58 protein-coding genes and 1 pseudogene are annotated in these 51,715 nt (G+C 60.1%); 34 read left to right on the top strand and 25 right to left on the bottom strand.

Translation table 11 applies throughout. The features are described from left to right. Positions 1–26: 26 nt before the first annotated feature. A complete protein-coding gene (locus NL112_RS22540; protein WP_255153120.1) occupies positions 27–965 on the top strand; it encodes a ParA family protein in 939 nt (312 codons plus the stop codon). Then, positions 958–1,359 carry a DUF7970 domain-containing protein gene (locus NL112_RS22545; protein ID WP_255153122.1) on the top strand — a complete coding sequence of 134 codons (402 nt, stop codon included), beginning with the start codon at positions 958–960 and terminating at the stop codon, positions 1,357–1,359. Before NL112_RS22540 ends, NL112_RS22545 begins: the two co-directional genes overlap by 8 nt. 169 nt (positions 1,360–1,528) lie before the next feature. Here the strand turns inward: NL112_RS22545 and NL112_RS22550 are convergent, their stop codons facing one another. Then, positions 1,529–1,903 (bottom strand): hypothetical protein, encoded by a 375-nt coding sequence (locus tag NL112_RS22550; protein WP_255153123.1) that lies wholly within the window; start codon positions 1,901–1,903, stop codon positions 1,529–1,531. Positions 1,904–2,165: 262 nt separating this feature from the next. Here NL112_RS22550 and NL112_RS22555 point away from each other — a divergent pair, with 262 nt between their 5' ends. Next, positions 2,166–6,359, top strand: coding sequence for a bacterio-opsin activator domain-containing protein (locus NL112_RS22555; RefSeq protein ID WP_255153124.1), 4,194 nt, complete (start codon positions 2,166–2,168; stop codon positions 6,357–6,359). A gap of 174 nt (positions 6,360–6,533) precedes the next feature. Beyond that, on the top strand, positions 6,534–7,100 hold the full coding sequence (locus NL112_RS22560) for a helix-turn-helix domain-containing protein (protein WP_255153125.1): 567 nt from the start codon (positions 6,534–6,536) through the stop codon (positions 7,098–7,100). A 55-nt stretch (positions 7,101–7,155) separates the two neighbouring features. Here NL112_RS22560 and NL112_RS22565 read toward each other — a convergent pair whose 3' ends face one another. Next, positions 7,156–7,581 (bottom strand): HalOD1 output domain-containing protein, encoded by a 426-nt coding sequence (locus tag NL112_RS22565; protein WP_255153126.1) that lies wholly within the window; start codon positions 7,579–7,581, stop codon positions 7,156–7,158. A 448-nt stretch (positions 7,582–8,029) separates the two neighbouring features. Between NL112_RS22565 and NL112_RS22570 the strand changes: the two genes are divergently transcribed. The 3 genes from NL112_RS22570 to NL112_RS22580 are packed head-to-tail and all read left to right on the top strand — an operon-like array spanning position 8,030 to position 10,053. Further along, positions 8,030–8,428, top strand: a complete 399-nt coding sequence (locus tag NL112_RS22570; RefSeq protein ID WP_255153128.1) for a helix-turn-helix domain-containing protein — start codon at positions 8,030–8,032, stop codon at positions 8,426–8,428. A gap of 6 nt (positions 8,429–8,434) precedes the next feature. Next, positions 8,435–8,791: a type II toxin-antitoxin system PemK/MazF family toxin gene (locus tag NL112_RS22575; RefSeq protein ID WP_255153130.1), complete on the top strand. Its 357-nt coding sequence runs from the start codon at positions 8,435–8,437 to the stop codon at positions 8,789–8,791. After that, positions 8,788–10,053, top strand: coding sequence for a tyrosine-type recombinase/integrase (locus NL112_RS22580; protein ID WP_255153131.1), 1,266 nt, complete (start codon positions 8,788–8,790; stop codon positions 10,051–10,053). Before NL112_RS22575 ends, NL112_RS22580 begins: the two co-directional genes overlap by 4 nt. Here the strand turns inward: NL112_RS22580 and NL112_RS22585 are convergent. Together NL112_RS22585 and NL112_RS22590 are read right to left on the bottom strand one after the other, a co-directional pair. Continuing rightward, entirely contained in the window at positions 10,050–10,673 is a 624-nt protein-coding gene (locus tag NL112_RS22585; protein WP_255153133.1) for a hypothetical protein, read from the bottom strand. The genes NL112_RS22580 and NL112_RS22585 overlap by 4 nt on opposite strands. Before the next feature lie 14 nt (positions 10,674–10,687). Further along, the gene (locus NL112_RS22590; protein WP_255153134.1) at positions 10,688–11,059 is read right to left on the bottom strand and encodes an SHOCT domain-containing protein; all 372 of its coding nucleotides are present in this window, start codon (positions 11,057–11,059) and stop codon (positions 10,688–10,690) included. A gap of 316 nt (positions 11,060–11,375) precedes the next feature. On the opposite strand from NL112_RS22590, the gene NL112_RS22595 reads away from it, so the two are divergent. Together NL112_RS22595 and NL112_RS22600 are read left to right on the top strand one after the other, a co-directional pair. Next, a complete protein-coding gene (locus NL112_RS22595) occupies positions 11,376–12,653 on the top strand; it encodes an RNA-guided endonuclease InsQ/TnpB family protein (RefSeq protein WP_255153136.1) in 1,278 nt (425 codons plus the stop codon). A gap of 59 nt (positions 12,654–12,712) precedes the next feature. Continuing rightward, entirely contained in the window at positions 12,713–12,907 is a 195-nt protein-coding gene (locus NL112_RS22600; protein WP_255153137.1) for a hypothetical protein, read from the top strand. A 133-nt stretch (positions 12,908–13,040) separates the two neighbouring features. On the opposite strand, the gene NL112_RS22605 is transcribed toward NL112_RS22600, so the two are convergent. The 6 genes from NL112_RS22605 to NL112_RS22630 all read right to left on the bottom strand — a co-directional run bounded on the left by NL112_RS22605 (position 13,041) and on the right by NL112_RS22630 (position 15,847). Next, positions 13,041–13,688: a plastocyanin/azurin family copper-binding protein gene (locus NL112_RS22605; RefSeq protein WP_255153139.1), complete on the bottom strand. Its 648-nt coding sequence runs from the start codon at positions 13,686–13,688 to the stop codon at positions 13,041–13,043. A gap of 127 nt (positions 13,689–13,815) precedes the next feature. After that, the gene (locus NL112_RS22610) at positions 13,816–14,124 is read right to left on the bottom strand and encodes a thioredoxin family protein (RefSeq protein ID WP_255153140.1); all 309 of its coding nucleotides are present in this window, start codon (positions 14,122–14,124) and stop codon (positions 13,816–13,818) included. 123 nt (positions 14,125–14,247) lie between these two features. Beyond that, the gene (locus NL112_RS22615; protein WP_255153142.1) at positions 14,248–14,601 is read right to left on the bottom strand and encodes an SHOCT domain-containing protein; all 354 of its coding nucleotides are present in this window, start codon (positions 14,599–14,601) and stop codon (positions 14,248–14,250) included. A gap of 3 nt (positions 14,602–14,604) precedes the next feature. Beyond that, positions 14,605–15,021 (bottom strand): DUF302 domain-containing protein, encoded by a 417-nt coding sequence (locus tag NL112_RS22620; RefSeq protein WP_255153145.1) that lies wholly within the window; start codon positions 15,019–15,021, stop codon positions 14,605–14,607. Positions 15,022–15,115: 94 nt separating this feature from the next. Next, positions 15,116–15,469: an SHOCT domain-containing protein gene (locus tag NL112_RS22625; protein WP_255153147.1), complete on the bottom strand. Its 354-nt coding sequence runs from the start codon at positions 15,467–15,469 to the stop codon at positions 15,116–15,118. Between the two features lie 57 nt (positions 15,470–15,526). Beyond that, on the bottom strand, positions 15,527–15,847 hold the full coding sequence (locus tag NL112_RS22630; RefSeq protein ID WP_255153149.1) for a hypothetical protein: 321 nt from the start codon (positions 15,845–15,847) through the stop codon (positions 15,527–15,529). Between the two features lie 315 nt (positions 15,848–16,162). On the opposite strand from NL112_RS22630, the gene NL112_RS22635 reads away from it, so the two are divergent. Next, positions 16,163–16,324 carry a hypothetical protein gene (locus tag NL112_RS22635; RefSeq protein WP_255153150.1) on the top strand — a complete coding sequence of 54 codons (162 nt, stop codon included), beginning with the start codon at positions 16,163–16,165 and terminating at the stop codon, positions 16,322–16,324. A 16-nt stretch (positions 16,325–16,340) separates the two neighbouring features. Here NL112_RS22635 and NL112_RS22640 read toward each other — a convergent pair whose 3' ends face one another. Both NL112_RS22640 and NL112_RS22645 read right to left on the bottom strand, forming a co-directional pair. After that, on the bottom strand, positions 16,341–16,862 hold the full coding sequence (locus tag NL112_RS22640) for a DoxX family membrane protein (RefSeq protein ID WP_255153152.1): 522 nt from the start codon (positions 16,860–16,862) through the stop codon (positions 16,341–16,343). An 87-nt stretch (positions 16,863–16,949) separates the two neighbouring features. After that, complete coding sequence (locus NL112_RS22645; RefSeq protein ID WP_350356188.1) at positions 16,950–17,519, bottom strand: plastocyanin/azurin family copper-binding protein; 570 nt, start codon at positions 17,517–17,519, stop codon at positions 16,950–16,952. Positions 17,520–17,845: 326 nt separating this feature from the next. On the opposite strand from NL112_RS22645, the gene NL112_RS22650 reads away from it, so the two are divergent. The 3 genes from NL112_RS22650 to NL112_RS22660 are packed head-to-tail and all read left to right on the top strand — an operon-like array spanning position 17,846 to position 18,775. Next, a complete protein-coding gene (locus tag NL112_RS22650; RefSeq protein ID WP_255153155.1) occupies positions 17,846–18,196 on the top strand; it encodes an ArsR/SmtB family transcription factor in 351 nt (116 codons plus the stop codon). Between the two features lie 7 nt (positions 18,197–18,203). Then, a complete protein-coding gene (locus NL112_RS22655; RefSeq protein WP_255153156.1) occupies positions 18,204–18,503 on the top strand; it encodes a DUF7521 family protein in 300 nt (99 codons plus the stop codon). Beyond that, the gene (locus tag NL112_RS22660; protein ID WP_434084217.1) at positions 18,500–18,775 is read left to right on the top strand and encodes a DUF7521 family protein; all 276 of its coding nucleotides are present in this window, start codon (positions 18,500–18,502) and stop codon (positions 18,773–18,775) included. Before NL112_RS22655 ends, NL112_RS22660 begins: the two co-directional genes overlap by 4 nt. A 46-nt stretch (positions 18,776–18,821) precedes the next feature. Here the strand turns inward: NL112_RS22660 and NL112_RS22665 are convergent, their stop codons facing one another. The 3 genes from NL112_RS22665 to NL112_RS22675 all read right to left on the bottom strand — a co-directional run bounded on the left by NL112_RS22665 (position 18,822) and on the right by NL112_RS22675 (position 21,917). Further along, positions 18,822–19,664: a hypothetical protein gene (locus NL112_RS22665; RefSeq protein WP_255153161.1), complete on the bottom strand. Its 843-nt coding sequence runs from the start codon at positions 19,662–19,664 to the stop codon at positions 18,822–18,824. Positions 19,665–19,788: 124 nt separating this feature from the next. Beyond that, entirely contained in the window at positions 19,789–20,382 is a 594-nt protein-coding gene (locus tag NL112_RS22670) for a helix-turn-helix transcriptional regulator (RefSeq protein WP_255153163.1), read from the bottom strand. Positions 20,383–20,513: 131 nt separating this feature from the next. Then, positions 20,514–21,917, bottom strand: coding sequence for a permease (locus NL112_RS22675; protein ID WP_255153165.1), 1,404 nt, complete (start codon positions 21,915–21,917; stop codon positions 20,514–20,516). Positions 21,918–22,212: 295 nt separating this feature from the next. Here NL112_RS22675 and NL112_RS22680 point away from each other — a divergent pair, with 295 nt between their 5' ends. Further along, positions 22,213–22,539, top strand: a complete 327-nt coding sequence (locus tag NL112_RS22680; RefSeq protein WP_255153166.1) for a hypothetical protein — start codon at positions 22,213–22,215, stop codon at positions 22,537–22,539. A 26-nt stretch (positions 22,540–22,565) separates the two neighbouring features. Here NL112_RS22680 and NL112_RS22685 read toward each other — a convergent pair whose 3' ends face one another. The 3 genes from NL112_RS22685 to NL112_RS22695 all read right to left on the bottom strand — a co-directional run bounded on the left by NL112_RS22685 (position 22,566) and on the right by NL112_RS22695 (position 26,701). Further along, the gene (locus tag NL112_RS22685) at positions 22,566–23,252 is read right to left on the bottom strand and encodes a DUF6989 domain-containing protein (RefSeq protein ID WP_255153167.1); all 687 of its coding nucleotides are present in this window, start codon (positions 23,250–23,252) and stop codon (positions 22,566–22,568) included. A gap of 134 nt (positions 23,253–23,386) precedes the next feature. Next, entirely contained in the window at positions 23,387–25,996 is a 2,610-nt protein-coding gene (locus tag NL112_RS22690; RefSeq protein WP_255153168.1) for a heavy metal translocating P-type ATPase, read from the bottom strand. 105 nt (positions 25,997–26,101) lie between these two features. Next, the gene (locus tag NL112_RS22695; RefSeq protein ID WP_255153097.1) at positions 26,102–26,701 is read right to left on the bottom strand and encodes a winged helix-turn-helix transcriptional regulator; all 600 of its coding nucleotides are present in this window, start codon (positions 26,699–26,701) and stop codon (positions 26,102–26,104) included. A gap of 131 nt (positions 26,702–26,832) precedes the next feature. Here NL112_RS22695 and NL112_RS22700 point away from each other — a divergent pair, with 131 nt between their 5' ends. The 18 genes and pseudogenes from NL112_RS22700 (at position 26,833) to NL112_RS22785 (ending at position 45,444) form a co-directional block, all read left to right on the top strand. After that, positions 26,833–27,030: a heavy-metal-associated domain-containing protein gene (locus NL112_RS22700; protein WP_255153098.1), complete on the top strand. Its 198-nt coding sequence runs from the start codon at positions 26,833–26,835 to the stop codon at positions 27,028–27,030. Between the two features lie 228 nt (positions 27,031–27,258). Continuing rightward, on the top strand, positions 27,259–29,514 hold the full coding sequence (locus NL112_RS22705; protein ID WP_434084216.1) for a heavy metal translocating P-type ATPase: 2,256 nt from the start codon (positions 27,259–27,261) through the stop codon (positions 29,512–29,514). Between the two features lie 103 nt (positions 29,515–29,617). After that, positions 29,618–29,785, top strand: coding sequence for a DNA-binding protein (locus NL112_RS22710; RefSeq protein ID WP_004048632.1), 168 nt, complete (start codon positions 29,618–29,620; stop codon positions 29,783–29,785). A 74-nt stretch (positions 29,786–29,859) separates the two neighbouring features. Next, positions 29,860–30,912: an exodeoxyribonuclease VII large subunit gene (xseA, locus tag NL112_RS22715; protein ID WP_255153099.1), complete on the top strand. Its 1,053-nt coding sequence runs from the start codon at positions 29,860–29,862 to the stop codon at positions 30,910–30,912. 2 nt (positions 30,913–30,914) lie between these two features. Then, positions 30,915–31,097 (top strand): exodeoxyribonuclease VII small subunit, encoded by a 183-nt coding sequence (xseB, locus tag NL112_RS22720; protein ID WP_255153100.1) that lies wholly within the window; start codon positions 30,915–30,917, stop codon positions 31,095–31,097. A gap of 208 nt (positions 31,098–31,305) precedes the next feature. Further along, a complete protein-coding gene (locus NL112_RS22725; RefSeq protein WP_008364407.1) occupies positions 31,306–31,584 on the top strand; it encodes a hypothetical protein in 279 nt (92 codons plus the stop codon). A 6-nt stretch (positions 31,585–31,590) separates the two neighbouring features. Further along, the gene (locus NL112_RS22730) at positions 31,591–32,010 is read left to right on the top strand and encodes a DUF7985 family protein (RefSeq protein WP_008364408.1); all 420 of its coding nucleotides are present in this window, start codon (positions 31,591–31,593) and stop codon (positions 32,008–32,010) included. 28 nt (positions 32,011–32,038) lie between these two features. Next, complete coding sequence (locus NL112_RS22735; RefSeq protein ID WP_255153101.1) at positions 32,039–33,772, top strand: DUF8186 domain-containing protein; 1,734 nt, start codon at positions 32,039–32,041, stop codon at positions 33,770–33,772. Next, positions 33,769–34,599 (top strand): hypothetical protein, encoded by an 831-nt coding sequence (locus tag NL112_RS22740; RefSeq protein WP_255153102.1) that lies wholly within the window; start codon positions 33,769–33,771, stop codon positions 34,597–34,599. Before NL112_RS22735 ends, NL112_RS22740 begins: the two co-directional genes overlap by 4 nt. A gap of 2 nt (positions 34,600–34,601) precedes the next feature. Further along, the gene (locus NL112_RS22745; protein ID WP_255153103.1) at positions 34,602–35,663 is read left to right on the top strand and encodes a TrbL/VirB6 family protein; all 1,062 of its coding nucleotides are present in this window, start codon (positions 34,602–34,604) and stop codon (positions 35,661–35,663) included. A 6-nt stretch (positions 35,664–35,669) separates the two neighbouring features. Further along, positions 35,670–35,942 (top strand): annotated as a pseudogene (locus NL112_RS22750) (PrgI-related protein); the annotation flags it as partial. 76 nt (positions 35,943–36,018) lie between these two features. Next, complete coding sequence (locus NL112_RS22755) at positions 36,019–36,903, top strand: IS1595 family transposase (protein WP_255153104.1); 885 nt, start codon at positions 36,019–36,021, stop codon at positions 36,901–36,903. Between the two features lie 103 nt (positions 36,904–37,006). Continuing rightward, positions 37,007–37,315: a hypothetical protein gene (locus tag NL112_RS22760; RefSeq protein ID WP_255153105.1), complete on the top strand. Its 309-nt coding sequence runs from the start codon at positions 37,007–37,009 to the stop codon at positions 37,313–37,315. A gap of 1,076 nt (positions 37,316–38,391) precedes the next feature. Continuing rightward, a complete protein-coding gene (locus tag NL112_RS22765) occupies positions 38,392–39,336 on the top strand; it encodes a hypothetical protein (RefSeq protein WP_255153107.1) in 945 nt (314 codons plus the stop codon). A gap of 2 nt (positions 39,337–39,338) precedes the next feature. Beyond that, a complete protein-coding gene (locus NL112_RS22770) occupies positions 39,339–39,644 on the top strand; it encodes a DUF8156 family protein (protein WP_255153108.1) in 306 nt (101 codons plus the stop codon). Between the two features lie 2 nt (positions 39,645–39,646). Then, the gene (locus tag NL112_RS22775; protein WP_255153110.1) at positions 39,647–41,812 is read left to right on the top strand and encodes a type B DNA-directed DNA polymerase; all 2,166 of its coding nucleotides are present in this window, start codon (positions 39,647–39,649) and stop codon (positions 41,810–41,812) included. Positions 41,813–42,586: 774 nt separating this feature from the next. Then, complete coding sequence (locus NL112_RS22780) at positions 42,587–43,933, top strand: orc1/cdc6 family replication initiation protein (protein WP_121578264.1); 1,347 nt, start codon at positions 42,587–42,589, stop codon at positions 43,931–43,933. A gap of 212 nt (positions 43,934–44,145) precedes the next feature. Further along, the gene (locus NL112_RS22785; protein WP_255153111.1) at positions 44,146–45,444 is read left to right on the top strand and encodes a transposase; all 1,299 of its coding nucleotides are present in this window, start codon (positions 44,146–44,148) and stop codon (positions 45,442–45,444) included. A gap of 170 nt (positions 45,445–45,614) precedes the next feature. On the opposite strand, the gene NL112_RS22790 is transcribed toward NL112_RS22785, so the two are convergent. Beyond that, positions 45,615–45,938, bottom strand: coding sequence for a DUF6788 family protein (locus NL112_RS22790; protein WP_255153113.1), 324 nt, complete (start codon positions 45,936–45,938; stop codon positions 45,615–45,617). A gap of 124 nt (positions 45,939–46,062) precedes the next feature. Beyond that, complete coding sequence (locus tag NL112_RS22795; protein ID WP_092665166.1) at positions 46,063–46,476, bottom strand: MarR family winged helix-turn-helix transcriptional regulator; 414 nt, start codon at positions 46,474–46,476, stop codon at positions 46,063–46,065. Between the two features lie 128 nt (positions 46,477–46,604). On the opposite strand from NL112_RS22795, the gene NL112_RS22800 reads away from it, so the two are divergent. Then, positions 46,605–47,153: a DUF8170 family protein gene (locus NL112_RS22800; protein ID WP_255153115.1), complete on the top strand. Its 549-nt coding sequence runs from the start codon at positions 46,605–46,607 to the stop codon at positions 47,151–47,153. A gap of 63 nt (positions 47,154–47,216) precedes the next feature. Here NL112_RS22800 and NL112_RS22805 read toward each other — a convergent pair whose 3' ends face one another. From NL112_RS22805 to NL112_RS22825, 5 genes are all read right to left on the bottom strand, one after another. Continuing rightward, complete coding sequence (locus NL112_RS22805; protein WP_255153116.1) at positions 47,217–48,044, bottom strand: hypothetical protein; 828 nt, start codon at positions 48,042–48,044, stop codon at positions 47,217–47,219. Between the two features lie 88 nt (positions 48,045–48,132). After that, positions 48,133–49,065, bottom strand: coding sequence for an ImmA/IrrE family metallo-endopeptidase (locus NL112_RS22810; protein ID WP_255153117.1), 933 nt, complete (start codon positions 49,063–49,065; stop codon positions 48,133–48,135). A gap of 87 nt (positions 49,066–49,152) precedes the next feature. Next, positions 49,153–49,500, bottom strand: coding sequence for a DUF8013 domain-containing protein (locus NL112_RS22815; protein ID WP_255153170.1), 348 nt, complete (start codon positions 49,498–49,500; stop codon positions 49,153–49,155). A gap of 10 nt (positions 49,501–49,510) precedes the next feature. Continuing rightward, a complete protein-coding gene (locus NL112_RS22820; protein ID WP_255153104.1) occupies positions 49,511–50,395 on the bottom strand; it encodes an IS1595 family transposase in 885 nt (294 codons plus the stop codon). Continuing rightward, on the bottom strand, positions 50,325–51,284 hold the full coding sequence (locus tag NL112_RS22825) for a hypothetical protein (RefSeq protein WP_255153118.1): 960 nt from the start codon (positions 51,282–51,284) through the stop codon (positions 50,325–50,327). Before NL112_RS22825 ends, NL112_RS22820 begins: the two co-directional genes overlap by 71 nt. A 55-nt stretch (positions 51,285–51,339) precedes the next feature. Here NL112_RS22825 and NL112_RS22830 point away from each other — a divergent pair, with 55 nt between their 5' ends. Continuing rightward, entirely contained in the window at positions 51,340–51,585 is a 246-nt protein-coding gene (locus tag NL112_RS22830; RefSeq protein ID WP_255153119.1) for a DUF8139 family protein, read from the top strand. Positions 51,586–51,715 lie beyond the last annotated feature (130 nt).

The following is a 51,715-nucleotide window of genomic DNA, read 5'->3' on the forward strand; positions in this document are numbered from 1 at the left end:
GAGAGGGGTTGATACTGCTGAATAGCATGAGTGGCTCAGATAGTACGAATAGTATAGATAGTACAGATAGCCCGAATAGCCCATATAATTCGATACAGACCGACGGGAACTCTCGGGCGGTTTCGGTGTGTATGCTGAAGGGGGGTGTCGGCAAATCGACGATCGCTGTCAACCTCGCTCGACAGCTGGCCGCACAGGACCACGATGTGCTCCTCATCGATCTTGATCCGAACGGCCACGCATCCGTCGGTTTAGGCTTTGACGACCAGTATCACAACACCGAGGAAACCATCGGTGATGTCTTCTTCGACGATGCTGACCCGACTTCTGTTGTCTATGATACCAGCTACGAGTTCGATATTCTCCCGTCCAGCGAGGACTTAGAACAGGTCGAGCGGGAGATCGTCGTGGGCGACGTGTTCCAACCCTCTGCGCTGCTCAAGCGGGAAGTCGTCGACCCACTCCTGGGGGACACGTACGACTATATCGTCACGGATTCGCCGGCGTACCGGTCCCGACTCACGGACAACGCGCTCGTCGCGACGGCGAATCTGGTGCTTCCGCTTGCCCCCGGGAACGAGGCGATGGCCGGCCTAGAGCGGACCATCGAGCGACAGATATCACCGCTTCGGCAGCATATGGACGTCGACGTCCTGGCGCTAGTTCCGAATATGCTGAGCGGCCGTATCGACCAGCAGACACAGGATCGCCAGCTGCTTGAACGCCTCAATTCGCACGATAACCTCCAGGACCGCATCCCGAACTTCGCACGAATCACGGACTGGGAGGCCGTCGATGCCGGCGACCTCAGCCCCTCACCGGGCATACGGGACCGAACCAGCATCACGAAAGCCTACGGCGAGCGCAAACCGCTGCTGGACTACGATCCCGACTGTGACCAGCTGAAGTGTTTTGACGAGTTAGCGCACATCGTCGAGGCCGGGGAGGTGGTCCGCTATGGCTGAGGACGATCCGTTCGCCGACCTGGGGGAGACGCTCGAGGATGAACCGGATGACGAACCACAGGATACGGATGAGGCGACCGAATCGGAGACGACCGAGGAGACCTCTGCTCGGGACTCGGTCGAGCCGCGGGACCCGATGACCGATACTGCGTTCAGCTACGAGGCTGCCAAACAGCGCCCCTTCTACGCTCGTGAGGCTACGATCGAGGACTTCGACTCCTGGCTGAAGTACGAATTAGAGCGGGAACTCAACCAGCAGGGATACCAGAACATCGTCGTTCGAGAGATGACTGATGCTCTCCTACGAACTGTCGTGGAGGAAGACCTCGTTGACGAAGTGACCGACCGATTCGAACAAGCCCGCGAGTCTGCTTCTTCAGAATCGACTGAATAGTGTGCTATTCTAAAATAGAATACTATTCTACAATATCTTAACAGCAGCCTCAGAGGTGCCGAATTCCTCCTCAGTACGGTGGACTCAGCCGGGACCGCCGGCTCAGAGAAGTTGAGACTGGTGCTCTCAATGCATGAGTGCTGAGCGAGCATCAGCCGCCGTCCACTCACTACTCGTAGCTCTCGTCAATCGCGTCGACAAACTCCTCGACGCGCTGTGACCCGACGAGGATTGAGCGTCCGTTGGCTCGCTGAATCCATACCCCTCGGTTCCCACTGACATTGTAGGCGAGCTTCCCCGGCACCCAGCGAATGCCCCACCCGCCAAACTCGCGAAGTGGTCGGTACGCTCTCGGCTCATACTGGTCGATCTCCCCCCAGGTGATCCGTCGGAACGACCAATGAAGCGGCCACATCCTGATGTAGATCCCGTCGCCTCTAACCTCGGTTTCGAGGCGAAGACTGTAGAGGAACGCAGCGACGGCACCGACGATTGCGAGGCCGGGCCACGTGACGGGCCCGAACACGAGCATGAGCAGCGCCATCCCACAGAGAAGGGCCCAGAGCCATCGCTGTCGAAACTGCTGTACTTCACGGTAGACGGGTGTTGAGGACACGCTTTGCGCTTCGAACGAGGCGCTTCCGGGTGATGAGACTACCGACGGGCTACCAGAACCGACACGTCGTCCCCTGTTTCGATACCCGGTACGGCGCCGTTCTGCGGTCCGCTCGTTAGTCTTCGGGCGTTCACACGCTCTGTGGTTCTATCGACGGAACGCTTTTGCCCGCGTCCTGCGAAGTCTTCCCATGACTTCGGCCGCGCCTTCAACCGCCGACGTGCTGGAGACGGTCGACGCCCTCGGCCCGCCCGGCACGCCGGTGACGACCCCCGAGGTCGCCGAGGGATTCGACTGCACGCAGCGGACCATCTACAACCGACTCGAGGCCCTCGTCGAGGAGGGGCCACTCCTGACGAAGAAGGTCGGGGCCAACAGCCGCGTCTGGTGGCGCCCCGTCGACGCTGCTCTCCGACGAAACGGTGGCCCCTCTGCCCCCGGTGTCCCCGTCTCACTCCGAGATGGACAGTCCCCTCCGTACACCGCCGACGGCGAGATGGCCGAACGAATTCGGGAGTTCGACTGGACCGAAACGCCGCTTGGCCCGATCGAGGAGTGGCCTGCGGAATTACGGACCGCGGTCGACATCATGCTGGGGGCGGACGAAGCAATTGGCATCTACTGGGGTGACGACCTGACGCTACTGTACAACGATCTCGCGGGAGATGTCATCGGGAACAAACACCCTGACGCGCTCGGCCAGCCCGCCCGGGACGTGTTCCCGGAAGCGTGGGACACGCTCGGTCCGGTCCACGAGCAGGTGATGGCCGGAGGCGGGGCAACTCGACTCGAGGAACTGCTGCTGCCGCTCGAACGGACCGACGAGATTGAGGACATCTGGTGGGATACGAGTTACAATCCGATACCGCTCGCCGACGGGTCGGTCGGTGGCGTGTTCAACGTCGCTGTCGACGTCACCGAACGGGTACGTCTCGAGAACAACCTCCGCGAGTCCAAAGAGCAGCTCGAGGTCGCCCTCAACGCAGCGGGGATGGGAACCTGGGAGTGGGATCTCGAGACCCGAACGGTCGACGGTGACGACAGGATGCTGTCGCTGTTCGACTTGCCGCCCGCCGACGAGCCGGTCCCGGTCGAGCGGTTCCTCGCGAAGGCGTCCGACGCGGGTGCTGACCATGCCGAGGAGACGATGGCGTCCGCGTTCGACCCGGGCGAAGAGGTTCAAGACGAGGTCGAACTCGAAGGGGTCGATCCGCCTCGCTGGATCTCCTGGCGGGGCCGAGCGTCCGAGGACGACCCGACAGTTCTCCGTGGCGTCAGTTTCGACATCACCGAGCGCAAGCAGGCCGAGATCGAGCGGGAACGCGCCATGGACGCCCTCCAAGAGAGCGAGGAGCGCTACCGCACGCTGTTCGATTCGCTCAACGAGTCCATGCAGGAGGGGTTTTGCGTCGTCGAACTGCTCGAGGAGGGCGAGGCCCCCGACGAAGCCTCGAATCGGGACGAAACCGCCGCTGACCGGAGTGAGCCGGGTGACTACCGCTTCGTTGAGGCAAATCCAGCGTTCGAGGAACTGACCGGGCTGACCGACGTGGTCGGGGCCCGTCGGTCCGATCTGGACGGCGACGGCGACTTCCCCGGGTTTGACCTCTGTGCCGAGGTCGCTCGGACGGGCGAGTCCCGGCGGGTCGAGACGACCGGCGAGCCACTCGTCGACGGGTGGTTCGATGTCCGCGTGTTCCCGTACGGCGGCCCGGGCAGTCGGCAGGTCGCGGTTCTCATCGACGATATCACCGGGCGCAAGGAGGCCAACGCAGCGGTGCGTGAGAGCGAACGGCGGCTCCGACTCGCGACCGGCATCGCGGACATCGCCGTCTTCGAGTGGGACCTCGAGACAGATCGGGTAAGCGGGAACGAGCGAATGCACGAGCTGTTCGGATACGACGAGCACGAGACCATCGTCGGTGAAGAGTTGCTCGAGGAGCGCATCCATCCGGACGACATCGAATCAGTCACCGACCAGCTAGAGGAGGTGTTCGAGCCCGCCTCGGACGGGACCTACGAGTTCGAGTTCAGAGCGAGGCGTCCCGACGGGAGCGACCGGTGGGTGCGCACGCACGGCGAGGTGTTCTTCGAGGACGACGGGAACGACCGGCGGGCGGTTCGCGTCCACGGAACGGGGATCGATATCACCGAGCAGAAACAGCGCGAGGAACGCCAGGAGTTCCTGCTTCGGTTCAGCGATGCCCTGCGGGCACAGCCCGATGCGGAGTCGATCAAAGAGGAGGCCGTCGAACTGCTCGCAGAGCATCTGGACCTCGACCGCTGCTGGATCAGCGAGGTGTTCGAGGAACAGGGGTATTCCACGGTCGGCCCGGAGCAGATTCGGCCGGACCTTCCCGAGATGGGGGGTGTGTTCCAGCTTTCGGAGTACCCCGAAACGATGCGGCAGCTCGCGACGCAACCGATGGTCGTTGAGGACGCGACCAACGATCCACGCTTCTCGGACTCCGAGCGGGAGCTGCTGGCCGGCTATCACCTGCGGTCCCTGCTGGTCGCACCGCTACGGAAGGGCGAGGAGGACGTCGTCTGGGCGCTCGCAGCCGCCAATGCCGAGCCACGCGACTGGACTGACGGTGAGCGGGCGCTGCTGGAGGATGCCGCCGAACGGACGTGGGCGGCCGCGGAGCGCACTCGCGCCGAACAGGCACTGGCCGAGTCCAATCAGTCGCTCGAACGACTCAACGACGCGAGCCGCGAGCTGATCGACACCGACCCGGAGACGATCAGCGATCGCGTCGCCGAACTCGTCGTCGACATCCTCGACGTCGAGTACGCCGCACTCTGGGGGTACGACGCACAGACCGGCGACCTCGAACTGGACTCCGAACACGCAGCCCCCGGAACCGACTTCGATGCGATTCGTCCGGTGGCGGTCTCTCACGAGCAGGTTTGGGAGACGTTCGTCGGTGACGAGATCGACGTCGAGAACGCGCTCGACGTCGCCGACGGCGACCCGTGGCCGTCCGGGCTGGGCAGTCGGGTGTTCGCTCCATTAGGCCGGCACGGTGTCGTCTGTATCGGCTCGGAGGATTCCGAAACGTTCGACGATCGGCTCCTCGACCTCCTGCAGATGGTCGTCTCGACTATCAAGACCGCGTGGGACCGCGCCGAGAGCGAGCAGGAGGTGGCACGCCGCAACGAGGAGTTGACCCGCCTCGACCGGCTCAACTCGCTCATTCGCGAGATCGACAAGGCGCTCGTGGCTGCCGACACGCGCGAGGAGATCGACGAGGCAGTCTGCGAGCGACTCGCCAGCTCCGACCTCTACGAGTTCGCTTGGGTCGGCGAGCACGATCCGGCGACCGGCGTGGTCGAACCGCGGGCCTGGGCCGGTGTCGACAGCGCCTACCTCGAGGACCTCACGATCACGATCGAGGACAACCCGGCTAACCGGGATCCGGTCGCTCGTGCCGTCCGCACTGGCGACCTGCAAGTGGTCGCGGACATTGCCACGAGTAGCGACTTCGCTCCCTGGCGAGAAGCGACTCTCGAACGCGGTGTCCGATCGCTGATCTGCATTCCGCTCGTGTACGACGACGCAGCGTACGGCGTGTTGACCGTCTACGCCGACCGTCCTCAGTCCGACGAGGACGAGCGAAATCAAGACGTGCTCTCTGAACTCGGCGACACGATCGCACACACGCTCAACGCCAGGGAGACGCGAGCGACGTTGCAGACCGACAGCGTCGTCGAACTCACGCTCCGATTCGAGGACGCCGACACGCCGCTGGTTCGTCTCGCCAGAGAAGCAGCGTGTACCATCGAGCATCAGGGGTTCATCCCCCGCGCCAGCGGGAAGGCCGATGTGTACTTCATCGCCCGTGGCTGCTCACCCGAGGAGCTTCAGGCCACAGCAGAGCGCTCGCTCGCGTTCGACGACCTGGACTGTCTCACCGACGGGGCAGATGGGCCATTGTTCAGGGCGCGAGTGTCCGACCCGACGCTTGCCGCACGCGTCACTGACGAAGGGGCCGTCGTGCGCTCGATCACCATCGACGCTGGCGTTGCGACCGTCGTTCTCGACGTCCCCCATACGGTAGCGGTCCGCGAGTTCCTGGATCGGCTCCGCCAGTGGAATTCAGACTTCGAACTGCGTGCTCGCCAGTCGCGTGAGCGGCCGCTGAAGACGCGGCAAACCTTCACGGCTGCCCTCGAAGACCACCTGACGGACCGACAGCGGGAGGTCCTGCAGACGGCCTACCTGAGCGGGTTCTTCGAGACGCCACGGGTTAGTAACGGACAGGAGGTCACCGAACTGCTCGGCGTCTCACAGCCGACGTTCTCCGAACACCTGCGGGCAGCCGAACGGACCCTGTGCGAGGTCCTGTTCGAGACCGCATCGCACACCGAGTCACTAAGTTAGATACGGGCGAGTTGTCTGACCCTTATCTCTCAAACATGCTTGGGGGGGGAGTTTGTAAGATGAGGGTCAGCGCTTTCCCACCTCCATCGTCTTTCACCTGTTATGAGCCGGAGGTGCCCTTCATGGGACCGACGTCTCTTCGCTGAGAACTCATCACACGAGGTTCGATAACTAATGGATCGACCCGACAACCACGAGGCGAAAGAGGCACGCGGGGTACTGACTGTCGAGGAACGCGAAACGCTTCGCACCGCCCTCGAAATGGGGTATTTCGACGTGCCGAGGGCAACGACGCTCGTCAACCTCGCCGACGAACTTGGCAGGTCAGATGTCACGGTCTCACAGCAGATTCGCCAGGGGATGGGGACTGTCCTGCGATCCACGGACGTCCTGTCCGACCCGGCCGTCACCGCCGATGGCGGCACCGACCGTTCGCTGGATCAGATGTTCGATGCACTCAGACATCCGTATCGCCGACGCATTCTCTTGCTCGTCAGCGAGCACAACCCCCGTGACGAGGACGAGTTCTCCGTCGAGGACCTCGCCACCGAAGACGACGACCTCGAGTTGCTCACGACGGAGCTATATCACGCACACCTACCGAAGCTCGCCGAATCGGGATACATCGAGTGGGACGAGGACACACAAACGATCCGACGTGGCCCAAACTTCGACGAGATAGCGCCACTCCTCCGATTGATGCACGACCATCAGGACGAACTCCCCCACGGGTGGCCGTGACCGGTTCTACACCGCAATCTCCATCTGTCTCATTAATCAACCGTTGACAGGTTCGTTAGCCGTCGATCGTGATCGAGCCGCCAGATGTGACCGTGATCGTGTAGCCGTAATAGCCGAACCGAATATGCTGGTCCGGGTCGTCCGACTCGTGGAGATTTTCGAGAATATCGGGCCCGATCGAGTCGTAGAGCGGTGGCAGGTCGGTCGAATTGATCCCCTCTCGTTCCGCCACTGCGTCGATGATTGACGATGCGGGGAACTCCGCGTCGTCGACTTGAGCCGTCGTTCGGCGCGCGATTTTCGTGATCTCGAGCTCCCACGACTCGTCGCTACCGTCGTCGACGACTGGCCAGCCGCCTCGAACGTCGACACCGTTCGCGGCGGCTTCTGTCACGAGCCGCTGGAGTGCCTCGTGAAACTCGTCCTCGGTGGTAATGGCGAGCGGAGGCCCGTCATCTGGAGAATCCCCGGGGTTATCCATATCTCTGATTTGGGATGGCCAACGATAAACTCTGACCCCGAGGGTGTGTACATACGCACCTATTGCGGGTCCCGTGTACGTTTTCTCGCGATGGTCGGATATACACCCGATCGGTCGAGTACTGTTGGTCACCGGAGCGCTTTGGCCGTACGAGAAACAATATAGCGAAATACAGTTTATAAAATATTTATTCGGCGATTTTCATAGTACAGAGCCCTTTAGACGCTGAAATTGCCGAAATAGAACTATGCTCAAATTGGCCCTGATTATGCCAATAATCACGACCACTTTGAAGTATCCCGCCGCCGTCGGGGAAGCACGAAACGTGGAACCGCACGAAGAGAGCCTTGAACCCGGGGAAAAGCCGGCGAACACCGCCATCCTCCAGTCCGTGTCGAGGACCCTGTCGATAAGACCTAATAGCTTCTAATACAAACCAATACTCAAGATGCCCATCTCAAAAGACGAGTTCCGCTCTATCGACGAGGACGGGCCGTCGCTTCCCGATCTCGCGCCGGACACCACACAGGGTGCAGTCTATCGCTTCCTCCTCGAGCACGCCGACCAGGCGTTCCGCCAGCGGGAGATCGTCGACGCCGTCGACGTGCCCGAGGGGAGCGTCGGCCCAACGCTGAAGCGCCTCGAAGAACACGGCCTCGTCGAACACCGTGACCGGTTCTGGACGATCGCCGACGCCGAGCACGCGGTCGCGTCGGCAGGGATTCACGGCGCCGCCACAGCCGACGACATCGACGGCGGATTCTCTGACGACGATGTCGAGGCCTGGATGGAGACCGCAGTCGACCCCATCGACTCAACAACTGACCAGGCAGACGAGGAGTCGTGATGCCGGATGGCTGACCGCGGAACTGTCGTCTGGGCTCCTGATCCGTTCAAAACGGATGGTGGGAATCCCCGGCCGTGGCTGGTTGTTTCCGGCGAGCGGATGCCTTATCCCGACGAGGAGTCGATCGCCGTCGCGTTCACGACGCAGTCCCACCACGCCGGCAGCTTCGCCGTGCCGAGCGAAGCGTGGGTTCGCGGGGAACCGGACCAGCAGAGCTACGTCCTCCCCTGGACTGTCGCCACACTGAAAGACGACCTCCACGTCGTCGGCCGGCAGGGCTCGGTCACCGACGAGTTCACCGACCAGGTTACGACGGCCACGATCTCCTACTTGGACAATTCGGAGGGTTCTGACTCCGCATGATCGACGACACCACCGGACAGGAACCTGGAGCACGGCCGTTGCGGAGTTCCTTCGACCGCTATCTCCAAGACAAGGGCAAGGGGCGCGGCGGCGAGGGTGGAAACTACCGCCGGAACGCCGCCCGCGAGCTCGATCGGTTCGCTGAGTGGGCCGCCGGCGAACGCGGCGACGAGGATTGGACCGGGATCACTCCCGAGGACGTCGACCGCGATCCAATTTTCGCCGACCTCAACGAGCGAGTTTTCCGCGAGTACGCTCGGCACCTTTCTGGTGACCGGGGGCTCAAGCAGAACACGGTCCAGACCTACTACGCATACATCTCGGCGTGGTGTGGCTGGTGCGTCAACGAGGGGTATCTCGAAGCACACTACGCCCAGCGGGCGAGCGCGACCGCGCCGCTCCCCGACGACGACGGACGGAAGCCTGGTGACCAGCAGGCCTGGACGCCCGAGCAGCGACACGCCCTCACCCGACACGTCGACGAGCAGGCGCGTGAAGCCATCGAGGCATACACCACCCTTCCCGGTGACGTGGATTCTCTCGACAAGCAACGAGCCCGATACGTGGCGCTGAAGGCGGCTCGCGACCGGGCGCTCGTGGTCGTCCTCGCGTACACAGCTGTCCGTGTGGGAGAACTCCTCCGTGATTCTGACGACCCGCGACGCCGTGGCGTCCGGTGGGAAGACATCTCTCTTGAAGACGGAAGCATGGACGTCTATCGCAAGAAGCAGCAGTGGGACGCTGCGTCCCTTCCTGATCCCGTTATCTCCCCGCTGCGGAGCTACCAGAAACTGATGGACCCGCCAACGGACCGGTGGCCCGTGTTCCCGACGTTCGACCAACGGAGCTTGGCGAACGTAGTTCGAGAGGAATTGACTGATCGGGGCGAACACGCCGAGGCTATACAGGAACGGCGAGACGCCTACACGAGGGATTTGCTATTGGCGCTTGAAGAGGATATCCGCCCGGCATCGATTACCACCGATGGCGCTCGTTCGATTCTTCGGCGGCTCACGGATACAGCTGGTATAGAGATCGCTCATCCGAAGCACGAGTATCTCGCTCCACACGGCGGGCGTCGCGGGATGGGCGAGGTCCTCGTTCGGGCCTTCGGGTACACAGTCGCCGCCCGGTATCTAGACAACTCCGAGGAGATGGTTCGGGAACGGTATTCCCACATCGAAGCCGGAGAACTCGGCGACGTAGCGACCGAGGCCCTCGACGAGATAGATCCAGTTTCAGGAATTGGCGACGACAGTTAGCTCTCCCGTCCTGATCGACGATATCCCTCGTAGAGGGCCGGCAGTCCCAGCGGGAGTGCTAAGGCCCCGAATCCGATAAGTACGTACTTGCTTTGCTGTTTTCGCTGGATAGTGAGGAGCGTGGCTACGACGCCGAGAAGCGCGATTGCGTAGGCTGCGTTGCTCCAGATGACCTCGTAGGTCGAACAGTACAGCCAGCAAACGAACGTGTAGGCGGGGGCATTCCAGGTCGGTGGGTGAAGCTTCGGCCAGAAAAACCGACAGTACGTGGTCCAAGCCAGCATTGCGACAGTCGGCAACCCTACGAGCCACACCGCTGGTCCCCGATTTGAGTCACCGTATCGCTTGTATCCCGCTAGGAACAGGGCCGGAAAGCAGAAAACCCACAGCCAGATTCCAACCGTGTAGGTGATGGGCCAGTGTTCGATTCTCGGTTGCGTGAGTGGGAGTTGCAGCGACTGGGGAAGCGTCGCCCACGGGAATGACGGGTCGGGAACGGGATTCGTGAACAGGGCGACGAGACAGAGAACCGTCCCGAGTACCAGTCCATAGAGCCCAGCCGTCGTGTATTGCTGTATCCGAGCCGGGAGTGACGGTGGTGTTTCTCCGACGGTGTCCATAGATGGATTTCGAGTTAGGAATCTTGTTCGAGTGCCTCTTTCCGCTGTTCGTACTCTTCGTCCGTGAGATCGCCACGAGCGTAGGTGAGTCGGAGTTCCTCGAGGGCTTGATCGGTCTCGCTATTCGAGGTGGCCACCGCGCGATAGATGAGGTACCCTGCGCCGACGATGGCAGCGATGAACAGAAGCTGCATCAGTAATCCGACGAGGACCATCCATCCGGGGACTGTTCCGTCACCCCACATATGACCACCCCACATTCCACCCATCATCGGGCCGAACCCCATCATCCCGAATCCCATGAAGAGGACGGGGAGAATGAGGAGGGCCCCGAGGACGACGAGGACGATGGTGACGAGCTGGTTGTCGGTTGAAGTAGTTGGCATGATTATCTCCTGAGAGTGTTCTCGGTTGAATATAGGGTTTCCTACTTGATGCTCGTTTCTCTTTATAAACCAAGGCTCAGAGGTGCTGATACTTTTGAGATATTGGATCTATTCTACGGATTCCCACCGAAGGAGAGGGTCAACAGCGACCGGTCGACGGCGCTGATACATCGAAGGAACTCTCTAAGCGGAGCAGGCCGAGTGCCTCGGGGCTTGACCCTGAGGGTGAAGGCCGTAAGCTCAGGTGGGTGTTCCACTTTCACTGTGGATGGCTGGCATTCAAGATAATCGCATTACTCCACTAGTACTGGAGCGAATGATCGACGCACAGGCTCTCGTCAAGACGCTCGACTTCCAACTCGACATCCAGAGTGATAACGAGGGCCTGCTGTCCGACGCCACACTTGAAGCACGGTGGGCGTACAACGAAACCATCCGACTTGCCAAAGAAGGTGTGGACTGGGACGCTATTCCCGACAGGGTAGCCGACGACGCTGACCTCGTGAAGAACACTACTCAGCGTGTCGTTGCGAAGGCACTCGGTGCGATGGAGAACTACTACGAATACGACGACTTCGGCCAGCCGAGCCACACCAAGGGCGGAACGTACCCGCTTCGTGCGAACTACGAGGAGGGGTACAACCTGTCGCTCACCGACAACGGCGACGTGGCGTTCCGAATCAGCGCGAAGCCGTACAAGCACGTCACGGGCGTTCTCGAAGGCGACGACGCCCACCTCGACGTTCTCAAAACCGCACTCGAAAGCGACAAGTGGAAGATTGGGACGGCGGAAGCCCTGTTCCACAACGACAACCCCGAATTGCACGTCAATGTCACCAACACCAAGCAGACCGTTCGAGACAAGCAGGACTCACGAACGGTCGTCGGCGTGGACGTGAATGAAGACAACGTGGCTCTCACCGCGCTCTCCGAGGATGGCATTGAGGACTCGTTGGTTATCGACTTCCCCGAAATCAAGTTCGAGCGTCATCGCTCCTTCACGATGCGGAAGCGCGTGCAGAGCGCGGGGAAGTCGAGTATGCACGACACGTTGGAAGGACGTGAGGAACGGTTCGTCCGCGACAGGCTCCACAAGGTGAGTCGTCACATCGTGGAGTGGAGCCGTCAGTTCGAGAAACCGTGCATCGTCTTTGAAGACCTCAAAGAGATGCGCGACAGTATTGACTACGGTACGCGGATGAACCGACGTTTGCACCACCTCCCGTTCCGCGCCCTTCAGTTCTATACCTCGTACAAGGCGTCGTTCGAGGGGATTCCGACTGGCTGGATTGACCCGTACAAGACGAGTCAACGGTGTTCGCTGTGCGGGCACGCCCAGCGTGCGAATCGGAACAAGAAGCGGTTCAAGTGTCGGTCGTGCGGGCATCAAGACCACAGCGACCGTGGTGCAAGCGTCAATATCGCCGTGAAAGGTATCGAGAAGCATCAGGACTGGAATGTGCCTGCTCTCAACAGCCTTCCCCAAGTGCGGAAGGTGCGACGGCGGGCATCGGGGGCCGTGGACGCCCCGACCGTGACCCACGACGCCGTTCGAGGCTATCAGACCGATGGTATCGTGGGAGTGTCCGATTAAACCACGGGAAGCCTCGGGGCTTGACCCCGAGGCGGTTCACGACCGTCGCAACACCTGATATGGACGAGACGTGTACGTACTGTGGGTCGCGTATTTTCGATCACGACCCTATCTGTGTTCGCGACTGTGACGACGACTGTGGCTCGCCCGAGTACTTCTGCAATTATGCCTGTCTCTCGACGTATATCGACGAGAACGATCTGACGACAGGGAATGCGTGTGCGTGGTCACCCGACGGCGGTGATTGCTGTTAATCAGGCTTCTTGCCGTGCTCTCGGTCGGCGCAGGGGTGAGTCCCCTCAGCAGCAGGCGGCGGTATCAGTCGACTACTGTATGTCGGCGGCCCACAGCCGTCAGACCCTCCACACGCACAGGCCCTGCCAGCCATCAGTTCTCTTGATTCTGTACCAATCGTTCACGGCGTCGCTGGAACTCCACTTCGTCGATTTCGCCGCGAGCGTATCGACGTTTGAGGGTTTCCATCGCGGAATCGTCACTTTCGGCGGGTGCATCACCTCGTCCGAGTGCCCAGTAGAGGAGTCCGCCTACTAAGCCGAGCATCCCGAGTGCTCCGCCGACGAACGGCAGCCCGCCGAACCAGCCACCGTTTCGGCCATTTACCATTCCAGGACCAGACCCCATCCCATGACCCATCATTCCGCCATCGGAGCTCCCATCACCGCCGGTGTTGGTTCCATACTCTATCGCGCCCTGTTCGACGATCGCGTCACTCTCGGGCACATCACCGTTCGGAATCGGACTCGTTTCGGCTGGCCCGCCGGGGCTCCCGACGACAATGCGACCGACCATCCCGACGGATTTGTGCGGGATGCAGTAGTAGTCGTACGTGCCCGGTTCCTCGAACGTGTACTCGAAGGCTCCTGACGAGATGGTTCCACTGTCGAATGCGCTGGCGTCGGCCGGAATCCGGTTCTCGTAAGCGGTCGCCGAGTGGGCTCCGGCCGCTAGCTCGAAGCGAACGGTCGTGCCGGGGTCGACGTGGAGCCCGATCGGGTCGAAGTAGTTGTTCCCCATCCTGACGACGGGTGTCTCCTGTGCAGCGACTGGCCGGGTGAGTCCCGCAGTCGCGACTGTGCCGGCCCCGAGCGCGCCCAGAAACTGGCGTCTACTGTAGTTTGTCATTGTAGCTGTTTGGCTTCTGTTATCCGAGGATGATGCTGGCGAGCCGGTTCGCGAGGCCGGGTGATTGCTTGCCGGCGCTCTCGATGGCTGCCTCCAGTTCGTCCCGGTCGACGATGCCGATGAACTCGGCAGTTCTCTCCCCGTTCGCATACACAAGCGTCGTGGGGGTTTTTCGGACACCGTACTCCTCGGCTGTCTCCAGATCGGTCTGGATGTCGACCTCGCGGAATTCGACATCCGGATACGCATCTTCGATGCCCTCGTTTTTCTCGCGCTGCGTTGCGCATGCTCCACAGGTCTCCTGCGTGAACAGGATTACTTCCGTCATAGTAGCTAGTATGGTCTTGTGCCTTTAGCACATTTCTATTTACATCCGAAAGCTGTGAGGGCCACAGATTTCGGATTCCAAGGGGGCGGACGTGAGTAACGCCGGAGGTTGGTGATCGGACCGTCACTCCGAGCGTTCGAGCCTGTCCCGGCGCGCCTCAAACTCTTCCTCGGTGAGATCTCCGCGGGCGTATGCCATACGCAGCTCCTCCATTGCAGGATTTCGCGACGACTGCGATGCCGTCACGCGACGGAAGACGAGGTATCCTCCACCGAGCAGGAGGAGGAGGAAGATCAGCTGGATGAGCATCCCGACGAGTGGCCACCAGCCGCTGGTCGTCCCGTATCCACCCATCATTCCACCGTATCCCATCATCCCGCCGAATCCCATCCCCATCGTGAGCATGGGGAGGAAGATGATCGCCCCGAGGATGAGGAGGACGATGGTTGTGGTGTCGAGTTGGTTTGATGATGCCATGGCTCAAATCTCGGCCGATGATTCGAGTTCGTCCGCGACACTGGCAAGAACGCGTTCGAACCGGTCGTGGACCTCGGTCGCGATCGAGTCGAGCGCCTCGTTGTCGGCGATGCCGACGAGCTGTTGCGGGTCGATGGCGCTCACCGTGATGTCGCCGTCGTCCGTCTCGTAGACGATGACGTTACACGGGAGAAGCGCGCCGAGTTCGATCTCCTCGTTCAGGCCCTCGTGTGCGAGTCCCGGGTTGCACGCGCCGAGGATGCGGTACTGTCGGAACTCCTCGCCGAGTTTTTCCTCGAACGTCGCCCGGACGTCGATGTCACACAGGACGCCGAATCCTTCGTCTTTGAGCGCGTCGATCGTTGTCTCAACTACGTGGTCGAAGTCAGCGGACACGGACATTTGTATTGTATAGTCCATACAATATTGTATACGGAGGGTTGACTTAAGGATGTGGTTCCGGGAGCAGTCGTCACGGGTGGAGTCTCCAGTGTTGGAACTGGGACCGAATGGCTCATTTGGACCGTTCCAGCTGTTCACGCCGCCGCTCGAATTCATCATCAGAGAGTTCGCCACGGGCGTAGCGGGCTTTAAGGACTGATAGCGGTCGCTCATCATTCCCATCGGTTTCTCGGTTGAGAAGCGCAAAGACGAGGTAGAGCGGAACGGCGATGAGGAGCCCCATCCAGAGGAGTCCCCAGAGCCCCATTGCTCCGCCGAAGAGGCCCCAGCCGCCGCCCATCATGCCGCCGCCGTAGCTCACACTACCGTGGGCAGCAGCCGTTTCAGTCGCCGCGACCAGCAGCGGGACTGCGAGGATCCCGAGTCGACGAGCAGTGCGTCCGATGTGAGTGGTGAGTTGCGTCATTATCTTGCGTTGGTGAATCGCGGTGTTCAGTTGGAGCGATCGAAACGGTCAGGACCGTCAGCAGTGGCCCTGCCCGTACATCCCGCGGTCGTGGTCGTCGTCAGCCCCGCCGTGGTATTTCTCGTCAGCCATGTCCTGGGCCATCTCGTCGACGGTCACACCCATGTACGACTCCATCCACTCGACAGCGCCCGGACCCATGTGTTCGCTCATCTGCGTTTCCATCCAAGTGGCCCATTCATCTGCGGTGGCATTGTCAGTGGGCGGGTCGTCTGCAGTCGTGTCGGTACCGTGTGCGCTGACCACGGGCGCGGCGAACGCGAGTCCGACGATCGCGAGTGCCACGAGCAGCCAGCCGCCGAGTTTGAAGTTGGTCATTGTCCTTCTCCTCGGTTACTCGTAGGACCGCCCAGGAGTTATCCCGATGGGTGTGAACTCGGGAAGGAGAACGTTCGAGAACGTGTATAGAGCGCTCTAACCGTTTCTCAGAGACACGACCGTTCACGAATGCCGAATTCGGCGGCGTCGAGTGAAGCGCCTCAACGGGGCCGCTGTAGACGTGCGCCTGTCCCCTCACGGACGAGTTCCCAGCGATACGAGGATCTCACGACCCATGCGGGAGAGTCCCCATACGAGGAGGACAAGGAAGCCGAGCGCGATAACGTGCGCTCGGAGGCGAGGGGTGAAAGACGTGTGGACGACCACAACGCCGAGCCCGGGGACGCGTTCGGTGAAGTGAGCGCTTCCGAGGAGCGTCTCGACGACGCCCATCACCACCAGCCCAAGGAGGACGAGACCGAGACCGGTGGCGAGCGCTGCGTCGTCGAGCCAGCCGTAGTCCGAGTGTGGTGGTGACGTGTCCATCATTTCCTCAGCCGAGTAGGTACCGCAGCCACGGTCTGTTTCGCACGAGATCGGTCGTCTCCAGATATGAGTCGACACCCCAGACACGCCCGGCACCGAAGACGATGATCGTCACGAACAGGACGAGCCCCATCAACTCGCCGTTGACGAGCCCGCGGCGCCAGTGTTCGGACCCGAAATAAAAGAAGAAGAGCATGAACGCGCCGAAAAACGCGGCCGTTCGAGTCAGAAGACCGAGAATCAGCCCGAGACCGATCAACACCTCGCCGGCCGGGACGACGAGTTCAACGGCCGCTTCCGTCGCGCCGCCTGCGAACGCGTTGAGAACGGGCGAAACCACCGTGCCCGTCTTTTCCAGAAACCAGCTGGCCCGGAACCGGCCCGGGGCGACGTACTTGTTCAACCCTTCGTGGAGGAACCACCACCCCACGAGCAACCGGAGAAAGACGAGCCAGTAGCCCGTCAGCGTCCCCGAGAGCTCGAGTGTATACTCTCGACCGAGAATAGTCGTCTGAAGCTGTTGTCTCATGGATGAGCGGGTCGTCAACCGGCGAGGCGTGTCGCGCCGCGAATTGGTGGGTGGTTCCGCTCCGAACCTCGGTGTGTTTCGCTTTGGCTACGTTTCGGTGTGCGTTTCCTCTTCGTGATCGTGACCGTCGTCAGTGTGAGTCTCTTCTTCGGTGTGCGTTTCCTCTTCGTGCCCGTGCCCGTCCTCGGTGTGGGCCTCTTCCTCCTCGTGGCCCTCACCCATGATCTCCCGAACCATGGTGTTGAGTTCCTCGAGTTTCCCATGCACTTCCTCGGGTTTGTTCTCCGGCATCGCCTGGAGCGCCCGCTGGTCTTCGAGGTGGGGCTTCCCGACGATGACGGTGGCCATCATTCCGAACTGCTCGTGGGGTTTACAGAGGTAGTGGTAGACGCCCTCGGTCTCGAAGGTGTGTTCGAACGTTTCGCCTTCCTCTGACAGCGTTCCGCTGTCCCAGGCCTCCGTCCCCTCGGGAACGAGTCGCGGTTGGTCGTTGCCAGGGTGGTACGCGGTCGCGGTGTGCGTGCCGCTCTCGAGTCGCCACGTGACCGTTCCGCCGGGCTCGACCCAGGTGACGTGAGGGTCGAAGTGATACTCGGTCGAACCCTCGGTTCGCGCCGTGTTCACCGCCACCTCGCGGGATGCCTTGGGTTCGCTCACCGTGTCGTGACCGTGGGCCTCTTCTCCGTGGCCGGGGTGATCGTCTCCGCCGGATTCTCCGTCCTCCGTGGAGGCGTCCCCTGTTGGCTGTCCGCCCGAGCCACTCGATGCGCCAGTACAGCCGGCCAGTCCAGTAACAGCTAAACCGGCGGTTCCTTCGAGCAGTCGCCGTCGAGTGAGTCGTTGATGGTTCATAGCACCGGTCACCTTACAGTTCGAGATAGGAGGACTGGGGACATAGGGGGGCTTCCTGTTTTGCACGCGACGCAAAACTGTTCCTCATTTAAGCATCTCCGAGTAAGTACCTCGTATTGCGAGGAATAGCCGTGTCCACTGACGACCACTCCGACGAGCTTCTGGAACTGCTCGGTCAAGAGCGCGTCCGGCAGATTCTAGCCGCGACGAGCCGCGACCCCAGATCGGCAAAAGAGCTCAGCGAGGAGTGTGACGTCGCCCTTTCGACCATCTATCGCCGAGTCGAGGACATGGTCGCCAGCGACCTGCTCGTCGAGCGGACACGGATCGAAGCAGACGGAAGCCATCATAGCGTCTACGAGGCGAACGTCGATCACCTCGACGTCGATATCGAGGACGGAACCATCGACGTCAGCGTTCACGTTCGTGAGGACGCCGCCGAGCGGTTCTCACGCATCTGGAGCGACATCCGGGAGAGTTGAACAAACCATGCACATCGAACTCGTCATCGCGAAGCTCATCACGGTTGGCCTGGGACTGCTGATAACGTACCAGGCGTACAAGGGGTATCGAACGTACGGCAGCGAGCCGATGCTCTACGTCGCCATCGGTTTCCTGTTCATCAGTATCGGGTCCGTCATAGAGGGCGTCCTGTTCGACGTCGTCGGGCTATCGATCTTCTTAGCGGGGACCATCCAGACAGCCATCGTCGCCGTCGGGATGCTCGTCATTCTCTACTCGCTGTACGGTCAAATCCCACAGCAAACGAAGGGGGAAGACGGCCTATGACCACTCACTGGGACCTCGCGTTAGTCAGTGTTCGTGTTCTCTTGCTTCTGATGGGTCTCGCGACGACAGTGATCAGCTTCCGTGCCTACCGTCGAGACAGAACCCGATACCTCCGTGACGCGACGATTGGGTTCGGGTTGATAACGCTCGGTGTGCTCATCGAGGGGTTCCTCTATCAGTTCACTGGATTGACGCTCACGCAAGTCCATATCGCTGAATCCGTGGCTCTCGTTCTCGGACTCGGCGTGCTTCTCCGCTCGTTTCTCGATTAGCCCGGCAGTCAGCGATCGATGTACCGCTTAGTTCATCCCCCGTCACTCACGAAGATGATGTTTCCGGCGACGATTCGGTGAGCTCCGCGGCTTCGACGACCGAAATGCCTGTTGACCACTCGTCAGAACCCCAGTCAAGACGGATAGTTGCTTCTTCGTTCTTCCCCACAATCTCGGTCGAGGCAGAAATCTCACGACGTGCCCCGGTGTCAAGTGTTGCAGTCACCGTATTCGATCCCGAGACGAAGTTCCCTTTGAGACTGGCACCGAAAGTCCCACGCCCGTCACCGGTATTCGCGAGATCGAACTGAATGGTCGCCGTTTTCTTTTCTCCAGCCTGAATCTCGGATAGAGAGGCAGATATATTTGAAAGCTCGAACACGGGTGGGTTGTTCAGACGACTGATTGTCGATTCTGAGAGAGGACGGAGCTCTGATTGCTTGAACACGATTCGTCCCCGTTCGAATGTCTCGGTTTTCGGGACAGCAAACGCGAGATCGACAGTATCGTGTTTCCAGGGGACTGGCTGTCGTTCGGCTAACTGGAGAGGTTCCTCGTCGAGCGTCAGCGTCAGTCGGTTTCGGACTGTGTCTAGCGATTTCGGCGTTGTTAACCGAACGATTACGTACTGCGTGTGTGCTCGGCGATAGACGTGAGGATGAGTACCCGCGAGTGGATAGAGCACGAAATCGGCGACGTCTATGGCCCCGACGCTCGGTTCGTCGTTATCATTCGACTCGGTGTTCGTCGTACCAGTCGTTGGTGACCGTCCTGACGAATTCGTCGATAAATCTGACGACCCGGGCTGGGATAGACAGCCTGCTATTCCGATGAGTGCGATGGGACTCGCTCTCAATATACGGCGGCGGGAGAGCTTTGTGGAGGGCATACTCCTCGTTTTTTGTCATAGGGTATAGGCCTCGTGGTGAGGACAAGGTACGTTGGTGTCGCTCATTTTGAGTGTAGCATCCACGACCACGGTTCCAAACAGTTCACGTAGTCTCTCCCGATCGTTAGTGCGCCTGGTTCTGCTGCAAATCGTCACTCGGATAGATCCGATAAGTTCGTCCTTGGCGCTCGCGGTACAACAGCCCACGTTTCTCGAGGGCACTCACTGTCTGGCTCACCTTGCTCTTCGAGAAGTCTGACCGATCCCGTAATTCGATCTGCGTGATGCCGGGTGAGGAAAGGATCGGTTCGAGGATGCGGCGTTCATCATCCGGCAAGAGGTCCAACACGCGAGCCTTCGGTTGTGACTCTGGATTGATATTCTCCTCTGATTGAGCGGCCTCTGCTATCGATTCGACACTCTCCGAATCGGTCGGGTCCACCACCTCCTCTTGTAGGCGGTCGTTTGCGTCTGAGCTCGTGAGGTCGTCCCGGATCACGAGATACCCTCCACCGAGGACAGCCGAGACGAGGAGGGTTCCGAGGACGTACCAGAGGGGATTCGTTCCGTGAACCGCCCCCATCGACGTGCCCATCATCGAGCCCATCTGATCGAATGCCTGCTGCCGCTGGTACGCTTGCCAGCTGAGTGCCCCGCCGACGATGAGGACGGCAGCGACGAGGAGCCCGACCACTATATCGGCTCGCCGCTGGTTCATTCATGCCACCCTGAGCTGACGTTATACTTGTTCATGCCTGAGTGTTGGCGAGACATCGGTGTACCAATTGTGATTGACCAAAGCAATACTCGGGTTGCTTGGGCGCGCTACTTGGTCTCCAGAGGCGGCATTCAGTGATGTTCATGACCCTGAGAGCTACTTTCCCCTGAAACCCGAGGGTGCTGGTGGGCAAACTCGGAGGGGTACTTTTCGAACGATTGTTTGCACCGACTCGAGCAGAAGTAGTATGTTTCACCGTCGTGGGTAAGACTCGGACCGCTGTCGTCGGTGCGCATTCCACAAACCGGGTCGCGGTACTGACCAGGTGCACCGAGTCCACGCCGGTAGACGTAGATGAGGAATCCGGAAAGTGCGAACGCGATGATGTTGAGGTAGAAGGTGTAGTTGAGTTCGAAGTACGTCTGCTCGGACGCCGTCTGCCCGCCGGCCAAATCCGGGACGATGCCGAGGACGTTGAACAATTCCTCCATAAGGAAGCCCGTAAAGGCCATCGTCACGAAGAAGATGCCGAGGATGTACAGCATCACCTTCCAGCCGTAGTACTTTCGGTAGACGTTCAGTACGGGAATCGTGATGAGGTCGGCGTAGACGAACGCGATGACGCCGGCGAAGCTGATGCCGCCGCCCCACAGCGCGACGGCAAACGGCACGTTCCCCATACTGCCGACGAAGCTGATGATAGCGATTGCCACGCCCATAATCGCGTTCTCGGCGCTCACGAGTAGCCCGTCGCCTCGGAGAAAGAGCGTGTTCCACACCCACTGCGGGACGAACACGATAACGAATCCCGAGATTAGAAAGCCCGCGATGACGTCTTTCCATATCATCGACCACTCCTTGCGGTACTGGTTGGCGACCTTGTACCAGCCGCCCCACGAACGAAGTTCGTCGCGCCACCCGCCGCTACTAGCAGCCTCCTGTTGATAGGTTTCCATACACCCCTCCGAACAGAACGTCAACCTCTCGCCGCCGTCGGTCGTGATCGAGTACTCGTCTTTGCCTTCCATCCCACACGTCGGATCTTCGCTGATGCCGTGTTCCTGATCGTGCTGGTTCAGTTCCTGTCGAACCTCATCAAAGAGATTCTCCGGGAGGGTCAGATTGACAAGGAGTGCCATGACGGCGATGAGGATGACGCCGCCGAGGAGTTCTGCGACCAGAAATTCCCAGCCAAGGAGGATGAGGATCATCAGCCCGAGTTCGACGATGAGATTCGTCGATGCAAACATGAACGCGAGGAAGTTCACCGTATGCGCTCCCTTCTTGAACAGCCCCTTGCCGATGGCGACCGCGCCGAAGCTACATCCACTACTTGCGGCTCCGAACACTGTTGCCTTCGTGAGACCACTCAGATTCCCCTCTCCGAGCACCTGAGCCATCCGCTCTTTGGAGACGTAGACCTGGACGAGGCTCGTAATCACCAGGCCCATAATGATAGCCCAGGCCGCTGTCCAGAGGAATCCGACGCCGATCCGTAGCGACTCGAGAATTCCGTCGACGAGGGCGGCTTGCATACGTAGACCTACACAGTCATCTGTTTTGTCGATTGTTCTTAGGCAAACGAAGTAGCGGACGGGATATCTCTCACATTCAAAGGTATCCAGTATCATCAGCTGCGGCAAACTGTTTGAGGACTGCGTTCGCGCTCAACAGTTGCCGTGTGTTACTGATTCGGGGCGGTAGGTGTTGCTTGTTCTTTCGATCGAATGGTATCGCAGAAGTGAGCGCTGTACCGCCATTTCACTCTCCGTTCTTCCCGTGCAAAGGTGACGGAATTGCTCATCCTTTCGAATTGTAAGAGAAACCTGAATGAAGGAGTCGACCGTATCTCCAGTTATGAGTACTACTACCACAAATCATGACGCGTACGAAACGGACTCCACTAATAGGAGAATGCAGCTTGACGCGCTGGCCCTCGCCGGAGCTGCATCTGTACTCTCCGCCGGCGTGATGCTCCTCCTCGGTGTCTTCGGAGTGATCGGCGTCTACGAGGGTGCGGTTGAGGCGATGCAACAGTGGCACCTGTTCTTCGAGCCGACCCTCGTTGGGACAGTTGCGGGCACGATCGAAGCTGTGGTGATTAGCTTCGTCTTCGTGTATGCCTTCGCCTGGCTGTACAACGTATTTGTCCGATAGAACAAGGGGTCAATCTATAGTCGATATCACAGTAGCGATCCGATGACCACAAAGAGGTAGTATATACCGACGTAGCTGATGGAGATTGTACTACCGATACCAATGCCGCCAACGAGTATGTTCTGTCTCACCCAGTAGTAGCTGGACGCGAACATGACCGCCTCTGCGACGACGATGAAGAGGGGTGCGTGTCCGATCCAGCCCAGCGGGGCCGTCAGATACGTCCAGCCCCCGCCCTGACTCGCGAGGGATTCATAGCCACTCTCTGCGAGGAACGCGAATATCGCTGGTCCGAGATACGCCGCTGCTGTCCCGTACTCGTCGGCCAAACGAAGGGCGACGTATCCCATGAATACGATGAGGAGCGCCCACGCGAACGGCATATACACCGGCGAACGTAGCAAGAATGGGTAACCCGACGGATAGACGAGTGTCCCGGCGATGGTGACGAGAAAGTAGTCCCCGAGCAGTTCAAGGAATCCACCGATCGTGCCGATCGCGAGAAGGTGCTTTCCCGTCGTATCGTACCGAGCGTAGACGACACCGACCCCGTAAGAGGCGAATGCATACACGTACGAAAGGGCCGTCGACTGGACGAAGAGGAAGTTGTGATAGTACGCGACGACGGTGACGAACATCCAGCTGCCGACGAAGACGTCGGTTGTCGTAAGTCGAGCGTGGATCCTGGTCAGGAGTGACGTGTTGCGGGACATCTCAGCTCCCAGTGCGTCTGCTGTGTTCTGTGTTGGTTCTGAACCCCGGTTACGGGACCGTCGTCGTGTTGGCTTCTCGTCCGTCAGGGCAGGGATGGCGCGTCACAGGTGAGTGGGTGGTGATATGGCAGTGACTATCGGTGGCGCCCGAGCAGTTTGTAGTCGTGATCGGGGGTGTACCGTCGGAATAGCAGGCTGTTCGACAGCACCGACACGCTGGAGAACGCCATCGCGCCGGCCGCGAGCACCGGTTGGAGCAGCCCGAGCGACGCGAGCGGAATCATCGCCGTGTTGTAGCCCAGCGCCCAGACGAGATTCTGCTTGATTTTCTGGAGCGTCGCGTCCGAGATGCGGATGGCTTTCACCACGTCGAGCGGGTCGTCGCGCATCAACGTCACGTCCGCAGCTTCGATGGCCACGTCGGTCCCCGAGCCGATGGCCGTCCCGACGTAGGCGACGGCGAGGGCGGGGGCGTCGTTGACGCCGTCTCCGACCATCATCGCTTTCCGGCCTTCGCCCTGAATCGATTCGACGGCGTCGGACTTGTCCTCGGGGAGGACCTCTGCGCGGACGTTCTCCGGGTCGATGCCGACCTGCTCGGCGACGGCACGGGCGGTACGCTCGTTGTCGCCGGTGATCATCATCACGTCGACGCCGCGCTCTTGCAACTGGCCCACGGCGTCTTTCGCACTCCCCTTGATCGTATCGGCGTCGGCGACGACGCCTACGAGTTCGCCCTCATAGGCGACCAGCATCGCCGTCTTGCCCTCGTTTTCGAGGCGCTCCATCGTCTCCTGCGCGGGCGAGGGGTCGATCCCGTTGTCGCGAAGGAGTTTCCGGTTGCCGACCAGCACCTCGCTGTCGCCCACCGTCGCTTCGATACCGTGGCCAGGGACGTTCTCGAAACTATCGGGCTCAGTCACGTCGATGCCCCGGTCTTTCGCCCCATCGACAATGGCACGGGCGAGCGGATGTTCGCTCCCACTCTCGGCGATGGCCGCGAGCCGAAGCACGTCCTCATCGCTGAGCCGGACACGGGCAGTCAGTTGGCCTGCATCGGCAGCTGGCTCTCCGCCGTCTGCGACAGGCTTGCCGTCGTTATCGAAGACGACGACGTCAGTCAGTTCCATCTCGCCTTTCGTGAGCGTGCCCGTCTTGTCGAAGACGACGGTATCGACGTCCTTCGCGCGTTCGAGGATGTCACCGCCCTTGAACAGGACGCCGTTCTGGGCACCGATTGTCGTCCCGACCATCGTGGCTGCAGGCGTCGCCAGTCCCAGCGCACAGGGACACGCGATGAGAACAGCCGATGCGAACACGATGATCGCGAACTCGAAGACTGAGACGCCGCCACCAGCGACCGCGGGGCCCCCCGCGACGAGGCCCCACAGCGGGAGCCAGTCGACGAATCCGGCCAATGCCTCGGGGAAGAGGAACCAGACGATACCCCAGATAACGGCGTTCGCGATGACTGCGGGCACGAAGTAGGCCGAGATCCGGTCAGCGAGGTTCTGGATGTCGGGCTGGCGCGACTGCGCTTCCTTAACCGTCTGAACGATCTGCTGGAGGGCCGTGTCCTTCCCGACCTTCGTCGCCTCCACGACGAGCACGCCGTTTTCGTTGATAGTGGAGCCGACCACCTCGTCGCCCTCGCTTTTCTCGACGGGGACGGACTCGCCGGTGACCATCGACTCGTCGACCGCCGACTGACCGTCGACGACGACGCCGTCGGTCGGGATCTGTTCGCCCGGACGGACCTTCATCCGGTCGCCGACCTCAACGTCTTCGAGAGGAATCTCTTCTTCGTTACCCTCTTCGTCGACGACGGTTGCCGTCTCGGCCTCCATCTCCAGCAACTTCCGGAGTGCTTCCCCGGCTTGGCCCTTCGAGCGGGCTTCGAGGTAGTTCCCGAGCGTGATGAATACGAGGATGAGCGCCGCCGTATCGAAGTACAGGCCGCCGGCAATAACATCGAGCAAGACCGCTAGGGAGTAGACGTACGCGGTGGTCGAGCCCAGCGCAATCAGCACGTCCATATTGGCGCGCCCGTTCTTGACGAGCGCCTTGTAGGAGTTCTTGTAGAACGGCCAGCCGAGGACCAGCTGGACGGGCGTCGCCAGCAGGAACTCTGCCCAGCCGAACTCGATCCCGAGAATAGTCTCCGGGAGGACGCCACCGCCGAGGAGGAACTTCTCAGCGAGGAAGAACAGCATCGGGGCCGCGAGCGCCGCACCGAACAGTGTCAGACGGAGTTGCCGCCGGATTTCCTCCTGCCGGGCTGCCTCTCTCGCATCACCTCCTGAACCCTCCGCGGAGTCAGCGTCCTCGCGGACGGGTGAGTAGCCAGCCTCCTCGATGGCGTCGTAGAAGTCCGTGAGGTTCGCCTCGGCTGGGTTGTACGTGACCTGTGCCTCATCGGTCGCGAAGTTCACGTCGGCGCTGATAACACCTGGCGTCCGCTCGAGTGTGCTTTGGACTGTCTCCGAACAGTTCGCACATGACATGTCCGTGATGCCGATGCTCACCGCGTCCGTGACCGCCGAGTAGCCGGCGTCCTCGATGGCATCGAAGATCCGTGCGAGCGACGTTTCGTCCGGATCGTACTCGACACTCCCCTCGTCAGTCGCGAAATTGATGTTCGCGTCGGAGACGCCATCGAGGGACTTGACGGCGTCGGTGATGGTTTGCGAGCAGTTCGCGCAACTCATTCCCTGGATGTTGATTTGGCTTCGGCGCTGACTCATTACGTACTCATACGGTCCCCTTGTTCAATCGATTTGCCCTTTCGTATGTTCGGGAATTGAGGCTGTGAAATTTCGAATCCAAACCAGACTAGCAGACCTCCCTGATCAATCGGCTCCTTGCTGAAGTTGCTCGTATTTCTCCTCGAATCGGGATTCACACGATGGACAACAGAACTGGTACAGCTCCCCGTCGATACGGGTTGCTGTCCCCTCAGTATCGACCGTATTCCCGCACTGAGCACAGGAGAGGGCGAACTCCGTCCCGCCGAGGTCGGGCGACCAATCAGCGCCTGCCAGGAGCGTCACTCCGAAATCTGCGATCGTTCCGTCTTCGAGTGTGTCGTCGAGCCAACTCGCAACGTCATTGTCCGGCACTCGCGCATAGACGACCAGATCGGCTTCAGCGGTTGTGAATACGTGTTCGACCGCTCCCTCATTGAGCAAGATCTCTCTGAGTGATGGGACTCCCGGCCCATCTGATGTGACCTCCAGCGTCAGTAACACGGGAATGCCCTTCCGGAGCTGCGAGCGGTCGACATCGAGCGTGAACCGGTTGATAATTCCCATCTCCTGCAGTCTCGCCACCCGATCCGAGACGGCCGGTGCCGAGAGACCAACGGCGTCCGCGATGTCATTGTACGGTCGACGGGCGTTCGACAGTAGGAGCTGGAGGATTTCGAGATCGGTTTCGTCAAGGTCGCGCATATTGAGCCAATGGCAACGAATTACTAAAGCATCTCGGTGGCACTTGTTTTGTTTCCAAACTTTGGATTGGTCAATACCCTCTCGTTTGAAGGGAAAATCCGCATAAGAAAGGGGAACGTACGTATTCTTGTATGTCCACGACGATCACCGTCGAAGGAATGTCCTGCGGCCACTGTGAACAGACAGTCGAAGACGCGCTTCGAGACGTGAGCGGCGTGACCGAGGTGACCGCCGATCGAGAAGCCGAACAGGCAAGCGTCGATGGCGATGCTGACGTCACAGCCCTCATTCAGGCAGTGGAAGAAGCAGGATTCACCGCGCACGCCTGAAGAACAACAAACACGAGTCACAACTGATCCCCAAGCTATCTCCTTGGCGGTCTCGACTCTATGGGGGATATTTGGCAGGAACACAGGCGTCTGATTCCCCGGGTATAGCGTTCGAACTGGTCCTCTCTTTCGCCTGCTGGGGCAACTGAGGTTCACGTTACAGAAAGACGGACCTTGTCAGTACATCCAAAACTGTCTGGCACTTACACTCAGAGACTAGGATGAGCCATGGACGACCACCAACACTCAACCGACGACGAACACGCATCTCAAGAACACTCCGATCACGAAGCCAGTGACGGGTCGGAGGAGATAGCCGACGAGCAGAACGTCGACCGGGTTGAACAGGGAATACCCGGGGAGAAGGGAGAAGCTGTCGAAGCAGCCGAGCGGGAAATCCACGCAACCGAACACGAGATGGGCCACAGGGCCCGCGGTCATGAAGACGGACACGACGGCCACGGTGGGATGCACGAAGGCCACGAACAGATGTTTCGACGGCGTTTCTTCGTCTCCACGCTCCTCTCGATTCCTGTTCTGCTCTATAGTCCGACCCTCCAGGAATGGCTGGGCTTCACCGTCCCGACGTTTCCCGGCAGCGAGTGGATTAACCCCGTCTTCGCGGTGATCGTCTTCGCATACGGTGGCGTTCCGTTCTTACAGATGGCTGTCCCCGAGGTGCGCGACCGATCGCCGGGGATGATGACGCTCATCTCGATGGCTATCACGGTCGCATTCATCTACAGCTTGGCGAGTGTCGTTTTCCCCACACAGTCGGCATTCTTCTGGGAACTCGTGACGCTGATCGACATCATGCTACTGGGCCATTGGATCGAGATGCGGTCGGTCCGACGGGCCTCCAGCGCACTCGACGAACTGGCGAAACTGATGCCAGATACCGCCGAACGAATCCCCGACAACGGTGAGACTGAGGAAGTCCCCGTGAGCGACCTTGCGGAAGGCGACCTCGTCTTGGTGCGGCCGGGTGCAAGCGTCCCTGCCGACGGCATCGTTGAGGAGGGGGACTCCGATGTGAACGAGGCGATGATCACCGGCGAGTCAAAGCCCGTTTCGAAGGAGCCCGGCGACGAGGTCATCGGTGGGACAGTCAATGGCGACGGGAGTCTCCGGGTTCGCGTCGGTGCGACTGGCGACGAGACGACGCTGGCCGGCATTATGCGACTCGTCGAGGAGGCCCAGCAGAGTAAATCGCGAACACAGGTCCTGGCCGACCGCGCGGCCGGCTGGCTGTTCTACGTTGCCGTCGGGGCGGCTGCCGTAACCGCCGTTGCTTGGACCGTCGCGACAACCTTCGACGCGACCGTCATCGAACGCGTAGTGACGGTCCTGGTTATCGCCTGCCCTCACGCGCTCGGCCTCGCGATTCCGCTTGTCGTCGCGATCAACACCTCGCTCGCAGCGCGCAATGGGATGCTTGTGCGCGACCGTATCGCAATGGAACAGGCTCGTGAACTCGACGCGATTATCTTCGACAAGACGGGGACACTCACCGAGGGTGAGCACGGCGTTGTCGGGATGGAAACTGTCGACGGCGTCGACGAGGCAGAGGCCCTCACGCTGGCTGCGGCTGTCGAGAGCGATTCAGAGCACATGATTGCGCGGGCCATCCGTGAGGCGGCTGATGAACGTGATCTCCGTCCGCCTGACGCGTCTGGTTTCGAGGCGATCAAAGGCCGGGGCGTCCGCGCGACCGTCGAGGGAAACGAGGTGTATGTCGGCGGCCCAAATCTGCTGACTCAACTCGAGAGTGAGGTGCCGGCTGGTCTCCAACGCTTTGCGGATGACGCCGGCCAGAACGCCCAGACAGTGGTGTATCTCGTTCGTGACGGAGAGCTGATCGCCGCCTTCGCGATGGCCGATGTGATCCGCGAGGAAAGTTTCCGCGTCGTCGACGCCCTCCACGATCTGGGCATCGAGGTGGCGATGCTGACGGGGGACTCCCAAGATGTCGCTAACGCCGTCGCCGACGAACTGGGCATCGACACAGTGTTCGCGGAGGTCCTCCCCGAAGACAAGGACAAGAAAGTCCAGGAACTCCAGGACCAGGGGAAGCTCGTGGGGATGGTCGGCGACGGCGTCAACGATGCGCCGGCGCTGACGCGGGCGGACGTCGGGATAGCTATTGGGAGCGGCACCGACGTTGCGGTTCAGTCAGCGGATGTCATTCTCGTGCAGAACAATCCGATGGACGTCGTTCGCCTCGTGAAATTGAGCAAGGCGAGCTACCGAAAGATGCAGGAGAACATCGTCTGGGCGGCCGGCTACAACGTGTTCGCGATTCCGCTCGCAGCCGGTGTCCTTGCTCCGATCGGGATTCTGCTGTCGCCCGCAGTGGGTGCGCTCCTGATGTCGCTGAGTACGGTGATCGTTGCGATTAACGCGCAGTTGCTCCGACGCGTCGATCTGTCCCTCCCGGACCTGCCGGGTGTAGCACCACCGACTGACACACAGTCCGCTGGGTGAGGGCCTCTCTGATGTTCAGGGACGAAGATTTGGCACTACGAGGCTGATTTCTGCATCTTATCTTCGAACCTTTATAAGGTAGACGGGAGAACCCCGCGATGGAATGTCTGACCTAATCGTCAAAGCAGCCGTGAAGGACGCACTCTCGGACCACAACGTCTCGGCAGATTTCTACGATGCCCTCAATGAAGAGGTCGCCGAACTGCTCGACGACGCGGCGGAGCGGGCTGAGGCCAACGATCGGAAGACGGTCCAGCCTCGCGACCTGTAGGCTGGGATCTCACAGCTGACCCATCACCCGGACGTAGCTTTTTGGGGTTCTTGTTCAAATGTTACCAGACGTGTATGGCGGAGGCACCGGATACGGAAGGGCAGGCGGTCGAAGCTGATGCAGGAGAGGTCCTTAGCGTATCACAGCTGAACGACCGGATTGCATCGGTCGTCGAGGACGCGCCTGCCCTCGATGGTGTCCGCTGTATTGGCGAGGTCACGGATCTCCATCAGAACAGTACGGCGCTCTATTTCACCCTCACTGACGGCGACGCGGAGCTCCCCTGCATGATCTGGGCGAACCGCTACCGGAATATGGATGCCGAGCTCGAGGACGGAACCGAGGTCATCCTCGAAGGCGATATCGACTATTGGGTCGAAGGTGGGAAAATCGACCTCAAACCGTGGGAGGTGATCGTCGTCGGCGACGGCGACCAGGCGGCTGCCGTCGAGCGACTGCGAAGCGAACTCGAAGAGCGTGGCTGGTTCGACGACGAGCAGAAACAGCGCCCGCCGGCGTTCCCGGAGCGGGTCGGTGTCGTGACCTCACTCCGGGGCGACGCCCGGTACGACATCCAGAACGCGATCCACGGACAGGACCCCACCGTCGACATCCTGGTGAAGGACGCAACCGTCCAGGGATCGAACGCGCCGACGTCCATCGCGAACGGCATCCATCATCTCGACCGCTCGGAGGACGTCGACGCCATCATCGTCGGGCGGGGCGGTGGAAGCGATTCGAACCTCCAGGCCTTCAACACCGAGCGGGTTGCGGAGGCGATCTTCACCGCGAATACCCCGGTGGTCACCGCGATTGGACACACTGATGACCGGCTCATCGCGGATCAGGTGGCGGACGTCGCGACGATCACGCCGACCGCCGCCGGCGAGTATATCGTGAACTCCCGCCAAGAGTTCCTTGCGAGTGAGATCGAGCCGCTGGAGCAACAGCTCGACGCCGCGTACGAGACCTTCCAGCAGGACCACGAACACGAACAGGAGCTCGCCGAAGCAGTCGATGAAGCGACCGCACCCGAGGGCCTCCCACCGATTTACTACAAGGTCGCCATCGTAGTGCTGCTGTTGCTGTTGTTGGTCATCACCGGACTTTGGCTGGGGGTGATCTAACCGTGGCAAACGACTCCGAAATTCACGATCGACTGAGCCGCGTCGAGGAGATCATTGAACAGCTCGACGCGGACGAGTGCGACCTCGATGAAGGTACTGCACTCCACGAGGAAGGTGAGGAACTCCTGGCCGAAGTGCGAGAAATCCTCGACGAGGGGAACGGCGAAGTTGTGGAGCTCGAGTAAGCGAGCTGATTCTCGGTCTTAACCAACAAAGCCCCCACCGCACTCGGCAGGTGTTGGTTAAGTCTTTTCTACGAGGGCAACAAGTAATTTGGTTATAATTTACTCAGCAAATTTGCAGTTATTGCTGGCCAGAAAGCATTTAGGCATCATCCAGCTACCGCGCCAATATGTACCGGGACTCAGCCGGTGCATACCCATACCCGCATGTATGATAACGAGGTCAGTCACCATCGAGGACATCGATGACCTGTACCTGATGTGGAACGATCACATCAACGCCTCCGCCCTCTATCGCCGCGCCCTCCGCGAGGAAATGGAAGTCCGCGGTGTTGACCCCGATGAACTCCGCGACCTCCTCGAACGGGCCCGCGAGCAGGGCTACACGCTCGAAGAGATCGCAGAAGACACCAACCGATTCGACGACCTCCAGTCGCTCGTCGAAGAGCAGCAGAACCAGCCAACGGCTGGAGACGCCACTGACGATTAACCCGCTATGTCACAGGATCAGACTCCCTCCGACCCTGAGCGTAGCGTCGAAAACCAGTCACCGCTGACCGGGAAGATCCCTCGACAGGCAGCGCTCACCGTCGTCCTCCTGAGCTTGTTCGCTGTCCAGCCGGTCGCCGCCCAGAGTAACGCGGTCTGTAGCGCAGACAACCTCCCGAGCATGATTGAGGGGTTCTTCCAGCTGACAACGGCGCTGGGGATCGTCGGCCTCGCCATCGTCTGGCAGGCTGACTCCCTCATCGAGATGTTCACCCTCAATCCCGAGCAGAAGAAGGGCCTCAAGCGCCACAAGCGCTCGGCGATGAAGTCCGCGGTCGTCCTCGTCGTGCTCGGCCCGCTGTACACCGTCGCCGGGTCGATGATGGGCCTCCCGCTGGCGCAGTGCGTCGACCTCGTCCCCTGGTAACCACCCCGCAGTCCCCGTTGCGAGCCCTATGAACCATCGAGAGCTCTCCGTGCTCATGGCCGGCTTGCTCGCGACGAGCCTAGTCACGGGTATTGTCGCCGCTGACCCGCCGCGACCGGGTACGGAGGGGAACGGGCTCACGGAAAACGAGTCGGCAACGCTGTGGTCACGTGATACGGACAGCTACATCACGCAAGAGGAGTACCGCCAGCGCTACGGCGAGAACCGCTCCGCTGTCCATCAGGTCGCCAACGGAACGGACATTACGTTCAAACGACCGCCGGCGACTGCGGCGACGTGGACGCGGAACGACTTCGAGGACCTCGACGCCGGCGGCCCAGATACGTCCGTACATCCACCGCACGCAGACCTCGAGGACGGCGTCTTCATCGAGGATGCTCACGCGACGATCTTCGCGGTCCAGCCCTCTACTCGTGGCCACCTTGAGTCCGGTGAAACCCCACTCTACATCGCGCCGAATGGGACGATGCGCGGGTTCGTTGATTACCGCGTTCGTGTGCCCAACGGGAGTTCCTCCGGCAACACGACTATCTCGTGGTCGCTCACGGAGCACGAGATCGAAGAAGTCCGGTTGAAGAAGGACGGCGAGACCATCGCCGAGCGTGACGGAGCCCATACGCCTGCCCTCGACTACCAGATCGAGGACGACTGGAGTGCGAATCTCACGCTGGAAGCGGAGATTAGCGTCCGGCTGAAGAAAACCGTCAGGACCGACCTGGGTGACCGGACGGACGTCGACGTTACCTATCAGACGGAATCACGCAACGTCTCCGATTCGATCGCCGTCGAGATCTACGACCTCTCGGCGTACCCCTACTACGCCGAGTATCCGAACGGCGATGCCGGCGTGGCTATCTTTCAGTCGCGGCCGTGGCAGGGGTACACGCTCACGGAGGACGGTGAGGCACGGGTCCGTGGCATCTGGCGGTTCTACACCGCTCGGAACACCAACTGGGACACGCTCGTCCGGTCGAATCGCACGGATAGCGCCACCATCGAGTCAGACGCAATTCCGGTGTACGTCCACGCCTATCCCTCGCGAATCGGGCCGCGTGCCGAGCCCGTCCGAGACGGACCGGAACTCATCGAGACCTGGGGGACTGACCGCCCGTCACCAGTCGGCACCATCGGTGAGAACATCAATATCGACATCGTCAACCAGTCGTACACGACGACGTACGGCGTCGCCGTTCGAGCAGAGAACGTCGATCGAGAGGCGCTGCACGTTGCGGGCATCGTCCGGGGCGTGAATGCGTCAATCGTCGAGCCGGATGCCGGGTCCGAGCGACAGCTCCGCCGCAGTAATCTCACTGTCGAGGTCATCCAACAGAATCAGTCGCAAGCCACGCTCAGGGTCGAACTACGGGACAATCAAACTGGTGCGCCGATTGCGCTCGACGATAGCCGTCAGTATCCAATCGGCGGCACCACCCGGAACGGGTACATCACGGTCGCGGATCAGCGCGTCGAGACCAACGCCTCGGGGGTGGCGATCGTGACCATCGACGAACCGGGCATCTACACGGCTCGGTACCATCCGGGCTCGTGGCTCGGTCACGACCCGGCGTACGTGAGCGATACCGCGACGGCCCGCTGGCACCCACTCGGGACGATCGACGGCTGGTTTGCGCTGGTGTTTGAGGTCGGCTGGCAGCTCCTGCCGTTCTTCGTGATGTTCTACGCTGGCAAGCGCCTCCTCCGGATGCTCGGCCCAGAAGACATCTTCGGACAGAAACCATGACTCAGGACAATCCCCACCTCAGTAGACGGACCGCCCTCCGAACAGTCGCCGGAGCCGCTCTCGCGAGCGTGGCCGGATGCCTCAACAACGGCGATTCCCCGGGTGGCGGGAACTCAACACCGTCTGATGAAGGAGGAGTCATCCAGGAAGTCACTATAGAGGGGACAGAACTCGTCGTTGAATACTCCTCAGAGGAGGAAGTCGACCAGATCAATCTCGTCCAGCCGAATGGGGAACTGTTCGGTCAGCGAGAAACCGCTGCTGGGTCACAGCAGGTCTCTTTCGAGATCGGGACTTCCTACGAGCCTGGAGAGTATACTGTCGTGGCCCTCAGCGGTGAAGAAACGCTAGCTGAGACTTCCTCACTGATACAGCCGGAAATTGGAATTCAAGAGGTCGGTCTTTATCGGAATAACCCTGAGAAGCCGTGGGACGAAGTCTACGGAGACACCGAGACGGATCGGCTAAAGAACGGTGAAGCGTACGTCACCGTCGAAAACACCGGAAGCGGACCAGAAGCGATTGTTGAGTTGATTTTCTCCGGTGATGTTCCAAACCCTGTCGAAGATCCCCGAGGTAGCGGGATGTATGAAACCGAGCAGGTGGTGATCTCGCCGGGAGAAACTACCGACCTGTTCAGTAGTTCGTTCCCGTTTGGTTCTGAATCTGAGGAGGGAATGGGATGCTCCCCGGACGGGAACAGCGGCCAGTTCACCGTCACAGTCCGAACCCAGGTTGGCGGCGATCAGGTATCGAAATCCTTCGATGTACAGTACTCCGGATCCACGGAGATGAGTGACTGCGAGGTTTCAATCACGGAGGCCTAACGATGGTGGACCTGATAGACGTCGTTCTCGAGGGCTTCAAAGACGTCGTCGATTGGTTCATCGGTCTGTTCATGGACGGGCTTCGGTCGGGGTATCAGACGCTGACCGAAGAGATGTTTGGCACTCCGACTCCCCAGACTGACGGGACGTTCATTTTCGGAGAACCAAGTAACGCCCCTTGGCCAGCAATTCAGGAAGGACTCATCGGTGGCGAGATCATGTTGATTTCTCTGCTGCTACTCGTGATGAGCGTTCAGGGACGACACACCATCCGCATCTTCAATATCGGGAGTGCGTACGAGGCTCGGAAGACCAAGAAGACTGCCTGGGTCGGAGCATTTCTGATTATTACCTGGTACTGGATTGGAGCGCTCGCGCTCTACCTTGTTGATGGGTTCACGATTGCCCTGATGCCGGAGCTGTCCTCGCTGGGCTCTGCTATGCTGCAGTTCATAACGGGGTCGATTACCAATCCCGGTCTTGGTCTCCTCTTTGCTCTCATCGGAGGAATCTCGATGTGGGCACTGGAGGCGCTGTTCTACATCCGGCAGATTCTCCTCTACGTCTACCTGTACGGGATGCCCATCGCGTTCGCCGTTGCGTATGGCAATATCCCAGTCCTCTCTGATGTCGCGATGGGGTTCAGCAAACGGTTCGTCCCACTGGCCATCCTACCCCTGCCTGCGGCGATAGTCCTCAAAGGATACGACCTACTCTATTCTGGAGGGGCGTTGACGCCGGGATCAGCGTTCCTCAAGTATCTCGTTGCGGCTTCACTTCCCCTCGTTGCGCTCTATGTGACGTGGAAGACGTTCAAGTACGCGACCCCGCTGACGGCGAAGGTTCTCGGTGGTGCGACGAAGGGAGCGGCCCTCATCGGCGGTGTCGCCGCTGGGGCCTATGTCGGCGGCGCCGGCGTCGCAACGACGGCGGCCCGATGGGGACCGAAGGCCGCAGCCGGACACGCTGTGGCGCAGAAAGCGGCAGCCCGGGGCGCGAACAGCGACGAAGACAGCGGGACGCCGTCCTACCGGCGAACCGAGAACGATCCTGGAAGCTACTAACAATCCATGTCCATCGACCAAGACGCAGCCGCACGGCGCATCATGGACCAGTTCGGTGAGGAGAGTCGCATCCCCTACCTCAACATCGAGGAAGGCGACGTCGGCGTCCTGATCGCCTTCCCAATCGTCGGCCTGTTCATCGCCGGCCTCACCGGCATCGAATCACTCGCCCTGCCGTTCGTCGCAGGTGGTTTCGGGTTCGGCGTCGCGATCGTCTACGTCTCGCCCGACCACCTGAACGCATGGACGTGGACGAAAGATGTCCGCTCTTGGGTAGAGGATTGTTGGTCAGTCCTGAGCAGTAGCTGGAAGTCACAGCGGGCAAGGGTGACGCGGTCGCGTCACCCGACGAACGATGATGCCAATCAAGACGTTCGTCTCGGAGCGTCGGGCCGCGAATCTGCTAGCACAGATTCGCTGGCGTGACGGCGTCTATTGCCCACGCTGCCGTGCCGAATCGGTGATTCGGTACGGCAGCTATCGGGTGTTTCAGCGGTATCTGTGTAAGGATTGCGACCGCACGTTCAACGATCAGACGGGCACGGTTTTCGAACACTCTGCGGTCGCACTCAGAAAGTGGTTTCTCGCCGTCTACACCTACATCCGCTTCAACACCAGTCTGAGACAGCTAGACGTCGAAATCAACGTTTCGTACAAGACGGTCTATCGGCGCGTCCAGCGCTTCCTGCGAGCGCTGGACGCGCCTCAGTTCCATCTCGAAGGGCCGGTTGAGATCGACGAGTTCTACGTGAAGGCGGGACGCAAAGGCCGCGAGCGCGACGGGCCGTCGCGCTCGCGTGCGCTGTCCACGCGTGGACGTGGAACGTACACCGAGGACAAGCCACCCGTGTTCATTCTCGCAGATCGTGGCCGCGGTGAGCGGTACGTGATCCCAGCAAAAGCCGCTACCGAATCGACGATTCGACTCCTGCTGGCCGACCGCCAGCAGGAGTCGCTGACCGTCTATACCGACGGCTTTCGGGCATACGAACCGCTCGAAGCGGACGACGCATTCACTCGTGAATACGTCGTCCACGGCGACGGCGAGTACGTTGATGGAGACGTTCATGTGAACACCTGCGAGAGCCACGCGTCGCTGGCGCGACGGTGGCTCTCGCCACATCGAGGCGTCTCCAAAGACAGACTCACACCGTATCTCCGAGCGTTTCAGCTCCGCCGTGAAGTGTTCCGAAAACCGGGTGAAGAAGCGCTCAAAACCATCCTCGAAACTGCACTGTGATTCACCAACAATCTACGCCACAAGAGCGTTCTTTAGTTTCTGGAGGGGCATCGAGATTCTTTCGAATACCAGCGATTATTCGAACGCCAGTGACTTCGACAAGATGGTTGACCGTGGTGAATTCGCGCTTTCCTATCACCACGACATGGACGACTCGCTTCGTCCCGAATTGAAGCGAGCCATCGAAGAGATAGAAGAGAAACGCCACGAACTCGTTCATGAAGGGCTAAAGACCGAGATTCATCAAGGTCATCGGAATGGCGCGAAATTACTACTGGACGGGTTGTTACTCCTATACATCGACAAATACGGGCAGTGGGATCTCAATGATATGTCCTCTTTTCTCAAACACGGGGTCGAATATCAAGAGAAGGTCCAGTTCCTCACAACGCTGCTAACGGACCTATCGTAGAGGCGCCCAGAACGATCATACATTTCCATCCACGAAGAAGACCCCTAGCTCGTCAGGGATTTCACCGCCGTCTTCGTGGAGTATCTACCAATTTGAGTCCGCGCAAGATGACGACTGAGTTGTGGCCAATTCGCAAGCCTACTTATCGACTGTTTCACCGCAGAAGGTTGGTCACCGGGAGAATTTCTACACAGCCAGCTCTGAATCGTGTGATTAGAGCTCGGTCGGTGGCAGAAGCTCACAGAGAACAGCTGCTTGGTCAAGAAGTGCGTCGAAGAGCCGTTCAGTCGGTCGATACAGCGCGTGGTGTTCATCAACAGAATATGGCGTTTTCTCATCATCTGTGTGTGAGAGAAATCCGCTTTTGAGAAGCGGAACGAGGGTAGTATCCAGCGCAGTTCCGGAACGGCCAGATTCGACTTCGAGTGTGTGTCGAGAGAATTCAGAAAGGAACCGTGTACAGCAACTCAGGACGTGAGCACGTCGATCAGCGAATAGTTCGTTGAGCGCAGTACGATGGGTGCGTGTCCAATACTCGTCGAGTTTGACGTATGTACGAACGATAGGGGAAAGCTCGTTCAAGGAACCATTAGCATGAACGATGCCAAGGTCGTTGAGAGCATGTTGGTCTTTGGTGTCCAGAGACTCGCCGAGGGGATGGAGAACAGTTTGAAGCGCATCGTGGTACTGTGAAGTAAGGAATTCCCCGGCAACAACGTGGGCGTTCACGATATTTCGAGCTGGGTGCATTGACTCGTGGTGGTCGGGGTTTCGGTGGTCGACGTGGGTTCGTGGATAGCTCATAGAGCACCTCTTCCAACGTGGCGTTGAGCATTAACATTCCGAGCAGCCAGGCTCGAGACTCCAGCTGTGAAGGTTTAACCAACACGCCGGCGTCAATACGGGCAGATGTTGGTTAACACGGAGAGCACTGGATTCAGGAACTATTCTCGGAAACAGGATCCAAACGGAGACTACTCGGGACCGTACCGGGATTGGAGGGGATCAAGTCGAGTTCCCTGAAACGCGGAAGCGACACGCCGCGGCTTATCGGGAACGTAGACAACTAATCGAGTATGGGAGAACACTCAACGTCGAACCGATTGGCGGTGGACCAGCCGACACGGGGCGCTGACCGCAATCGGATCCTTGCTGACCAGGCCGATCCGGCTACGGACGAGATGTTGTTGCCGTCACTTGGCGACGGCATCACGCTGCTCGACGTCGAGGGAGGCCGCGGCGTCCCAATCCTGCAGTCGCTCGTACTCGACCATCTCCTCCTACACGACGGGCCCGCCTTCTGGGTCGACGCAAATGGTCACGCGACGACGACGACACTCGCCCAGATCGCGCCCAGTCAACGGTTGCTCAACCGAATCCACGTGGCACGCGGATTCACCGCCTACCAGCACTACGGCGCCGTCTGTGATCTCCCGACGGCAGTGAACAAGTCGATCCAGATGTCCACCACCGACGCCGAGGCGGCCGGTCGAGGGGAACCGAGTCATGACGAGGACACGTCGCCCCACACACCCGCCCTCATCGTCGCGCCGGCCGTCGACGCCCAGTACCGCGCCGACGATACCCTCGGCGAGACCCACGCGAAAACCCTCCAGGCCCGAACTCTCGCCCGGTTGGCAACCTACGCCGAGGGGTACGACATCCCGGTACTCGTTACGCGAAACGAACGAAACGAATTCACCGAGCCAGTCGCGACGGTCGCCGACCACCACCTCGAGTGTGAGCAGACCCGGATGGGGCCACGGGTCGTCGGCGAGGACTTCGAGACGCTCGTCTACCCCGTCGACGACGGCGCGTACTACCAGACGACGTTCGCGTACTGGCAGCAGCTGCTCGCGGCACGCGCCACGCAAGTCGGCGTGGAACCAACGACGCCGGCGTCGTCGACGCCGACTCCGGAGGGTGTCGGCACGGGGGTCACCGCTGACGGTGAGACGGTGGCGGCCACCGCGGATCCCCTGCTCGATGCGTGGACCGCGACCGGGACAGGAGGACGATAGCGATGGGACGCACGAACCCGACGTACCGAGATGCACTGCGGGCCATCGAAGAGCGCTGGGCAGAGTTCCGGCGGGCACTGCGGCGTCGCGACCAGCCGCGCTTCGACCGCTTGTTCGAGTACGCCCGCGAGCACGCCGACGCCAGCGGGCTGTTGAACCACCAGAACCCGCTGCTGCCGGCGCTGCTTAGCATCGATCTCGAACAGGAGGCCCGCCTCGACAACCACGAGGAACGCCTCGAGGAGCTCGAAGCCGCGGTCACAACAAGCGATGACCAGGAGGCCGCTCCATCGGACACGAACCCGTGACGATGCCGTTCAGCATCGACTTCCTGGACGACGGCCGCGTCCTGGAGTGGGAGGCAACAGCCGACGGCGCCGTCGCGACCGAGCGTGATGACTACACGCCACGCTTCTACGTCGCCGCTCGCGACCCTGATGCCGACCTCGACCTCACGACGCTCCAGTCCATGTACGATCAGCACCCGGACGTCGTTGCGACCGAAATGGTTGCGCGACGACCGGACTTTCGACGGGACGAGGAGACAGTCCTCGCCGTCGACGTCGCCCATATCGACCGCGTCACCCCACTTGCCCGGCAAGCGCGCCAGTTGTCGCACTATCCAGTCGGGGATCTCGCCTGTTTCAACGTCGACTTCTCGCGGGAGTTCCGGTACTGTCTGGAGACCGGCGCCGATCCGACGCCGGCGAGCGAGCTGTCGACGCTCCGCCTCAGCGTCCCAGTGACCGAAACGAGCAACGACGTCTATGGCGAACTGTCTGTCGCCGGCGACACCGTCACCGGCTCGCCGTCGAATATCCTGACCGCCGTCCAGGGGGCGCTCGAAGCACACGATCCCGACGTTCTAGTCTGCTCGACGAGCGAGATCGTCCCGACGCTACACCAGATGGCGACGGACGCCGGCGTCGACGACTTCTCGCTGAGTCGGTGGCCGGACGTCGACTACCAGCAGCTTGCGAGCCGGTCGACGTACTCGAGCTACGGTCGCGTCGGTCACTCGCCGGCGCGGTACAACGTCCCCGGGCGGGCGATCATCGACGAGTCGAACACGTTCTTCTACGGGGAGACCAACCTCGACGGCGTTCTCGACCTCGTGTCGCGCTCGAAAAAGCCCGTTCAGGAGCTCGCGTGGGCGTCGATCGGGAACGTGCTCACGGCGATCCAGATCTGCGAGGCCCACGACCGCGGCGTTCTCGTGCCGTGGAACTCCTGGCGCCACGAGTTCTACAAGCCGATGGGGACGCTCCACAACGCCGACCGTGGCGGCTTCATCTTCGCGCCCGAGGTCGGTCTTCACGAGAACGTCCACGAACTCGACTTCTCCTCGTTGTACCCGAACATCATCTGTACTCGGAATGTCTCGCCGGACGTCATCCGGTGTAGCTGCCACAGCGACCGGGACGACGTTCCCGGCCTCGGGTACTCGATCTGCGACGAGCGGGGCTACCTCGTCGACGTGCTACAGCCGATCATCGACGCTCGCGACGAGATCAAGGCGGCCATCCGTCGCGAGAAGGAACGGGACGACCCCGACGAGGACCGACTGGCGGAACTCGAGGGACGGTCGGGTGCGCTGAAGTGGATCCTCGTCGCCTGCTTCGGCTACCAGGGGTTCAGCAACGCGAAATTCGGCCGCATCGAGTGCCACGAAGCGATCAACGCGTTTGCTCGCGAGATTCTGCTGACGGCGAAACAGCGATTGGAAGCCGGCGGCTGGCGGGTCGTTCACGGTATCGTCGACTCCATCTGGGTGACGCCGAACCCCGACATCGACGACGATGACCGCGAGGACCTCGAGACGCTCGCGACGGAGATCACGGAACGCGTCGAGATTCGGCTCGAATACGAAGCCCACTACGACTGGGTCGCATTCGTGCCGCAGCGCGAGAGCGACGCTGGTGCGTTGACGAAATACTTCGGGAAGGTCGCCGGCGAGGAGGAGTTCAAGATTCGTGGTATCGAAGCTCGGCAGCGCTCAACCCCGCCGTTCATCGAGGACGTCCAGCGGGATTGTCTCGAACGGCTCGACGCGACTCGATCTCCGGATGCCGTACTCGACTGTCTTCAGGAGGCGATCAAGCGCCTCCACGCTGGGACGGTGCCGGTCGAGCAGCTCGTCGAACGGAATCGTGTCTCCAAACCGCTGGAGGGCTACACGCAGACCACTCAGAACGTGGCGGCGCTGAAGCGGGCTCGAGAGCAGGACCTCTCCATCCACCCGGGACAAGATATCGAGTACGTAGTTGTCGACGACGAGAAGAGCTCGCGAGAGCGGGTCGCGTTAGCCCACGAAGAGATAGAGTCGTACGATGCGTCGTACTACGAGACGCAACTCGTCAGAGCAGTCGAGAGTGTGCTTTCACCGCTTGGCTGGGATCGGACGGAGATTCGTCGAGAGCTCACGGAGACGCGGGTGCCGGAGTTGACGACGTTCGCAAACAGGGAGGGTGATTAACCAACACAAGATTCCTTCGGGAACGATTGTTGGTTAACCACGACCAACACAAAGTCGAACCCCCACACCCCGTGTGCGAGATGAAATCAGGAAAACGATGGGAGGGGGTGGTCGGGAAGAGAGAACGCGAGACACCCGAAATCCACGATATCACGGAGGAGAGAACGCAGAGGTAACAATATCGGAGTGAACTATGTTTCAGGGAAACTTTTACATAGTCTCTCTGTCAACCATAGCCGCAATAGAACTAGAGTCGGTCGAAACGAAACGGTACGTTTCGTGATACGACCGGACTGGTTCGTGGTTTACCTCCCTCGTGAGCTGGGTGTTACCATCCGTTCTACGTCCTCTCGTGGACTCTCTGGCCGAATCCCGTGTTTCGTGAGTGGTGCGTCCCTGCCCACCCTCTCGTCAAATTCATATCGCACACGGGGTGTGGGGGTGACCTACCGACGAGATCTCATCCCACGCGAGATTATCGAGAGATATGCCCGGTACTATTCGGATTGAGACCACGTCTGGTGTTTCATCTTGCACACGGGGAGTGTCTCTGCTGAGTTCTTCTGACCCGCCTCGTCGTTGACGGCTGTTCGACGAGCCTTCTGGGATTTCATATCGCACACGGGGGGCTATCACGACCAATTGATTTCGCCCGCGGTCACGGAGTCCACCCGACTACCCGACTCCTAAGCACTTCTATCCGGTGAATTCGACCGATTTAACCTCGCACACGGTACCCATATTTATTTATAGTTTCGACCTAACTGCGCAAACATGGCTGACGGCGACGATCAACAATCCCTCTCACAATCTATCAAAGGCCGTCTTCAGGAGGGAGTCCAAAATTCTGTCTTTCGAGACAAGGGGCTCCTCGACCCGGATGCCGTCATCGACGAGGATCGAATTGTCGGTCGTGATGAACAGCTGGACGACATCATCACCTACCTACGACCGGCACTGCAGGGGAATCGTCCACCCAATATGCTCCTCTACGGGCCGTCGGGGACTGGGAAGTCACTCATCATCAATGCGGTCTGCCAGCAGGTTCTCGAACTCGCGAACTCGCAAGGAGATCGATTCGGCGTCATCAAAATCAACTGCCAGACGATCAAATCGCACGACCGGGCTGTCTATCGCCTCGTGAAGAACGCGGCCGAAGAAGCCGGCGTCGACGTCGGTGTCCCCGAGAGCGGGATCTCGACTGACCAGAAGCTCGATCGGTTCTACGAGATTCTGAGCAACAACTTCGACTCAGTCATCATCATCCTCGACGAGGTCGACCTTCTGGTGGGCCGGCAACGCGACCCGAACGACGAGCCGGCGTATTCGAAACTGCTCTACCAGCTGTCGCGAGCGTCGCAGCTTGGGCGCATCGAGGGCCATGTGTCCGTCGCCGCGCTTACGAACGATCCCCGATTCATGGAGGACCTCGACGGGCGGGCGGAGAGTTCGTTTAATCCGCAGGACGTCGTTTTCCCTGACTACGACGCGAATCAACTGCAATCGATTCTCGAACGTCGTCGCGACGCGTACCAGGACGATGTCCTCGAGGATGGAATCATTCCGCTCAGTGCTGCATTCGCTGCTCAAGATCACGGCGATGCGCGGAAGGCAATCGATCTGTTCCGGAAGGCGGGTGAAATCGCCGACCGAGGTGGAGAAGATACGGTTCGTGAAGAGCACGTTCGCGACGCCCAGAAGGAAGCCGAACGGGACCGGACGCTGACCCAGATGCAGGGCCTCTCGACGCAAAAGAAGCTCTCGCTCTACGCTACTGCGATCGTCCCTGTTTATTCACAGCGCAATCTGAACGCTGTCCCCAGTACGGTTGCCTATCGAGTGTACCAGTACCTCACCGACCTCCTGGATGCCGATGAAAAATCGCGCGACTCCTATCTGCGATATATGAACGAAGCTGAGACCTACAATTTCGTTACGTCGGAGAAGCGGGGGCGCGGCTATGGGAGTGGTGTCCACAAAGAGTACACTTTCGTTGACGATCCGGAGGTAGTCGCCGAGACTCTCCAAGCTGATGTCCGCCTCGAGGATGCTGAACACGACGAGGATCTCGTCAAATCCGTTGTCAACGCGCAGATAGACGATTTCTTCGAAGGGAACTAACGCGAAGACTCCCCGACGCCGGCTCCGAATTCATTTCGCACACGGGGGGTGGTTCCGGCGGGCGTGTTGTTAGAATGACTAGATATGTCTGACAACGGTACGCAAGATTTCATTTCGCACACGGGGTGTCCCCCCGCCCCAGATTTGGAATTATCTCACGGTGTGTCGTCCGTAGGTATTTAAAAGATTACGGGTATACCGCAGGGCGTCGGATGGCCGACACCGCTACCGTCACGAAAACGCTCGAGGCCACCCTTGTTGATCCAACTGCGCACAAAGAGCGGAAACTTCGTGAAACGGTAGCGACATACCAAGATGCGCTCGAAGCTGCCTTCGATAGTGAAGCGAATACGCGGTCAGAAATCAACGATCTCGTCACCGGCTACGATTTGACTTCGTACGCAAAAGACGCTCTCAAACAATACGTCCCCCAACTCGAGTACAGCTACGATGCGGATGAGTTAGCTGAAGACCATCCTGTTCGCTTCACTCACCGTGGGCTGCAGATTGATCACTCCTCAACACGGGCCCACGAGTTCTGCTGGCGCGTTCCTCAGGCAGGCTACGGGACTGGCTTCTGGGTTCCGCTGCAGATCAACCCTGAGCAGAAACCGCTTTGGTTTGATCTCTTGGACGGAACTGCATCAGCTGGTGAATTTCGACTCACTCAGCATCGAGCATCATGGACGTTGCACGTTACTGTAAAATACTCGGTTAAAGAGCCCGAGGTCCCGGATGACCCGACGCATATCGGGTTCGACGTCGGTGAATCGACGTTGCTCACGGGCTGTGCCCTACAACATGACGCACCGACGGATCCATTCTTGTTTGATGGCAGTCGGGCACGACGAATACGGAAGGAGATGTACACGACTCTCAAGCGCTTACAGGAGCGAGATTCTGCAGACTGGCGTATCCAGTGGCGCTTCGAACATTTCCAGAACGCCCTCACTGATATCGTGGAAAAATCGACCACCCAGGCTGTCGAATATGCCTGTCAGTTCGAGAGTCCCGTCATCGTCCTCGAAGATCTATCGTATATCCAAGAACGGCTGGACTACAGTGCTCATTTGAATCGACGATTACACTCGTGGGCCTTTGCTCAGCTAATCAGCCGTCTTGAAGACAAGGCGCTTGAAGCGAGCGTCCCCGTCGAGTTCGTCCCACCTGCGTACACGTCCAAGACGTGCCATGAGTGTGGTCATATCGGATCTCGCTCCTCACAAGCCGAGTTCAAGTGTACCAATCCCGACTGCTGGGTAACTGAATATCAGGCGGATATCAATGCAGCGGCAAACATCGCCCGTCGTGCCGATCCGTGGGGAGAGAGTGTGCCTTGGAAAACGGGACACGATGACTCCCCGCGGAATGGGAGCCCCTGTGACAGGGCCTTGGAACGCCGAGAGGAGAGTCGGAATCCCCGACAGATGACGCTCTCGGAGTATAGTTCCGAAACCTCCTCATCTGATGAGACTACCCCTGTGGGGAGTACCGCAGCAGATAGCAAATGAGGATGTCACCTCTCATACGGGGTCCGCTTCGAAAGGGCCCTCAATTCATTTCGCACACGGGGGGCCATTGCCGATTTCATATCGCACACGGGGTGTGTTGCCTCGACGCCGTCAGCGAATTCACTTCGCATACGGGGTGTGGTTCCGGCGAAATAACGCCAGTTGTCGGCTTACTCGTCCGGGTTGACTGGCGATTTATATTTTGACTTGACCTTCTCTCCCTCTCGCCACTGCCAGTAGTAGTAGCGGTTGTCGTTGATCTCCTTGATTGTGATCGTGGCCTTCGACGGGACGTCGTCCGGAAGATTGTCCGGCCGCTCGTCGACCTCGTCATCTTCCGATTCCTCCTCGAGACGCGCTTCGCGAGCTTTGTGCTCTGCCAGCTCTTCGGCGTAGCGCGCGACGTGCTGGAGCTGGTCCGGCGAGTAGCCGTTGAGTGTGTTGACGAGATCTGTCGGGAGTTCCGCCGGCGGCGTCGGTGGCTCGTAGGACATCAGCGGTCGCCTCGTATTAACCAACAGAGCCCGTATCGGCATAGATTTGTTGGTTAACCAGGATATCGTCTCGTCACGGGCCAAAGAGTGCGAATAGCAAACTATTCAGAAATAGACCGTGCCGTTAGACGCCGTCGGGACGAGGGGCGTTCTCGTACTTGACCATCTTCTCGGGCTTGTCGGAGATGGTGTCGTAGATCTGCTGGAGCGTCTCTTCAGCAGCCAGCAGGTTGTGCTCCTCTAGGAACTCCCGTCCCTCCTCCGTGAGGCCGTAGAACTTCCAAGGGTAGCCCTGCCGGCGCTGGTCATCGTCCAGGGCGACCTCCTTGACGATGCCGGCGTCGATGAGCTTCTGGATGTGTTTGTAGACGGTGGCGTCACTCACGCTGGGGTTGAGCTCCTCGAGCTCGTACATCGAAGGCAGCTGGTCGGGGTGCTGGAGGATGTTGTTGATCAGCGCGAACCGCGTCTGTTGGGTGACGAAGTGGACGAGTTCGCGGGATTCCATCCCCTCAGCTGTCCCCAGGTCGGTGCTCATACGACACGATACACGGCCTAGCGGCAAGTAGTTTACCCTTGAGTAAACCACTCTGGACTAAATCACACCTGACTAAGCTGGTGATTTACTCCGTAAATCATATCGCACGACGCTGAGAGGGGCCATATATGTCCGACGAGGAGCCGCCCGTCCCTGAAGAAGTCCTCACGAGTGCGAAGGACCAACTCGACGACGACGAGATTTCGCTGGCGGACAACGAGGAGATCCTCCACGCCCTGAGCGAACTGACCCCCCTCTACGAAAACGAGCGCTCGTACTTTGTGCTCGGAAACTACGATCGGGAGCCGATTCGCCGGCTGAACCTGGTGGTCGACCGGCTCAACCGCCGGCAGGACGCCTACGCCTTCCGGATGGTCGACATCCGCGGGGAGTGGGACAACAGCATCCAGAAGTTCTGCCTAATTGCCGACATCGTGACCTACCTCGTTGGCGTCGCCGAGAAGGAACCGAGTGACTTCCTCGTCGAGCAGGGCCTCCTCGTCGGCACGACGGAGTTTTTCGAGAAAAGCCACGTCCTCAAGCGGGTGTACGAGGACGAAGACCACCCCTTCGGCTGGATGCAGGACGGCGTCTTCGAGCTGTTCGAGCAAGAGGGACGGCTGTATCGCTGGCAGACCGAGGAGGAGCTCGTCGACGTCACAGAAGAACTTCCGTGACGGCAGTGGAACCGTAACTGTCTGCGTTAACCAACGTGGGGGATGTACAGGATGTTCTGTTGGTTAACCCGAATCAGCTGTATTAGCCGGGAGTCGGCCATCCGGTCGCGGCACTCGGCCGCGCTTGATTTCGTGATCGACGCGACGCAGGTGCTTACATCCGCCGGCGGGGGACCGCTGCTGCCAGTCTAGACAGGTACAGGATTCGCCGACGACGTCGACTTCGTAGCGGTTCCCGGATGCCGACTGCACCTCGTACCGACCGCCCTTCTCCAGCAACGAGACCGACATCTCCTCGGTGACCGCGCGACGGGTACGGGGTTCGAGATCGTCGACCTGCCCACCGTTGGCTGAAGCGACCATCCGATCGCGAACGTCTCCTGTACAGCCACCATCCGGGGCGACGGCGTCAGGCTCGCCGACTCGCTCCTGAAGGCGGTCCTCGACCGGGTGGCCCTGTGGCCACAGGAAGTGGACTTCACGCCGCTCGCGATGGTCGTAGGACCCGCAGTCAACAGCGCTCCCGGTCCAGACCCGCCACGCCCCAAGCGCACTCATCACGTCGACGATGAGGCGCGGAACTGACTCGTGCTCGATGGGGTAGAATATCCGAAAGCGCGTACACTCCTCCTGCGGGGGGATTGTCGTCCACCACTCGACGTCGGTGTGCCAGCTCTCGAACATCGCCGTATCCTGCCCGTATCCGACAGTCACGTCATCGATTCGCGGGAATGTACTGTCCGAATCGGACGGTCCCTCTTCGAGCAGTTTCAGCACCGCGTACCGCAGATACTCGTGGGCTGCGTTCTCAGTTGAGTGGGCGACCAGTTCGTGGTGGGTTGCGATCTGTTCTGCTTCCTCAAGAACGGCGGAGAGGTATCTCTCGGTCATCGGTCGTGGTCTCCGGCGAGTGCCTCCGCCCCTCTGCAGGCACTGAAAGACTTAACCAACAGAGTAGGCGAACGACCCTCCATGTTGGTTAAGCCACGCTGTCGAGAGCATCGATGATCTCTTCAGCCGTGGTGCTGATCCGGCCGAGGCGCTCTCGAACGATCTCGGGATCGTCCGACTCCCACACGGCCAGGTAGAACGCTGACCCGCTCGTGTCTAGCCCGTAGTACCGACCGACGACGTAGGCGACCGCCTCGGCCTCGACCTCGCGTTTCGACCGTTCGGTGTCGTCCTCCACGTCGAAGTGAAGCAGGGCGTGTGCGAACTCGTGGATCAGTGTCCGGGCGAGATCGGCATCGTTCTCCCGGTCGCGAACCTCGACGAGCGGCTGGACGTCGACGAGGCTCAGCTGCTCACAGATGCCTTTCGCCTCGCCATGGGTCCACTCCGCTTCGGGGACGATGCGAACCGTCACGCCAAGTTCGTCGGCGACACCAGTCAGCCGAGCAACGAGGTCGCCGGCGTCTCCGGTGGCTTCCGTGTCGAGGTCGGGAAGTGGTTCTCCCTCGGTCTGAGAGATGTCGAACACCGGGGCAGGCTTGAATCCGACGAGGCCCTCGGACCACTCCTCGGGCGGCGTCTCGTCGTACTCACAGTCGCTGTCCTCGTGGTAGCGCGGCGAGTTCCCGCACTCCGGACACTGCTTGGTGATGATCGGGGCCCAAATCCAGATGGCTGACTCGCCCTCCTGGACGTGCCGATCGAACTCCTCCTGCCACGTCCGGTAGCCGGCGACCTTTGTCGCGTCGGGGTATTGCCGCTTGATCAGCAGCGTGTTCCGGTAGGAGTAGTCGTGGAACCGGCTCTGAACGTCCAGCCACTCTTGGAACTCGGCGCTGGCCTGCGCGTCGTCGACGCCGGCGACGAGGTCGTCGATCCACTGTTCGATGGTACTGTTCATCTCGTCTGATCGCGTGTCGGTCTGGTCGAAGGAGACCGACGAGTCTCTGGTCGTAGACATAGTGGTCACTGAATCGGACGAACGCGATTTTGCCAGTTCACAACGCGCCGCACCCCTCAGGGGCGGATGAACGACCCTCGGGGAGCGCTATCGAAGCTCGGCTGTATCGTCCGCGAAGCCGACTGTGACGAGATACTCGAGGAATTCGTCGAACCGATCCACGTCGCTGGGCGTGTCGGTCGCGAGGTGGCGGGCCCACTCGACTGCCCACTGAAACGCAGGATCAGCACCGCCCTTCCCATGGATATACCACCAGCGCGCCGCTTTCAGCACGACGAGCGGGTTCGTCGGCGGCTCCGTACTCGCCAGCGCACGGGTCAGCGATCCGATCTCCTCGGGAACGTCGCTTGCGTCGACGTCGCCGGACTGCGTGTTCGCGATATCGATGGGAATCTCGTCGATCGAGACATCTCTCGGCGCTCTTGTGGCGTAGATTGTTGGTGAATCACAGTGCAGTTTCGAGGATGGTTTTGAGCGCTTCTTCACCCGGTTTTCGGAACACTTCACGGCGGAGCTGAAACGCTCGGAGATACGGTGTGAGTCTGTCTTTGGAGACGCCTCGATGTGGCGAGAGCCACCGTCGCGCCAGCGACGCGTGGCTCTCGCAGGTGTTCACATGAACGTCTCCATCAACGTACTCGCCGTCGCCGTGGACGACGTATTCACGAGTGAATGCGTCGTCCGCTTCGAGCGGTTCGTATGCCCGAAAGCCGTCGGTATAGACGGTCAGCGACTCCTGCTGGCGGTCGGCCAGCAGGAGTCGAATCGTCGATTCGGTAGCGGCTTTTGCTGGGATCACGTACCGCTCACCGCGGCCACGATCTGCGAGAATGAACACGGGTGGCTTGTCCTCGGTGTACGTTCCACGTCCACGCGTGGACAGCGCACGCGAGCGCGACGGCCCGTCGCGCTCGCGGCCTTTGCGTCCCGCCTTCACGTAGAACTCGTCGATCTCAACCGGCCCTTCGAGATGGAACTGAGGCGCGTCCAGCGCTCGCAGGAAGCGCTGGACGCGCCGATAGACCGTCTTGTACGAAACGTTGATTTCGACGTCTAGCTGTCTCAGACTGGTGTTGAAGCGGATGTAGGTGTAGACGGCGAGAAACCACTTTCTGAGTGCGACCGCAGAGTGTTCGAAAACCGTGCCCGTCTGATCGTTGAACGTGCGGTCGCAATCCTTACACAGATACCGCTGAAACACCCGATAGCTGCCGTACCGAATCACCGATTCGGCACGGCAGCGTGGGCAATAGACGCCGTCACGCCAGCGAATCTGTGCTAGCAGATTCGCGGCCCGACGCTCCGAGACGAACGTCTTGATTGGCATCATCGTTCGTCGGGTGACGCGACCGCGTCACCCTTGCCCGCTGTGACTTCCAGCTACTGCTCAGGACTGACCAACAATCCTCTACCCAAGAGCGCAGGTCAAAGTAGTCCTGCAGGTCTTCCTTCACGCGACGGATCGAGATGGTCAGCGGCTCCACCTCATCGCCGTACGCCGAGGAACTCTCCAAGATGCGGTAGAAGATGATCTTGTTGATGAGCAGGTAGGCGGCCTGCGCGGCGAACTCTTCTTCTATGTGCCGCTTCTCCTCCTCGTCGGTCTCCTCGTCCGTGTACTCCAACCCCTGATCATCCGCCCAGTCGCTAAAACGGGACTGGAAATCCTCGTCTTCATCGAGCTGCTCCCGCAGGTTCTCTGTCATCTCCGGGGCGACGAACTCGTGCAGGCTGCGAACCCGCTCGATGAACGCTGCGTCGAGCGCGTCCCACTCGCCCTCCCCGCGTTCCATCTCGGCTATCTCGTCTAGCAGGAAGTCCGCGAACTCGGACAAGTCCGTGATGCCCTCGTAAGACTTCGTGGAGCGCTCGAGCAGGGTCTGACCGCGCTCGAAGGCGTTGAACATCACGAGTCGCTGGCCGTTGAACGTGCAGAAGTAGCCCGCCCCGAGCTGACCGGCGTACCCGAACGCCTGTTGAATCACGTCCGGCGAGTACGGGTCTATGTTCCGGTTGCCCGGCTCGCCCGGCTTCTTTGCCTCCACGACGAACACGGCGTCGCCGCTGTCATCGAAGATAACTATGTCGGCGAACCCCTCGATGTTCTCGCCATACTCGGGCCGAGCAGTGCCGAACGTTATTCCGTCTCGATCCGGCTCCTCCTCTATGGCGTTCTGAAGGTGACGGTAAAGCTCAAAGTGGACATCCGCCTCACTCATTACAACTGACTGCTCAGTCCACCATTTAAATACTTACGCAGAAATCTGCCTCCAGATGGAAGACATCTCGCAACCGGCCGACGAGGTCTACTCGCCCGGCGATGAGGTGCGTGTCTATCTCGGCCCCGACGATCCGGACGGCGAACATCACGGGAAGGTGGGGACGGTTGTTGATATCCTAGAAGATTCTCTTGCCGAGGAAACCGAGCGCAATCTGGACTCATACTCGTATAGGGTTGAAGTGGACGGTCAGGAACTCGACATCTGGTTCCGCCACCGAGACCTAGTGCCAGAGAGGTGAGGTCTGTGGAGCCTCCCTTGAGCCAGTTCACTAATTCTATTATAGCTATTCCAGAGTAGTAATCTATTTCTAAATAGAGTAAAATTCTAAAATAGAATTCTATCCAAGCGATTCACCACAGAGTTAAGTC

Source organism: Halorarius halobius (genome assembly GCF_024298865.1).
GTDB lineage: Archaea > Halobacteriota > Halobacteria > Halobacteriales > Haloarculaceae > Halorarius > Halorarius halobius.

Bases quoted from the DNA above. Each gene is read 5' to 3' on its own strand.
- NL112_RS22540 (WP_255153120.1), top strand. From the start codon at position 27: ATGAGTGGCTCAGATAGTACGAATAGTATAGATAGTACAGATAGCCCG.
- NL112_RS22545 (WP_255153122.1), top strand. From the start codon at position 958: ATGGCTGAGGACGATCCGTTCGCCGACCTGGGGGAGACGCTCGAGGAT.
- NL112_RS22550 (WP_255153123.1), bottom strand. From the start codon at position 1,903: ATGGCGCTGCTCATGCTCGTGTTCGGGCCCGTCACGTGGCCCGGCCTC.
- NL112_RS22555 (WP_255153124.1), top strand. From the start codon at position 2,166: ATGACTTCGGCCGCGCCTTCAACCGCCGACGTGCTGGAGACGGTCGAC.
- NL112_RS22560 (WP_255153125.1), top strand. From the start codon at position 6,534: ATGGATCGACCCGACAACCACGAGGCGAAAGAGGCACGCGGGGTACTG.
- NL112_RS22565 (WP_255153126.1), bottom strand. From the start codon at position 7,581: ATGGATAACCCCGGGGATTCTCCAGATGACGGGCCTCCGCTCGCCATT.
- NL112_RS22570 (WP_255153128.1), top strand. From the start codon at position 8,030: ATGCCCATCTCAAAAGACGAGTTCCGCTCTATCGACGAGGACGGGCCG.
- NL112_RS22575 (WP_255153130.1), top strand. From the start codon at position 8,435: ATGGCTGACCGCGGAACTGTCGTCTGGGCTCCTGATCCGTTCAAAACG.
- NL112_RS22580 (WP_255153131.1), top strand. From the start codon at position 8,788: ATGATCGACGACACCACCGGACAGGAACCTGGAGCACGGCCGTTGCGG.
- NL112_RS22585 (WP_255153133.1), bottom strand. From the start codon at position 10,673: ATGGACACCGTCGGAGAAACACCACCGTCACTCCCGGCTCGGATACAG.
- NL112_RS22590 (WP_255153134.1), bottom strand. From the start codon at position 11,059: ATGCCAACTACTTCAACCGACAACCAGCTCGTCACCATCGTCCTCGTC.
- NL112_RS22595 (WP_255153136.1), top strand. From the start codon at position 11,376: ATGATCGACGCACAGGCTCTCGTCAAGACGCTCGACTTCCAACTCGAC.
- NL112_RS22600 (WP_255153137.1), top strand. From the start codon at position 12,713: ATGGACGAGACGTGTACGTACTGTGGGTCGCGTATTTTCGATCACGAC.
- NL112_RS22605 (WP_255153139.1), bottom strand. From the start codon at position 13,688: ATGGGGAACAACTACTTCGACCCGATCGGGCTCCACGTCGACCCCGGC.
- NL112_RS22610 (WP_255153140.1), bottom strand. From the start codon at position 14,124: ATGACGGAAGTAATCCTGTTCACGCAGGAGACCTGTGGAGCATGCGCA.
- NL112_RS22615 (WP_255153142.1), bottom strand. From the start codon at position 14,601: ATGGCATCATCAAACCAACTCGACACCACAACCATCGTCCTCCTCATC.
- NL112_RS22620 (WP_255153145.1), bottom strand. From the start codon at position 15,021: ATGGACTATACAATACAAATGTCCGTGTCCGCTGACTTCGACCACGTA.
- NL112_RS22625 (WP_255153147.1), bottom strand. From the start codon at position 15,469: ATGACGCAACTCACCACTCACATCGGACGCACTGCTCGTCGACTCGGG.
- NL112_RS22630 (WP_255153149.1), bottom strand. From the start codon at position 15,847: ATGACCAACTTCAAACTCGGCGGCTGGCTGCTCGTGGCACTCGCGATC.
- NL112_RS22640 (WP_255153152.1), bottom strand. From the start codon at position 16,862: ATGAGACAACAGCTTCAGACGACTATTCTCGGTCGAGAGTATACACTC.
- NL112_RS22655 (WP_255153156.1), top strand. From the start codon at position 18,204: ATGCACATCGAACTCGTCATCGCGAAGCTCATCACGGTTGGCCTGGGA.
- NL112_RS22660 (WP_434084217.1), top strand. From the start codon at position 18,500: ATGACCACTCACTGGGACCTCGCGTTAGTCAGTGTTCGTGTTCTCTTG.
- NL112_RS22665 (WP_255153161.1), bottom strand. From the start codon at position 19,664: ATGCCCTCCACAAAGCTCTCCCGCCGCCGTATATTGAGAGCGAGTCCC.
- NL112_RS22670 (WP_255153163.1), bottom strand. From the start codon at position 20,382: ATGAACCAGCGGCGAGCCGATATAGTGGTCGGGCTCCTCGTCGCTGCC.
- NL112_RS22675 (WP_255153165.1), bottom strand. From the start codon at position 21,917: ATGCAAGCCGCCCTCGTCGACGGAATTCTCGAGTCGCTACGGATCGGC.
- NL112_RS22680 (WP_255153166.1), top strand. From the start codon at position 22,213: ATGAAGGAGTCGACCGTATCTCCAGTTATGAGTACTACTACCACAAAT.
- NL112_RS22685 (WP_255153167.1), bottom strand. From the start codon at position 23,252: ATGTCCCGCAACACGTCACTCCTGACCAGGATCCACGCTCGACTTACG.
- NL112_RS22690 (WP_255153168.1), bottom strand. From the start codon at position 25,996: ATGAGTCAGCGCCGAAGCCAAATCAACATCCAGGGAATGAGTTGCGCG.
- NL112_RS22695 (WP_255153097.1), bottom strand. From the start codon at position 26,701: ATGCGCGACCTTGACGAAACCGATCTCGAAATCCTCCAGCTCCTACTG.
- NL112_RS22700 (WP_255153098.1), top strand. From the start codon at position 26,833: ATGTCCACGACGATCACCGTCGAAGGAATGTCCTGCGGCCACTGTGAA.
- NL112_RS22705 (WP_434084216.1), top strand. From the start codon at position 27,259: ATGGACGACCACCAACACTCAACCGACGACGAACACGCATCTCAAGAA.
- NL112_RS22710 (WP_004048632.1), top strand. From the start codon at position 29,618: ATGTCTGACCTAATCGTCAAAGCAGCCGTGAAGGACGCACTCTCGGAC.
- xseA (WP_255153099.1), top strand. From the start codon at position 29,860: ATGGCGGAGGCACCGGATACGGAAGGGCAGGCGGTCGAAGCTGATGCA.
- NL112_RS22725 (WP_008364407.1), top strand. From the start codon at position 31,306: ATGATAACGAGGTCAGTCACCATCGAGGACATCGATGACCTGTACCTG.
- NL112_RS22730 (WP_008364408.1), top strand. From the start codon at position 31,591: ATGTCACAGGATCAGACTCCCTCCGACCCTGAGCGTAGCGTCGAAAAC.
- NL112_RS22735 (WP_255153101.1), top strand. From the start codon at position 32,039: ATGAACCATCGAGAGCTCTCCGTGCTCATGGCCGGCTTGCTCGCGACG.
- NL112_RS22740 (WP_255153102.1), top strand. From the start codon at position 33,769: ATGACTCAGGACAATCCCCACCTCAGTAGACGGACCGCCCTCCGAACA.
- NL112_RS22745 (WP_255153103.1), top strand. From the start codon at position 34,602: ATGGTGGACCTGATAGACGTCGTTCTCGAGGGCTTCAAAGACGTCGTC.
- NL112_RS22755 (WP_255153104.1), top strand. From the start codon at position 36,019: ATGATGCCAATCAAGACGTTCGTCTCGGAGCGTCGGGCCGCGAATCTG.
- NL112_RS22760 (WP_255153105.1), top strand. From the start codon at position 37,007: ATGGTTGACCGTGGTGAATTCGCGCTTTCCTATCACCACGACATGGAC.
- NL112_RS22765 (WP_255153107.1), top strand. From the start codon at position 38,392: ATGGGAGAACACTCAACGTCGAACCGATTGGCGGTGGACCAGCCGACA.
- NL112_RS22770 (WP_255153108.1), top strand. From the start codon at position 39,339: ATGGGACGCACGAACCCGACGTACCGAGATGCACTGCGGGCCATCGAA.
- NL112_RS22775 (WP_255153110.1), top strand. From the start codon at position 39,647: ATGCCGTTCAGCATCGACTTCCTGGACGACGGCCGCGTCCTGGAGTGG.
- NL112_RS22780 (WP_121578264.1), top strand. From the start codon at position 42,587: ATGGCTGACGGCGACGATCAACAATCCCTCTCACAATCTATCAAAGGC.
- NL112_RS22785 (WP_255153111.1), top strand. From the start codon at position 44,146: ATGGCCGACACCGCTACCGTCACGAAAACGCTCGAGGCCACCCTTGTT.
- NL112_RS22790 (WP_255153113.1), bottom strand. From the start codon at position 45,938: ATGTCCTACGAGCCACCGACGCCGCCGGCGGAACTCCCGACAGATCTC.
- NL112_RS22795 (WP_092665166.1), bottom strand. From the start codon at position 46,476: ATGAGCACCGACCTGGGGACAGCTGAGGGGATGGAATCCCGCGAACTC.
- NL112_RS22800 (WP_255153115.1), top strand. From the start codon at position 46,605: ATGTCCGACGAGGAGCCGCCCGTCCCTGAAGAAGTCCTCACGAGTGCG.
- NL112_RS22805 (WP_255153116.1), bottom strand. From the start codon at position 48,044: ATGACCGAGAGATACCTCTCCGCCGTTCTTGAGGAAGCAGAACAGATC.
- NL112_RS22810 (WP_255153117.1), bottom strand. From the start codon at position 49,065: ATGTCTACGACCAGAGACTCGTCGGTCTCCTTCGACCAGACCGACACG.
- NL112_RS22820 (WP_255153104.1), bottom strand. From the start codon at position 50,395: ATGATGCCAATCAAGACGTTCGTCTCGGAGCGTCGGGCCGCGAATCTG.
- NL112_RS22825 (WP_255153118.1), bottom strand. From the start codon at position 51,284: ATGAGTGAGGCGGATGTCCACTTTGAGCTTTACCGTCACCTTCAGAAC.
- NL112_RS22830 (WP_255153119.1), top strand. From the start codon at position 51,340: ATGGAAGACATCTCGCAACCGGCCGACGAGGTCTACTCGCCCGGCGAT.